Origin of the sequence: uncultured Shewanella sp., assembly GCF_947495455.1 — a bacterium.
GTDB lineage: Bacteria > Pseudomonadota > Gammaproteobacteria > Enterobacterales > Shewanellaceae > Shewanella.
The window spans coordinates 1-57,013 of the sequence record NZ_CANLZC010000027.1; the positions used below are offsets into that span (position 1 = coordinate 1).

45 protein-coding genes, 1 other RNA gene and 1 CRISPR repeat array are annotated in these 57,013 nt (G+C 41.2%); of the genes, 29 read left to right on the forward strand and 17 right to left on the reverse strand.

The window, feature by feature from the left end; translation table 11 throughout:
* The first annotated feature begins 56 nt into the window (after positions 1 to 56).
* A CRISPR array of direct repeats spans positions 57 to 1,285; the repeat unit is 28 nt; unit sequence TTTCTAAGCCGCCTGTGTGGCGGTGAAC.
* 1,145 nt (positions 1,286 to 2,430) lie between these two features.
* From Q0791_RS09490 to Q0791_RS09500, 3 genes are all read right to left on the reverse strand, one after another.
* Positions 2,431 to 3,279: a phosphoadenylyl-sulfate reductase gene (locus tag Q0791_RS09490; protein ID WP_299005309.1), complete on the reverse strand. Its 849-nt coding sequence runs from the start codon at positions 3,277 to 3,279 to the stop codon at positions 2,431 to 2,433.
* Entirely contained in the window at positions 3,272 to 4,999 is a 1,728-nt protein-coding gene (cysI, locus tag Q0791_RS09495; RefSeq protein WP_299005312.1) for an assimilatory sulfite reductase (NADPH) hemoprotein subunit, read from the reverse strand. The genes Q0791_RS09490 and cysI overlap by 8 nt, the downstream gene beginning before the upstream one ends.
* A 108-nt stretch (positions 5,000 to 5,107) precedes the next feature.
* A complete protein-coding gene (locus Q0791_RS09500; protein WP_299005315.1) occupies positions 5,108 to 6,916 on the reverse strand; it encodes an assimilatory sulfite reductase (NADPH) flavoprotein subunit in 1,809 nt (602 codons plus the stop codon).
* A gap of 558 nt (positions 6,917 to 7,474) precedes the next feature.
* Here Q0791_RS09500 and Q0791_RS09505 point away from each other — a divergent pair.
* The 7 genes from Q0791_RS09505 to Q0791_RS09535 all read left to right on the forward strand — a co-directional run bounded on the left by Q0791_RS09505 (position 7,475) and on the right by Q0791_RS09535 (position 16,365).
* The gene (locus Q0791_RS09505; protein ID WP_299005318.1) at positions 7,475 to 8,689 is read left to right on the forward strand and encodes a Re/Si-specific NAD(P)(+) transhydrogenase subunit alpha; all 1,215 of its coding nucleotides are present in this window, start codon (positions 7,475 to 7,477) and stop codon (positions 8,687 to 8,689) included.
* On the forward strand, positions 8,689 to 8,964 hold the full coding sequence (locus Q0791_RS09510; RefSeq protein WP_299005321.1) for an NAD(P) transhydrogenase subunit alpha: 276 nt from the start codon (positions 8,689 to 8,691) through the stop codon (positions 8,962 to 8,964). The genes Q0791_RS09505 and Q0791_RS09510 overlap by 1 nt, the downstream gene beginning before the upstream one ends.
* 30 nt (positions 8,965 to 8,994) lie before the next feature.
* Positions 8,995 to 10,377, forward strand: coding sequence for an NAD(P)(+) transhydrogenase (Re/Si-specific) subunit beta (locus Q0791_RS09515; protein ID WP_299005422.1), 1,383 nt, complete (start codon positions 8,995 to 8,997; stop codon positions 10,375 to 10,377).
* Between the two features lie 280 nt (positions 10,378 to 10,657).
* A complete protein-coding gene (locus Q0791_RS09520) occupies positions 10,658 to 11,872 on the forward strand; it encodes a hypothetical protein (protein WP_299005324.1) in 1,215 nt (404 codons plus the stop codon).
* Between the two features lie 281 nt (positions 11,873 to 12,153).
* Positions 12,154 to 13,344, forward strand: a complete 1,191-nt coding sequence (locus Q0791_RS09525) for a hypothetical protein (protein ID WP_299005327.1) — start codon at positions 12,154 to 12,156, stop codon at positions 13,342 to 13,344.
* Positions 13,345 to 13,755: 411 nt separating this feature from the next.
* A complete protein-coding gene (locus Q0791_RS09530; protein ID WP_299005330.1) occupies positions 13,756 to 14,940 on the forward strand; it encodes a hypothetical protein in 1,185 nt (394 codons plus the stop codon).
* A gap of 252 nt (positions 14,941 to 15,192) precedes the next feature.
* A complete protein-coding gene (locus Q0791_RS09535; RefSeq protein ID WP_299005332.1) occupies positions 15,193 to 16,365 on the forward strand; it encodes a hypothetical protein in 1,173 nt (390 codons plus the stop codon).
* Here Q0791_RS09535 and Q0791_RS09540 read toward each other — a convergent pair.
* The 3 genes from Q0791_RS09540 to zapA form a co-directional block, all read right to left on the reverse strand.
* A complete protein-coding gene (locus tag Q0791_RS09540) occupies positions 16,362 to 17,003 on the reverse strand; it encodes a 5-formyltetrahydrofolate cyclo-ligase (RefSeq protein ID WP_299005335.1) in 642 nt (213 codons plus the stop codon). The two genes, Q0791_RS09535 and Q0791_RS09540, sit on opposite strands and share 4 nt — an antisense overlap.
* 67 nt (positions 17,004 to 17,070) lie before the next feature.
* Positions 17,071 to 17,251: non-coding RNA, 6S RNA (gene ssrS, locus Q0791_RS09545), on the reverse strand.
* A 72-nt stretch (positions 17,252 to 17,323) separates the two neighbouring features.
* Positions 17,324 to 17,629 (reverse strand): cell division protein ZapA, encoded by a 306-nt coding sequence (gene zapA / locus Q0791_RS09550; RefSeq protein ID WP_299005338.1) that lies wholly within the window; start codon positions 17,627 to 17,629, stop codon positions 17,324 to 17,326.
* A gap of 259 nt (positions 17,630 to 17,888) precedes the next feature.
* On the opposite strand from zapA, the gene Q0791_RS09555 reads away from it, so the two are divergent.
* From Q0791_RS09555 to Q0791_RS09590, 8 genes are all read left to right on the forward strand, one after another.
* Complete coding sequence (locus Q0791_RS09555; RefSeq protein ID WP_299005341.1) at positions 17,889 to 18,461, forward strand: UPF0149 family protein; 573 nt, start codon at positions 17,889 to 17,891, stop codon at positions 18,459 to 18,461.
* Between the two features lie 11 nt (positions 18,462 to 18,472).
* Positions 18,473 to 19,702, forward strand: a complete 1,230-nt coding sequence (ubiH, locus tag Q0791_RS09560) for a 2-octaprenyl-6-methoxyphenyl hydroxylase (protein WP_299005344.1) — start codon at positions 18,473 to 18,475, stop codon at positions 19,700 to 19,702.
* Positions 19,703 to 19,747: 45 nt separating this feature from the next.
* Positions 19,748 to 20,974, forward strand: coding sequence for an FAD-dependent oxidoreductase (locus Q0791_RS09565; RefSeq protein WP_299005347.1), 1,227 nt, complete (start codon positions 19,748 to 19,750; stop codon positions 20,972 to 20,974).
* Between the two features lie 349 nt (positions 20,975 to 21,323).
* Positions 21,324 to 22,418 (forward strand): glycine cleavage system aminomethyltransferase GcvT, encoded by a 1,095-nt coding sequence (gcvT, locus tag Q0791_RS09570; protein ID WP_299005350.1) that lies wholly within the window; start codon positions 21,324 to 21,326, stop codon positions 22,416 to 22,418.
* 25 nt (positions 22,419 to 22,443) lie between these two features.
* Complete coding sequence (gene gcvH / locus Q0791_RS09575) at positions 22,444 to 22,833, forward strand: glycine cleavage system protein GcvH (protein WP_299005353.1); 390 nt, start codon at positions 22,444 to 22,446, stop codon at positions 22,831 to 22,833.
* A gap of 176 nt (positions 22,834 to 23,009) precedes the next feature.
* Complete coding sequence (gene gcvP / locus Q0791_RS09580) at positions 23,010 to 25,925, forward strand: aminomethyl-transferring glycine dehydrogenase (RefSeq protein ID WP_299005356.1); 2,916 nt, start codon at positions 23,010 to 23,012, stop codon at positions 25,923 to 25,925.
* A 786-nt stretch (positions 25,926 to 26,711) separates the two neighbouring features.
* Positions 26,712 to 27,494, forward strand: coding sequence for a DMT family transporter (locus Q0791_RS09585; RefSeq protein WP_299005359.1), 783 nt, complete (start codon positions 26,712 to 26,714; stop codon positions 27,492 to 27,494).
* A gap of 308 nt (positions 27,495 to 27,802) precedes the next feature.
* Complete coding sequence (locus tag Q0791_RS09590; RefSeq protein WP_299005362.1) at positions 27,803 to 28,318, forward strand: YgjV family protein; 516 nt, start codon at positions 27,803 to 27,805, stop codon at positions 28,316 to 28,318.
* Positions 28,319 to 28,361: 43 nt separating this feature from the next.
* Here Q0791_RS09590 and Q0791_RS09595 read toward each other — a convergent pair whose 3' ends face one another.
* A complete protein-coding gene (locus tag Q0791_RS09595) occupies positions 28,362 to 28,754 on the reverse strand; it encodes a hypothetical protein (protein WP_299005364.1) in 393 nt (130 codons plus the stop codon).
* 351 nt (positions 28,755 to 29,105) lie between these two features.
* Here Q0791_RS09595 and Q0791_RS09600 point away from each other — a divergent pair, with 351 nt between their 5' ends.
* The 3 genes from Q0791_RS09600 to Q0791_RS09610 all read left to right on the forward strand — a co-directional run bounded on the left by Q0791_RS09600 (position 29,106) and on the right by Q0791_RS09610 (position 33,593).
* A complete protein-coding gene (locus Q0791_RS09600; protein WP_299005366.1) occupies positions 29,106 to 29,621 on the forward strand; it encodes an N-acetyltransferase in 516 nt (171 codons plus the stop codon).
* A gap of 10 nt (positions 29,622 to 29,631) precedes the next feature.
* Positions 29,632 to 30,588, forward strand: a complete 957-nt coding sequence (locus tag Q0791_RS09605) for a 2-oxoglutarate and iron-dependent oxygenase domain-containing protein (protein WP_299005367.1) — start codon at positions 29,632 to 29,634, stop codon at positions 30,586 to 30,588.
* 284 nt (positions 30,589 to 30,872) lie between these two features.
* The gene (locus Q0791_RS09610) at positions 30,873 to 33,593 is read left to right on the forward strand and encodes an ATP-binding protein (protein ID WP_299005369.1); all 2,721 of its coding nucleotides are present in this window, start codon (positions 30,873 to 30,875) and stop codon (positions 33,591 to 33,593) included.
* A 508-nt stretch (positions 33,594 to 34,101) separates the two neighbouring features.
* Here the strand turns inward: Q0791_RS09610 and Q0791_RS09615 are convergent.
* On the reverse strand, positions 34,102 to 35,016 hold the full coding sequence (locus Q0791_RS09615) for a LysR family transcriptional regulator (RefSeq protein WP_299005371.1): 915 nt from the start codon (positions 35,014 to 35,016) through the stop codon (positions 34,102 to 34,104).
* A 102-nt stretch (positions 35,017 to 35,118) separates the two neighbouring features.
* Between Q0791_RS09615 and Q0791_RS09620 the strand changes: the two genes are divergently transcribed.
* Positions 35,119 to 35,574, forward strand: a complete 456-nt coding sequence (locus Q0791_RS09620; protein WP_299005373.1) for an SgcJ/EcaC family oxidoreductase — start codon at positions 35,119 to 35,121, stop codon at positions 35,572 to 35,574.
* A gap of 276 nt (positions 35,575 to 35,850) precedes the next feature.
* Here the strand turns inward: Q0791_RS09620 and hmpA are convergent, their stop codons facing one another.
* Together hmpA and Q0791_RS09630 are read right to left on the reverse strand one after the other, a co-directional pair.
* Positions 35,851 to 37,065: an NO-inducible flavohemoprotein gene (hmpA, locus tag Q0791_RS09625; RefSeq protein WP_299005376.1), complete on the reverse strand. Its 1,215-nt coding sequence runs from the start codon at positions 37,063 to 37,065 to the stop codon at positions 35,851 to 35,853.
* Positions 37,066 to 37,127: 62 nt separating this feature from the next.
* The gene (locus tag Q0791_RS09630) at positions 37,128 to 38,375 is read right to left on the reverse strand and encodes an NnrS family protein (RefSeq protein WP_299005379.1); all 1,248 of its coding nucleotides are present in this window, start codon (positions 38,373 to 38,375) and stop codon (positions 37,128 to 37,130) included.
* Positions 38,376 to 38,604: 229 nt separating this feature from the next.
* Here Q0791_RS09630 and norR point away from each other — a divergent pair, with 229 nt between their 5' ends.
* Positions 38,605 to 40,200, forward strand: coding sequence for a nitric oxide reductase transcriptional regulator NorR (gene norR, locus Q0791_RS09635; protein ID WP_299005382.1), 1,596 nt, complete (start codon positions 38,605 to 38,607; stop codon positions 40,198 to 40,200).
* Positions 40,201 to 40,258: 58 nt separating this feature from the next.
* On the opposite strand, the gene Q0791_RS09640 is transcribed toward norR, so the two are convergent.
* Positions 40,259 to 41,623 (reverse strand): NAD(P)-binding protein, encoded by a 1,365-nt coding sequence (locus Q0791_RS09640; RefSeq protein ID WP_299005384.1) that lies wholly within the window; start codon positions 41,621 to 41,623, stop codon positions 40,259 to 40,261.
* Positions 41,624 to 41,768: 145 nt separating this feature from the next.
* Here Q0791_RS09640 and Q0791_RS09645 point away from each other — a divergent pair, with 145 nt between their 5' ends.
* Positions 41,769 to 42,194 (forward strand): hypothetical protein, encoded by a 426-nt coding sequence (locus Q0791_RS09645; protein ID WP_299005386.1) that lies wholly within the window; start codon positions 41,769 to 41,771, stop codon positions 42,192 to 42,194.
* Here the strand turns inward: Q0791_RS09645 and Q0791_RS09650 are convergent.
* Positions 42,156 to 42,707, reverse strand: coding sequence for a hypothetical protein (locus Q0791_RS09650; RefSeq protein WP_299005388.1), 552 nt, complete (start codon positions 42,705 to 42,707; stop codon positions 42,156 to 42,158). The two genes, Q0791_RS09645 and Q0791_RS09650, sit on opposite strands and share 39 nt — an antisense overlap.
* A gap of 611 nt (positions 42,708 to 43,318) precedes the next feature.
* Here Q0791_RS09650 and Q0791_RS09655 point away from each other — a divergent pair.
* From Q0791_RS09655 to Q0791_RS09665, 3 genes are all read left to right on the forward strand, one after another.
* Positions 43,319 to 43,711, forward strand: a complete 393-nt coding sequence (locus Q0791_RS09655) for a transposase (protein ID WP_299005425.1) — start codon at positions 43,319 to 43,321, stop codon at positions 43,709 to 43,711.
* A gap of 359 nt (positions 43,712 to 44,070) precedes the next feature.
* The gene (locus Q0791_RS09660) at positions 44,071 to 44,955 is read left to right on the forward strand and encodes a hypothetical protein (protein ID WP_299005389.1); all 885 of its coding nucleotides are present in this window, start codon (positions 44,071 to 44,073) and stop codon (positions 44,953 to 44,955) included.
* A gap of 111 nt (positions 44,956 to 45,066) precedes the next feature.
* The gene (locus Q0791_RS09665; RefSeq protein ID WP_299005392.1) at positions 45,067 to 45,732 is read left to right on the forward strand and encodes an NAD(P)H-binding protein; all 666 of its coding nucleotides are present in this window, start codon (positions 45,067 to 45,069) and stop codon (positions 45,730 to 45,732) included.
* A 26-nt stretch (positions 45,733 to 45,758) separates the two neighbouring features.
* Here Q0791_RS09665 and Q0791_RS09670 read toward each other — a convergent pair whose 3' ends face one another.
* The 3 genes from Q0791_RS09670 to Q0791_RS09680 all read right to left on the reverse strand — a co-directional run bounded on the left by Q0791_RS09670 (position 45,759) and on the right by Q0791_RS09680 (position 49,406).
* Positions 45,759 to 46,229: an MEKHLA domain-containing protein gene (locus Q0791_RS09670; RefSeq protein WP_299005395.1), complete on the reverse strand. Its 471-nt coding sequence runs from the start codon at positions 46,227 to 46,229 to the stop codon at positions 45,759 to 45,761.
* Positions 46,230 to 46,329: 100 nt separating this feature from the next.
* Positions 46,330 to 48,282, reverse strand: a complete 1,953-nt coding sequence (locus tag Q0791_RS09675; protein ID WP_299005397.1) for a methyl-accepting chemotaxis protein — start codon at positions 48,280 to 48,282, stop codon at positions 46,330 to 46,332.
* A gap of 251 nt (positions 48,283 to 48,533) precedes the next feature.
* Positions 48,534 to 49,406 carry a LysR family transcriptional regulator gene (locus Q0791_RS09680; protein WP_299005400.1) on the reverse strand — a complete coding sequence of 291 codons (873 nt, stop codon included), beginning with the start codon at positions 49,404 to 49,406 and terminating at the stop codon, positions 48,534 to 48,536.
* A gap of 177 nt (positions 49,407 to 49,583) precedes the next feature.
* Here Q0791_RS09680 and Q0791_RS09685 point away from each other — a divergent pair, with 177 nt between their 5' ends.
* The 5 genes from Q0791_RS09685 to pcaF all read left to right on the forward strand — a co-directional run bounded on the left by Q0791_RS09685 (position 49,584) and on the right by pcaF (position 55,315).
* Positions 49,584 to 51,203: a hypothetical protein gene (locus Q0791_RS09685; RefSeq protein ID WP_299005403.1), complete on the forward strand. Its 1,620-nt coding sequence runs from the start codon at positions 49,584 to 49,586 to the stop codon at positions 51,201 to 51,203.
* A gap of 72 nt (positions 51,204 to 51,275) precedes the next feature.
* A complete protein-coding gene (locus Q0791_RS09690) occupies positions 51,276 to 51,986 on the forward strand; it encodes a 3-oxoacid CoA-transferase subunit A (protein ID WP_299005406.1) in 711 nt (236 codons plus the stop codon).
* Entirely contained in the window at positions 51,983 to 52,750 is a 768-nt protein-coding gene (locus tag Q0791_RS09695) for a 3-oxoacid CoA-transferase subunit B (protein ID WP_299005408.1), read from the forward strand. Before Q0791_RS09690 ends, Q0791_RS09695 begins: the two co-directional genes overlap by 4 nt.
* A gap of 11 nt (positions 52,751 to 52,761) precedes the next feature.
* Positions 52,762 to 54,090 carry an aspartate aminotransferase family protein gene (locus tag Q0791_RS09700; protein WP_299005411.1) on the forward strand — a complete coding sequence of 443 codons (1,329 nt, stop codon included), beginning with the start codon at positions 52,762 to 52,764 and terminating at the stop codon, positions 54,088 to 54,090.
* A 16-nt stretch (positions 54,091 to 54,106) separates the two neighbouring features.
* Positions 54,107 to 55,315 carry a 3-oxoadipyl-CoA thiolase gene (pcaF, locus tag Q0791_RS09705; protein ID WP_299005414.1) on the forward strand — a complete coding sequence of 403 codons (1,209 nt, stop codon included), beginning with the start codon at positions 54,107 to 54,109 and terminating at the stop codon, positions 55,313 to 55,315.
* Between the two features lie 85 nt (positions 55,316 to 55,400).
* Here the strand turns inward: pcaF and ung are convergent, their stop codons facing one another.
* Both ung and Q0791_RS09715 read right to left on the reverse strand, forming a co-directional pair.
* Positions 55,401 to 56,072, reverse strand: coding sequence for a uracil-DNA glycosylase (gene ung, locus Q0791_RS09710; protein ID WP_299005417.1), 672 nt, complete (start codon positions 56,070 to 56,072; stop codon positions 55,401 to 55,403).
* A gap of 23 nt (positions 56,073 to 56,095) precedes the next feature.
* The gene (locus Q0791_RS09715; protein WP_299005420.1) at positions 56,096 to 56,710 is read right to left on the reverse strand and encodes a LysE family translocator; all 615 of its coding nucleotides are present in this window, start codon (positions 56,708 to 56,710) and stop codon (positions 56,096 to 56,098) included.
* Between the last annotated feature and the right edge of the window lie 303 nt (positions 56,711 to 57,013).

Consider the following 57,013-nt stretch of genomic DNA (forward strand, 5'->3'; position numbering starts at 1 on the left):
TAAGCCGCCTGTGTGGCAGTGAACATCGCTGAAATGCAGTATCAAGCCGAGCTTATTTTCTAAGCCGCCTGTGTGGCAGTGAACATCGCTGAAATGCAGTATCAAGCCGAGCTTATTTTCTAAGCCGCCTGTGTGGCGGTGAACGAGGAGGTAATAAATATTATATTCCGAATTTTTTTCTAAGCCGCCTGTGTGGCGGTGAACTAATCAGATAATTTACTGCCCACCGTTGCAGTTTTCTAAGCCGCCTGTGTGGCGGTGAACGAAAAATATCTGTTTTAGGCATTGGAGTTAACTTTCTAAGCCGCCTGTGTGGCGGTGAACTTCAACTGATTATTTGCACGAAATACAAAAGTTTTCTAAGCCGCCTGTGTGGCGGTGAACATTATTTTAGATATTAATAGTCACGGCGGAATTTTCTAAGCCGCCTGTGTGGCGGTGAACAACGACATTACCAGGATTAATTTCCACAATCGTTTCTAAGCCGCCTGTGTGGCGGTGAACTGTACATCACATCATCCTTGTATACATCACAATTTCTAAGCCGCCTGTGTGGCGGTGAACGAATAATGTTTTGTGCTCATTTGGTACAGGTTTTTCTAAGCCGCCTGTGTGGCGGTGAACGCCTAGAACGATTATCACCGCTGGGTGGTGGGTTTCTAAGCCGCCTGTGTGGCGGTGAACTACAGTCTCGTTCATCCCCTTGAGGCTCTTGATTTCTAAGCCGCCTGTGTGGCGGTGAACAACCTAACCCGAATGCGTTACCTGAACACTTAATTTCTAAGCCGCCTGTGTGGCGGTGAACCTGAAAATGTTATACATAAACAGTACATTAGCTTTCTAAGCCGCCTGTGTGGCGGTGAACTAAAACGGCCAGTGATAAGCACTATTATCACTTTTCTAAGCCGCCTGTGTGGCGGTGAACTTATGTTATGTTCCAGCTCAAGCGCATTGTGATTTCTAAGCCGCCTGTGTGGCGGTGAACTGTATGATGAAATCGCAACAATGCAAGACATGTTTCTAAGCCGCCTGTGTGGCGGTGAACCGGCGAAAAGCCCCTATGGGATTTTCAAGATATTTCTAAGCCGCCTGTGTGGCGGTGAACTCACCATTGGCAAAGTAAAAGATTTTCAACCTTTTCTAAGCCGCCTGTGTGGCGGTGAACTTTTGAAACAAATCCCAAAAAATTCAGATAGTTTTCTAAGCCGCCTGTGTGGCGGTGAACAACGTTGGTTTGGCATGGAGATATTGGGTCATTTTCTAAGCCGCCTGTGTGGCGGTGAACTATGCCAGTGTAACAAAAAAATATTGAATGGCAATCAGTTAGCGTAAAATTCGTATTTTACCCTTGTTAAAATCACTACAATGTAACTTATTGATTTTTAATCGAGTTGTTAAAGAGCGAAAAAACAAGGGTAAAAAAAGGGGTAAAAGTTAACAACTGACTATACGCGGCATGGGCTTAAAAATGCAATGAATAAGCACTCAAAAAATAGAATGTAGGTAGCTATATAGGAATCACTCCACTTCAAACAGCCCACAACTACAACTGTTAAAACTTATTTGATTGCTTTCAGCGTTAAACATTGTGTGAATACAAGTGTGAGTGTCGGTTTCAAGACGAGCACCATGATGTAACTGCTATGAGCAAGTCCAAGTAGCCACTTGCCTCCAAACGATTGGATTGGTCTTTGTAAACAAGAGCCGCGGCGTTTACCTAAGTAAAATGAGCAGCGGCTAATACTCATTCAATTGCCATTGAGGCTGGTTCTCATTCAATCGCCGTTGATTGCTAATGTGCACTCAATCGCCGTTGAGGCTGGTTCTCATTAATTTCTATCTATAATCATACAATTATTTATAGCATCGCTGACTTCAGCTTATATAAAGTGCTTAGACAAGGCGACAAGTATAAAGTGCTTAGACAAGGCGACAAGGTGGCACGTAAGCTGAGTCTCGAAGTTGACTCCAGTCAATGAGACTAATATTAATGAAACTAAGTGGCTAGTGGCTAAGTGCCAACACTCTTTCTATTTTCCAAGCAAGGTCAAACTTAAGCAACCACTTGCCCTTTAGCGATTTGAGCACTTATTCTGTAATATTAATGGCGTTGCTGACAAAGACTCATACTCAGAGCCCTCAAGGAAGCTGATGGCGCTTTATACCAATACAAGAGCCGCCGCGGAGTTTACTCCACGACTTTGCTTTTAAGACTAGGTGTAGGCGCAGTTATGACCTTCGAAAAAAGGACTTTTTCGTAGAGCTCCCAAGGATGGGTTCACAGCGAGTCATAAAAGTGCCTACACAGAAGCCTGCGGCAGGCAATTAACAACAATGAAGTGATAATTTAAAGCATACTCTCTGATAACGAGTATGGCTAAAGGCAAACTAATAATGTTAACTTTTGCGCTAACCCTCTAGCGCAAAAAACTAGATATCGTAGTGCAAACCACACTCACGCTTAAGCCCATTAAAACGCGTCTCTTCTTCGCTCATGCCCAGCTCGAGTGGCTTGCTTGAATGGGTATCGCCTACCGACACATAACCTTGCTCCCAAAGGGGGTGATAAGGCAACTCGTGCTCTGTTAAATACTCATGAACATCCTTATTCGTCCATTCGACAATAGGCAAGATCTTATATCGGCCTCCCGTTATCGCTAAAATGGGCAAAGCTTCGCGAGTGCTTGACTGACTGTGACGTAATCCTGCAAACCAAGTGCCCACTTGGAGCTCTTTCATGGCTTGTTGCATAGGCTCAACTTTATTGATCTTGTTATAACGATCCAGACCATCGAGTCCTTGCTCCCACAAATTCCCGTAACGTGCCTTTTGCCAAGCCGCGCTGTAAGGAGCGGTATAGGTTTTTAAATTTAGCTTTAGGCGTTCAGTCATTTCATCGATAAAGCGATAGGTCTCAGGAAAGAGGTATTGCGTATCGGTTAAAATTACTGGAATATCCGCTTTTTGGCGACTCACTAAATGCAGCATCACCGCCGACTGAATCCCAAAGCTAGACGATAATGCATGGGTGTTAGGCAAAAATGCCAAGGCCCATGCCACGCGTTTTTTCGCATTTAATGAGGCTAAATAAGCATTCACTCGCTCAAGCACCGCAGCCTGCTCAACCTTAGGTGAGTCTAGTAATGCCGTTAGTTCATCTTTAGTCACAGGGCTATCCCCTAGACTCTGCTCTAAACTCTGTTCTAGACTGTGATCTAAACCTTGCTCTAAAGTCTGCTCTATGCGCTTGTGAACAGCCTTGCTAATATTCTCAACCATGGAATTCCTTTGCTGCATCATGAACGGCTTTAACCACCCCGACTCGAACCGTGAAATTACCAAAGGTTTCGCCTGCTTTTTTCTCGGCCGCATAACGACCAAACAAGCTATCCAATTCCGCCATGATTTCAGCTTCTTGAATGTTCTCTTTGTGTAATTTGTTCAATCGGGTCCCCTCAAAACTGGCCCCTAAATACAAGTTATAACGCCCAGGCGCCTTACCCACTAACCCAATTTCAGCGGCAAATGGGCGGGCACAACCATTGGGGCAACCTGTCATACGAATAACGATAGCTTGATCCAAAATGCCGTGTTTTTCTTGTAAGCTTTCCACTTTAGTTAAAAAGTCAGGAAAATAACGCTCGGCCTCGGCCATCGCTAAAGCACAAGTCGGCAATGCCACACAAGCAATAGAGTGACCACGCGTGTCACTGATGAGTCTGCCCATTAAGCCATGCTGGCGTGCCAAGGCTTCAATTTGGGCTTTATCGTTTTCATGTACTCCGGCAATAATGACATTCTGGTTAGAGGTCATTCTAAAATCGCCTTTGTGGACTTTAGCGATTTCTCGCATACCAGTTTGTAAATGCTGACCCGGCATGTCTTTGATACGGCCACCTTCGATGAATAAAGTTAAATGCCAGTCATTGTCTACGCCTTTTATCCAACCATAACGATCGCCGCGATCACCTATCACTACGTCACGTTTTGGCTCAAACGCCACGCCGGTGCGTTTTTCTAATTCCGCTTTAAAGGCATCATAACCATGATCGACTATCGTGTATTTCAAACGGGCACGCTTACGGTTAACACGATTACCCCAGTCACGTTGTACTGTCATCACCGCTTCGGCAAATTTCAGCGTATCTTCAAGCTTAATAAAACCAAAGTCGTCGGCAAGACGCGGAAAGGTTTCGACTTCACCATGGGTCGATCCCATGCCACCGCCCGCCACTAAGTTAAAGCCCACAAGCTCGCCCTCTTCGGCAACGGCAATAAAACCTAAATCATTGGTGTACACATCCACGTCATTATCCGGCGGTACGGCCACGGCCATCTTAAACTTACGAGGTAAATAAGTTTCACCATACACAGGCTCAGCATCATCTTTAGTGCTAATGATCTTTTCATCATCTAACCAAATCTCAGCATAAGCTTTAGTGTGTGGCAGCATGTTATCTGATAGCTTTTTAGCCCATTCATAAGCCTGAGCGTGTAACTTAGATTCCACTGGATTTGGGTTACACATCACGTTACGGTTCACATCACCACAAGCGGCGATAGAATCGAGGGCTTCACGGTCTAAATCTCTGATAATGGTTTTTAAATTACGCTTTGGAATACCGTGATACTGAAAGGTTTGTCTTGTGGTTAATCGAATGCTGTTTGAGCTGGTCAACTCTGATGCAATTTTATCCACACCTAACCATTGACGTGTGGTACACACACCGCCTGGCACACGAGCTCGTAGCATGAAGCTGTATAAAGGTTCAAGCTTTTGTTCTTTACGCTCATTGCGTAAATCACGATCATCTTGCTGATAGAAACCATGAAATTTAATGAGTTGCTGATCGCCGTCACTAAAAGAGCCGGTCACTGCTGTCCCTAATCCCTGTTTAATGGTACCGCGCAAGTAATCACTGTCTGTTTTTAAATACTCATTAACCGCTAATTTTTTATCCTTTGTTGCCGCTTTTTCATCGCTCTTTTTATCACTCATGGCTCTCGTCTCACTCTTAAATTTATTCGGGCTGCGCTTAATGTCACAGCCATCTTTATATGCGTTATTTTTCGTTCTTATACGTAACTGACATGTTATAAAAGCGGATCAGTAAACATCTTTTTGGTAACGCTTGTCAGTGCGCAAGGTCTCAAAATACGCATTTGCTTGCTCAAGGCTGAGCTCGCCGTGAGTCATCGCCACTTCTATGAGAGCTTGATGAACATCTTTAGCCATTCGCTCTGCATCACCACAAATATACAAGTGAGCGCCTTCATTCAGCCATTGCCATAAATCGGCGCCTTGTTCTGTAATTCTGTGTTGAACATAGATTTTATGGGCCTGATCACGAGAAAAGGCTAAATCTAAGCGCGTTAATTCGCCTGCTTTTAAATATTGCTGCCATTCCACTTGATATAGAAAATCTTGCTCAAAGTGAGGGTTACCGAAAAAGAGCCAGCTATTACCCGATACGCCTTGCGCGGCGCGCTCTTGCATGAAAGCTCTAAAGGGCGCAACGCCAGTACCAGGACCTATCATGATCACAGGCGTGTCAGGGTTACTGGGTAAGCGGAAATGATTGTTTGGCTCAACATAAACCTTCACTTGTGTGCCTTCTTCCGCAGAGGCTAAAAACTGTGACGCACCACCGAAGCGGGTTTCGCCATCATGTTCTTCTTCCACCAGCGCTACCGTTAAATGCACTTCACTTTCCACTTCACTTTGACTGGAAGCAATGGAATATAAACGGGGTGTGATCCCACGAAGTAAATCAACAAACTCAGCGGCCGTCACAGTTGCGGGATATTGACTGATCAGATCGATGACTTGATGATTGATCACATATTGACGAAGCTGGGCTTTATCTTCACACAAAGCCAATAAGGTCGCATTTTGACTTAACCCTGCCCATGCTTTAACGGTATTAGGGTTCAGTTGGGTTAACTCTTTATTGTCTATCAAGGCTTGCTTTAATGTTAAGCGCTTGTCAGCTAAGATTACTTCCTCGCTTGCATTAAGCGACAATTTTGCCAGAATGTCATCGACGAGACGCTCGTTATTGGTAAACCACACCCCTAAAGCATCACCCACTTGATATTGAATACCTGACTCACCTAGCTCAATTTCAACATGACGCACATCCCTGTCGGAATCGCGTCCTGTCAACTTTTGGCTCACTAAGACTTCAGCGGTAAAAGGATTTTGCTTAGTAAAACCGCTATTCGCCGCACTGATGGCGCTGCCACCCGCAAAAGGCACAATACTGGCAGAAGCCTCATTTTGAATAAAAGGTTTAACCGCCTCTAACACCTCGGTTTGCCACTGCTCAGCGGCCGCTTCATAATCCACATCGCATTCGACCATAGGCAATAAGGCTTTGGCGCCAAGTGCGGTAAACTTATCATTAAAATCTTTGCCAGTTTGGCAGAAAAACTCATAACTAGAGTCCCCCAGTGCCAACACAGAGAAATGCAAATTATCCAATTTCGGGGCGCGTTTAGAAGAAAGAAATTTATGCAGTTCTATGGCATCGTCCGGCGCATCGCCTTCACCATGGGTGCTCACCACAGCCAATAATAAGGTTTCTTGTTTTAATTGACGAACTTTGTAATCGCCCATCGACACCAAATTAACCCCATAACCTAAAGCTTGCGCTTTAGCGGCTAATTCAGACGCCACACCACGACCATTACCCGTTTGACTACCATAAAGTACTGTTATTGTTTGAGCTGGCTGACTTTCAGCGCTGAGTGTCAGTCCTGATTGCCCTTGTGCCCCTTGCTCTGCAGTAGCAGATAGATAGCCACTCACCCACGCGAGTTGTACGGCATTTAACTCAGAGGTGAGTTGTTTTAATTTCTCAGTTTGTGCTTCCGACAACGGAGAAGTCAGTGATGAAAGCTCTTTTAACAACATGAAAACGGCCCTAGATCAGTTTAATGCTGACTAGCTTAGCCGTTGCGTTCAAAAGTAAAAAAGAATAAAAGTTGATTTTTAATTCCATTTTGGAATATACAAAGTGCAAAAATTAAGCTACAACATAACAACAAATAAAAAGCACCTCGTCAATGCAAGTGATAAGTGTCCTGTTTACACTTTTATTTTACTGAAATAAGCACAAGGAAAAGGCGTCTTTATCTACCTAGCCAGACTCAATGCGGCGTAATCAGCGCTCATATAAATGGTTAAATGCGCTTTTTACTCTGACGAACAATATTCATTTCCAGCTAAGTTTAAGCAAAACACATTGGTATTAACACACGTACAAGGAAGGTGTATTAGATTGAATTAATTAATATAAAGTAAATTGATACTCACAACACTCTGTCAAGTAAAGCGCACTCAATATTTAAGCTCCTTGAAGTGACTTTGATTTATCGACTCAGTGACAAATAGCAGATTAAGAAACGACTTAGGGATCTTCTTGTATTCCTTAATTTTCGACACTTAACTTTTCACGCACAGGTGATCCTTTTGAAAATAGGCCTATTAAAAGAACATCATTTCGACGAAAAACGCGTCGCACTTATTCCGGCAAACGTGGCACGTCTAATGAAAAAAAACCTCGAAATAATGATTGAATCAAACGCGGGAAGTCATGCGGGTTTTGTGGATGAAGACTATCTCAATGCAGGTGCCAGCATTCACGATCGACACACTATTATTACTCAAGCTGATATTATTATCGTCGTCAATGCAAAAGGGAAACCACTGGAGGAACTCACAAGTCAGCTCAAAAGCTCGCAATTATTGATTGGTATGATGGATCCTCTCGCCCACCCTAAGCATGCACAACGCCTTGTTAGCATTGGAGCCAGTGCCATTGCACTGGAACTGGTACCTAGGATCACTCGCGCGCAAAGTATGGATGTTTTGTCCTCCATGGCCACCATTGCGGGTTATAAAGCTGTCCTCTTGGCCGCTTATAAAGCACCGCGTTTATTTCCTATGATGATGACGGCCGCCGGCACACTTAAACCCAGCCGCGCGCTTATTATGGGCGTGGGCGTCGCCGGATTACAGGCCTGCGCCACAGCCAAACGATTAGGTGCTGTGGTAGAGGCTTACGATATTCGTCCTGCCGCTCGCGAGCAAATCATTTCGGTCGGTGCCAAACCCGTTGAGCTGGATCTTGAAACCGACAATACCGAGACCAAAGGCGGCTATGCAACTGAGCAAAGTGATGACTTTTTAAAGCGTCAGCAACAGGCCATGACCCATATACTGGCTCAGCAAGATATCATTATTACCACCGCAGCTATTCCTGGACGTACCGCTCCCATATTGATCACTAAAGATATGGTCAACAGTATGAAAAATGGCAGTATTATTGTCGATTTGGCTGCTGAAACGGGTGGTAATTGTGAACTCACTGAGCTCAATAAAGAAGTCAATCATAATGGCGTTACTATCATAGGTCCCAGTAATATAGCCAGCCTCGCCGCCACCCATGCCAGCCAAATGTTTGGCACCAATATCGAACATTTACTCAATCTGATAATAAATAAAGAAGGTGTGCTAACCCTTGATCTTGAAGATGAGATCCTCAAAGACACCTTAGTCACTCATCAAGGTGACATCATTAGCCCCAGGCTTAGGGACGTCCTTAACCTTCCAGCTCGCGCCACACTCGATGATAAAGCCAAACCCCTTGATAACGACACCACAACCCATAAGGAAGCAGATTAATGGATATTTTACTTTTATTAACCGTATTTGTTATTGCTATCTTTCTTGGTGTTGAGCTGATCACTAAGGTGCCACCCACCTTACATACACCGTTAATGTCGGGTTCAAATGCCATTTCAGGGATCACTTTAGTGGGCGCCTTACTCTCAGCAGGATCAGGAGCAGGAATATGGGTCAATATTTTCGGTTTCATTGCCGTCGTTATGGCCACGATTAATGTTGTGGGCGGTTACATGGTCACCAATCGCATGCTTGCCATGTTTAAACGCAAATAAGAACGCAAAATAAGGACAGCTTTCATTATGATGAGTACCAGCATTATTTACCTCGCTTATTTAGTCGCAGCCGTATTATTTATTTTAGGCATTAAGGGCCTCACTAAACCTCGCACTGCTGTAAGAGGCAATCAACTCTCTGCTTTAGGCATGTTTATTGCCGTTATTGTCACCTTATTTGATCAAAGTATTTTAAGTTATCAATGGATCATTGCTGGCGTTATTATCGGCGGCGCCATTGGTGCAATATTAGCCACGAAAATTCAAGTTACAGCTATGCCACAATTAGTGGCCATGCTAAATGGATTTGGCGGCGGTGCATCCTTATTAATTGCACTGGCGAATTTTTTAGATCCACAATCGGCCACCCACACTGTCGCCTTAATCTCGATTGCCGCAACCATCATTATTGGTAGCGTCACTTTATCGGGATCCTTTGTGGCCTTTGCCAAACTGCAAGAGCTGATTGCAAGTCACCCCATCGCCATACCCGCCAATAAATTACTTAATGGTCTATTACTGATAGCAGCCATCATTTTGTCCATCATGATAGTGGAACATCCCAACGACTCGATCTTAATCTATCTGCTTATCATTATTACCTTATTGCTTGGCGTCCTATTAGTCTTACCCATAGGCGGCGCCGATATGCCAGTGGTCATCGCATTACTCAATTCTTACTCGGGAATTGCGGCCGCCACCACAGGTTTTATTACAGGTAATACGGTATTGATCGTCTCTGGCGCTCTGGTGGGTGCATCAGGCATTATTCTGACACAAATCATGTGCAAGGCCATGAACCGTTCGTTATTTAACGTGTTATTTGGTGTTATGGCAGAAGGTGGCGACAGCATAGATGCTGATGAAATTTATGCCGGAAAAGTCAAATCCTCGTCACCAGAAGAAATTGCCATGATGTTAGAAACGGCCGAACGCGTGATAATTGTACCTGGCTACGGCCTTGCTATGGCGCAAGCCCAACATGCGGTGCGTGATTTAGCCAATATACTTGAAGGTCGCGGTACACAAGTCCTCTATGGCATTCATCCCGTAGCGGGCCGTATGCCTGGACACATGAATGTGTTATTGGCTGAAGCCGAAGTCCCTTATGAACAGCTGATTGAAATGGATGACATTAATCCTCAATTTGAGCAAACGGATGTGGCCATCGTTATTGGTGCAAATGATGTCACAAATCCCATGGCACGAGAAGATAAAGGCAGCCCCATTTACGGCATGCCTATTCTCAATGTAGATAAGGCACGTAGCGTTGTTATTGTCAAACGCTCCCTCAGCCCAGGATTTGCAGGCTTACCTAACCCCTTATTTGCTATGGATAATGCATTAATGTTATTTGGAGATGGTAAAAAAGCCATTGTCGAACTGACCCAAAGCCTCAAAGAGGCAGATTAGTTATTAACCGTGACTGGGGATTTAACTGTCACGGCTATCAACGACAACTTACAGATGAGTCTGTAAGTTGTCTTCTTTTGAAGAGGTCACTCAACAAAAACAACAAAAGCGTTAAAAATTGCCAACATTAAAAGCAAAAACACAAACATACCAAACCCTTTAATTACAAATAACCCACTGAAAAAATGCATTAATTTAATATTTATTGTCCAGTGTTTGCCTTATCAAAGCCCTATGCTAGGGTGCGCATTTATTTTCATTATCAAAGATTCTGTTTTTCATGACCAAATCAAGATTTTCTGTGCTCATCGCGAGTCTGCTGACGCTACAAGCCTGTAGTTTTTACCCCACGCCAAAAACGGATGAGGCATTAAGCCACCACCGAATTGTATTAGACGCAGGCAGCAGCAAAACTAAGCTCTATTTTTATCAGTATGAGACACAAGGAAAACAAACTCCTCAGCATATTGAAACTTTACTCGAAAAAAAGCAAACACCTGGGTTAGCGGCGATTTCATTGGATGAAGTCAATGATTACTTAAGCCAGCTTTTTACAAAAGAACTGGCATCACAATTACAACAGCTATCACAAGCAGAGCAAGAAGATGCCGCTAACAGCTTGCTGGAACAAATCCAAGTATACTCCACAGCAGGTATGCGATTAATTTCAAATGCCGATCGCGAAGCTAAAAATCAAGCCGTAAGGGACTGGATCACCCAATGGATCGCCAATAATCATATTGAATTTGACGATAAAAATATTGATGTTCGTACTATTTCCGGCGCTGAAGAAGGCGCTTATGCATGGGCGGCCTTTAACTATGTAGAAGATAACTTCACTCGCCAAACCAGCGGAATATTAGAGCTTGGCGGCGCTTCCATGCAAATCACCTTTCTCGATCAACAACATAACAATATTACCATTAGCGTTGGCGGCAAAAGCTATGCCCTTAGTAGTGAAAGTCATATGCTTGGGCAAGATCTGATCGCTAAAAAACTCTCAAAACTGGATGTTTGTCAACTTAGCGGGATCAATGATACAGCCAAAGGTAACTTTGCCATGTGTCATCATCAAGCGGTCAAACTCATTGAAAATGAGCCACAATTAGCGTTAAATCACGCAGCTAATATTCACCGTTATGGCTTGTTATCGAATTTTTACTATACAGCACAATTTTTTGATCTTGAGAACCAATATTCTATCAGTCAATTAGCCTCTAAAGCCTCTCAATTTTGCAGCCTTAGTTGGCAAAATGTTCAAAGCCAATACAGTCATGTCAATAAAGCCTATTTAGCCAATTATTGTATGGCTGCGGCCTACCAAACTGCCATATTGGATGAAGGTTACCATCTAACCGATAAACAAAAATTTACCCCGATCAACGAGTCAAGCTCATTAGAAGTGTCATGGCCTGTTGGCGTACTCCTCACTCAAGATTACCAACAAAGAAGTGACTATGTCGCCCGTGCCAAGCAGCCAAACACGCTGCAATAATCACAGCCACATGTTACCCTTTTGATACTTCAACATGCATGTTCAAGAAGTAAAGCTTGAACATGCAAGCCTCACTCAATCCCGCCTTTAAGCTTAAACGCTTAATAACACTTAAATCATTGATTATCAACACCAATTAAAACTAAAGTTTAACACCGATACACCATTCTTTAGTCAAAATATGCACTCAAACGCACTTTTAGCATGGCAAGCATCTTTTTTAAAAGAGCTATGTTAGGCTCGCGCTTCATTTTTATCCACTTAATGGAATTTGATACAAGATGCGTTTACGAGTTTACAGTTTATTGTTGTTGCCCTTTTTATTACTTGGGTGTGACGGAGCATTAAACGATATACATGGAAAAGGTAAAAAAGACGGTAAAAACGAACAAGCGGAAAATCTACATCACCACATTATTGTCGATGCAGGTAGTTCTAAAACGTCACTTTACTTTTATGAGTACGAGAGCGAAAACAAGGAGCTGGCAACTAAGATTGAGATTATTAGCTTTACGACTCAAAGCCCTGGAATTGCTGAAATACAAACCAGTCAAATCCCCACTTATTTAAGCAAAATGTTTAATGATGACTTGATTGAAAAAATTAAAAAGGCCTCTAAAAAGCACAATAGTGCCATGCCAAAACTCATTCAAGGGATCCAGTTCTATTCAACCGCTGGCATGCGCGACTTAAGTTATAGCGAGCGTGCAGAGAAAAATACGGCTATCGATACTTGGCTCACCAAATGGGTAAAAGATAAAGATGTTCACTTAACAGATAACATTGAGGTCAAAACCGTTTCCGGTAAAGAAGAAGGCGCTTATTCTTGGGCTGCCTATAACTATATTAATCATCAATTTAAAAGTGAGCTCGATGGCATATTAGAGTTCGGCGGCGCTTCAACACAAATTGCTTACCAAGACGTTAACCTCAACAATGCCAACATTACCATTGGCGGCAAAGACTACCCTATTTATAGCCAAAGCTATCCTTTAGGGCGTAATGTTGTAAAGGCGGCATTGCAAAATATCGATGAATGCCATTTACTTGGTTACAATGATAGCGCTAGGGGGGACTATACCTCATGCCGTGAAGCCGCTAAAAACGTTATTACTAAAAAAATAGGCGAGACGTTTCAAGGCAATCAATATGTGAACGAATTTGGCTTATTTGCGGGCTTTTACTATCATGCCCACTTTTTTGATATCAAAACCAATTATTCCTTTAAACGTTTGCAAGACAAAGCCGATATTTTTTGTAGCCTAGATTGGGAAGCAGCCAAAGGCAAGTACCCTAATCACGATCCTGAAGAGATGGAAAGTTATTGCATGATGGCCGCCTTTCAAGGCGCCTTATTAGAAGATAATTACCATTTAAGTGATAAACATGAATTTCACCCCATACAAAAGGTGAATGACACCAAAATCTCTTGGCCTATGGGACTGCTGATCACCCAAAAATACCAAGAATAAAACCCACTACCTCAAAGGCAGGTCAATACACCTGCCTTTAGTCTTATCATTCGTTGACAATACCCCCTCCTCATTCTACCGCTTCTGTCTGATCTCATACGACTTATTGCTAACTCACTTAACGCTAAATCAGGTGTTGACCCCATATTGAAAATCCATATTTTCAAATAAGATGCAGTTTTGTCATTCAATAGTGCAATGGATCATTAATGCATTGTCAATAAGGGAAATGAAAGCAGGATGAAAACACACAATCGCAAGGTTCAAAATGAATTTTCAAAAGGCAAAATGACACTAAACAGGCATTACAAAGGTTAACTTTACACACATGGACAGGTGATATTAAGCAATAATCGCCTAATGAATGCTAACCTCTCAGGAATAATAATAAATCCAACGGAACAAGAGTGAATGCAATATACTAAATTTATCGCCATCATATTAAGCTTACTCTTTATTGGTGCATACTCAAATGCTTATGCAGTAGACTCTGTCGATCTTCAACAAAAAAGTGAAAACACAACACAATATACAATTGTGCTTGATGCCGGAAAAAACAAAACAAAGTTTTTTTTATATCAATACTCCAAATATAACGATACACCAACGAATATTCACACTCTCAGTAGAAAGGTCCACTATCCAGGTGTCGCCGATGTTCCCATCCTAGAGCTTAGCGATTACCTTGATACCCTTTTCACCCCCAAACTTGCCGAGCAACTGCGACAGTTAATGACTAACTCAAAAAGTCATTCAAATGTATTCACTCATATTCAATTTTATTCAACCGAGGGCATGCGCTTACTGTCACCACAAGAATGTCAGTCTAAAAACACCTTCATTAAACTCTGGCTCACCCATTGGGTTCGCAGGTATAATCTCAAAATCGAACCCCAACAAATTGAAAGTAGAACACTATCAGATAGTGAAGAGGGAGCTTATACTTGGGTTGCGACAAACTACGCAGAAAACTCTTTCAAAGGCGCGCCGTCTGGCGTTGCAAAACTTGGTCCAATATCTTCTCAAATTACCTATTTAGATCCTAATTTAGCCAATGTGAATGTTACTGTAGGCAATACACAATACCCATTAACCAGTAAAGGTTTCCTTATGGGACAAGAAGTTGTTGCTGAAAAATTAGCAAAGCTAGATGCTTGCTTTCTAAGAGGTTATACCAATACTTCTAATGGCGATTATTTTAGTTGCAAAGCACAACTTAAAAGATTACTGCGTAAACAAGTTAATATTCCTGTACCCAATGCTGCCGATGTCTCCCACTATAACTTGTTGTCTAACTTCTATTATACGGCGCGCTTCTTTGGTATAGAAAATAACTACTCATTAAATGCACTGGAAAGCCAAGCTGAGAAATTTTGCAATTTGCATTGGGAAACGGCTAAAGCCGAATACCATAATATAAACCAAGACTACTTAGCCAATTATTGCTTGGGGGCGGCCTACCAATCGACACTATTAAATTCCCATTATCATATTACTGAGCCTCGACAACTCAATCCAGTGAATGAATTTGATCATAAAGAAATCGTTTGGCCCCTGGGCGTGCTCCTCACCAAACAATATCAAGAAGTCTATTGAGCCATAATGCGAGTCAAATTCTTGCAATTTTCATCACGGTTGAGTTTTTAATCGAACTGAAAGAGCGAACATTCCTCTAATCGTTACTCTTATGTTAATAGGCCATAATGACAAGAGCCTATTAAACTTCAAAAATAATCCATGTCCTATTCCATTAAGCTAATACCAATCATCTGGTCTTAACCTTGCCTGCCAACGCCAACTTATTGAACTATCTTTTATTAACAAAATAAACACAAACTGGGAAAAAAAATGCGTTTACTGACTGAATACAAGGTTTCATGTTTAATACTACTGCTATTGATGCTTACGGCTTGTAATGACAACAATAACCAGACTCAATACCGCATCGTGCTCGATGCTGGCAGTACTAAGACTCAACTCTATTTATATCAATATAATGAGCTAAACGCCCTGCCATATGACATCATCACCAATACAGAAAATCGAGCGGAACCAGGGGTTGCAGATGTTGAAAATACAGAGCTCAACAGTTATTTAAGCACGATTTTTACCGATGAACTGGCACAGACAATTACCCTCTTATCCATTGAGCAAGGCCGAAGTACCAGTAACCCTTTATTAAATGGCATTCAATTTTACTCCACTGCAGGTATGCGAGCTTTACCGGCAAGTGAACAAGCAACAAAAAACGCCTACATTAATACATGGATAAAAAATTGGTTAACCACTAACGACATTCCATTAAATGAATCAAGATTAGACGTGCGCACTATTCCCGGTGAAGAAGAAGCAAGCTATGGATGGGCCGCCGTCAATTACCTAGAAAACGCTTTTGAAGGTACCTTATTAGGCTCAGCGGAAATCGGTGGCGCCTCAACACAAATCGCGTATATCGATAATACCGCCCCTAACGTCAATATTAATATTGCCAATACTCAGTATTCCATTACAGGATACAGCTACCCTCTAGGCCAAAATGTCATTATCGCCGACTTATCACCAATCGATGCATGTAACCTCAAGGGCTTTACTGACACTGCCGCAGGAAACTATGCCGAATGCCGTACGGCGGCCAAGACTATGATAGATAATACTGTTACTGTCGATACGCCTAATGCGGTCAATATTGCCTATTATGATTTACTGTCTAATTATTATAACTCCGCTGAATTTTTTGGCATTACCGATGACTATTCATTAACGGCGCTGCAAAATGCGGCTGAATTATTTTGCGAATTGACTTGGAGCCAAGCCCAAGCGGACTACCCAGATGTCAGTACAAGTTACTTACCTTATTATTGTATGGGCGCCGCCTATCAAGGCGCATTATTAGAAGACAGTTATGGCTTAAATGACACTTACCAAACCTTTGATCCGGTAGATGATATTAACGGCACAAGCGTCGACTGGACCATTGGCGTACTGGCAACACAAGCTTTTACCCTATTAAGTGAAAGTTAAGTGTTATATATGACTTTTGTGGGCGTCACAATATAAGGTAGAGGCATATCCCAAGGCTGTGCCTCAATATGAGAAACTTGCTGACAATCATGGGCATAGCCTATAGGTACAGGCTTGTTTCTTTCCCTCCAATGAGCGAGGGTACGATCATAATACCCGCCGCCCATTCCTACACGTTGGCCATTCACATCAAAAGCCACCAGTGGCGTCACCATTACATCCAAATTTTCTATTGGCATCACATTTGTCACATGTAGGGCTGGCTCTAAAATGCCAAAACGATTTGGTAGCAATGGGGTATTCTCATGGAAATGCAAAAACAATAAATGGCCTGAACAAAAAGGATGCAAGCGGGGTAAATAAATTTGAATGCCTTTTTGCCACAAAGCTTCAATCAAAGGCTTTGTGTCTAACTCACCATCTTGACTCAAATAAAGTGCAACATGTTTAGCCGTTAACATGGGCGCTTGCATCAGAATAAGTTGACTCGCCTTAAGACTCATTGCCTGTTGGCGATCGAAAGAAATAGCGCGGCGCCTGCGTCGAATGGTTTTTCTGATGTCACTAGAAGAATAAAGGCTATGCATCAAATCCAATGGGTCACTGATATATTCAACAGGAGGAGAAGACTTAACCATTTAACCCCCTATCCAAAGTAAAATATAGAGAAAGGATAATGAAAAGGCGTTATTTACGAAAATTAAGATGCTCCCCAGAATACCGTTACCGGCGTAGCCCTTGAACCGTAGGTTCAAGGCGGGTAAATGAATGCCTCCTAAGGCTTCTCGATACGAGCCGAGCTTGCTCAATGTCAGCATAACATTCACCCTGGATTTAAAAGTATCGGCACAGGGACATAACCAGCTAGCGCGTATCCCAGGGAGCAAATTTTTAACGCTTATTTGAAGGCAGTGCTCAATCAAATAAACTTATCTTTTATCCTGCAAGACAGGACTCATCAACTTTTAGCAGAGCGTTCAACAAGCGCATCTTCTATGGTTGATTGCAACAAACCGATTTTCTCATCGATTTGCTGATGATAATCTTGGCTTTTTTGCTGTTCTTCCAGCAATTCATAACCGATATTTAAGGCTGCCATAATAGCAATTTCTTCACGACTAAGGCTATTGGTTTTCGCTTTTAATGTCGATAATTGTGCTTCTAAATGTTGCGAAACTTGTCTAAGTGCTGCCTCTTGACCAACTGGACAAGCAATAGAGTAGGTTCGCCCCATTAGGGTAATGTCGATAGCCTTGCTACTCATGTCGCGAAGGATCCTTTTATCATCACTTGTGCGGACTATATCGGTCTCATACATAAAGTGCAACACGAGACTGATACTAAAAGCACATGAATTGTATTAATTGTTGTTTACATGACCACTTGTATCAAAACAATGGAATAAATAAACGCATTTTGTCATGGTTTTGCTTAAGTTTGTGATTCCACCCCTTGGTCGAGTCAGCCACTTCTGCTAGCATAAACTAGGTATATTAAGTAAATATAGCGATAGGACCCCCCATATGGCAACCTCCCCTTTCTTTCAGATCGATAATTTACATGCAGCACTAAAAGCGGCCGAAATCGGCCAACAAGCCGTCGAAGTGCACGGTGCCTTAGTTGGGCTTATTTGTGGTGGCATCAATCAAAAAAATGATGCTTGGGTCCAACCTTTGCTTGAACTCATCAATGACGGCCAACCTGTACCTCAAGAACTACAACACCTGATCAGCGAACTGTATCAAGACAGTGTCACACGGCTGTCGGATCCAGACTTTGGCTTTAGCCCTATTCTTCCTGAAGAAGAAGAGCCGCTTTCAGAGCGCGTCGAGGCCTTATCTTTATGGGTTCAAAGCTTTTTAACGGGACTTGCCATCATACAACCTAAGCTCAATAAAGCCTCTAAAGATGTTCAAGAAGTCATTCAAGATTTAGCTAACATCGCACAAGTTGAGATAGATGTCATTGACGATGATGAATCTGAAGCCGCCTATGTGGAATTACTGGAATTTACCCGCATTGCCGCATTACTTTGTTATTCTGAATTTGGACCCGAATTAGTCGATCCAGAACAAGAAAAGCCAGCCTTACACTAAATTAGCCTGCTATGACCCAAACAACCCCTTCGTTACCTGAAAACACACAAGTCGATATTGCCATTGTGGGTGGCGCCATGACAGGGGCTATTTTAGCCTTAGCCCTGTCACAATTATCATTTAGCAGTGGGCAGTCACTTAACATCGCCCTCATTGAAGCCCAGCGCCCCAATAATGACCATCCAGGTTTCGATGCCCGATCTATCGCCCTTGCTCATCACTCCATTTTTGAATTAACTCAATTAGGCATTTGGCCCCAGCTTGCTCATCTGGGGACTGACATTCATCATATCCATGTCTCTGATCGTGGTCATTTTGGTATGACGGAGCTTAATCGCAGCCAGTTTCATGTGCCTTATCTTGGACAAGTTGTGGAGTTAGATCTTGTGGGTCATAAACTGTTTGAGCTATTAGATAAAAGCCAAGTACACCTATTTTGTCCGGCCACACTTGAACATATCGATACTCATACTGACAAACAATTACTGCGCTTAAATGATGGCCGTCAAATCACGACAAAGCTGGTTATCGCCGCAGATGGCATTCATTCCAAAGTACGTAAAAGTATGAACTTGCCCCTTAAACAAGTGGATTTTAAACAAACCGCCATTGTGGCAAACCTTCATACTCAAAAGCCTCATCAGCATTGGGCTTATGAACGCTTTACCGAACAAGGCCCCTTAGCCTTGCTTCCCCTGAGTTCCCATCAAGGGCAGCATAGATTATCTTTGGTCTGGGCCTTATCCGATAAGGAAGCCAACCGATTATTAACGGCCTCGAAATCCACTTTTATTCGCGAGTTGCAAAACGCATTTGGTTTTCGCGCAGGAGAGTTCATCGATGTAAGCCAACGCAGTTGTTACCCCTTAATGCTATCGAGTATGGCACGGCCCATATATCATCGAACTCTGTTTATTGGCAATGCGGCACAAACCTTACACCCTATCGCAGGACAAGGGTTTAACTTGGGCCTGAGAGATTTGGCCTCTGTGGTTAAGGTGATTAAAAAAGCTTGTCAAACCACACAAGATTTAGGTAACAGTCAAGTCACCCATGAATATTTAGCCAGTCGAATTCAAGATAGAAACAGTACATTAGGTTATATTGAATTATTGGTTCGCAGTTTTTCTAATCAACACTGGCCTTTAGTGCTGGGACGGGATCTCGGCTTGAGACTGCTTTCTTGGTGTCCTCCACTCAAATTTCCCATCGCTAAAACGGCCATGGGCTGGAAACACTAATATGCCAGTAGCAAACTCTCGTCATCACTTTATTAAGGATTTTACATGTTAAGCACTCAAACCTTTGATGTGGCTGTTGTTGGCGGAGGAATGGTAGGACTCGCTACCGCCATAGGTTTAGCGAAAGAATCACTCAGAGTCGTCCTCGTCGATAAGGGTGAAGCACAAGCTATAACTGGTGCACCTAAGTTGAGAGTCAGTGCTATCAATCAAGCCAGTGAACGTTTGCTCACACATTTAGGTGCCTGGCCACTGCTCTCTCGTGTGAGCGATTATCAGAAAATGCATGTTTGGTGTGAAGACAGCTTAGGAAAAATCGACTTCGATGCCCATAGTTTAGGCATTTCACACTTAGGCAGTATTATCGAAAACGACGCCATTAGCTACGCTCTGAGTCAAAGTGCAGCAGACTTTAGCACGCTGACCCATTTAGAGAACACTCAAGTCACCAACATTGCTTTTGGCGAAAGGGAAGCCTGGTTAAACTTAAATAATGGAGAAAGCTTAAGCGCGGCTTTGGTCGTAGCCGCCGATGGCGCCAACTCTTGGGTACGAACCACTTGCCAAATCCCTATGAGCTTTTGGGATTATGGTCATCATGGTCTCGTTGCAACCATACGCACCGAACTGCAACACAATAAAACTGCCAGACAAGTGTTTACCGCCAAAGGCCCTCTTGCCTTCTTACCCTTAGAGGATCCTCACTTGTGTTCGATTGTCTGGTCATTACCTCCAGAGCACTCTTCCCATTTGCTCAATTGTGATAAAGAGGAATTTGAACACACATTAACGGCACAATTTAATGCCAAGCTAGGTCGATGTCAGTTGGAAAGCCCCCGTCAAGCCTTTCCACTTCGTATGCGCTATGCTCGCCATTTTGCTCGTCACCGCCTGATCCTCGCCGGCGATGCCGCTCATACTATTCACCCTCTAGCAGGCCAAGGGGTGAACTTAGGGTTTCTCGATGCCGCCAGTATTGCCCAAGAAATTGGCAAGCTACATAGAAGCAATAAAGATATTGGTCAATATAAAAACTTACGCGCTTTAGAGCGTTGGCGTAAGGCCGATGCCATGGAAATGATCACCGCAATGGAAGGCTTTAAACGCTTATTTAATGGACAAAACCCCATTAAAAAAGCCATTAGTGCCTTTGGATTAAACCTTGTCGATCATTTTTCGCCATTAAAAACACTGTTTATTCAACAAGCCTTAGGAAATAAAGCCGATCTCCCTCAATATTGTCAGCCCTATAACGACAGGGAAATTAAATAACTTAATATCAATCAGTTATAATAAATCCCCCTCTTCTACTTTTTCTCATGCTCAAAGAGTTAGCTGTCTGGCATGAGAAAAAGTAATCTGAACTAACCATAGATTAGAAAAACCTTTGTGCTCTCCCTTTCAACCTCAAGGTATACTTTTGTCGTATTTCAATATTCACGCTGTTTAAATAACAATTTTTGATGCATATTCAAGTTGTTTATTCATAAAGGCACCTTTGAGCCCAACAAAACATAACCGCTCATCGCATTGCTCACCTCATTTTGCCTAAAGCTTTGCATTATGACCATCAGCAGCCTTTAATCGACATTAACAGCAAGGGTCCAACAAGGGAGTCAAGATGGCAAATAAAACGGTATTGTTTCAAAAACACCTGGAAGCAAACGCTAAAATGGTGGATTTTCACGGCTGGAATATGCCACTTAATTATGGCTCTCAAATAGAAGAACATCACGCAGTGCGCCAAGATGCAGGCATGTTTGATGTATCACACATGACTGTGGTTGACATCACAGGCGCACAAGCTAAGCCCTTTTTAAGGCAATTACTGGCAAACGATGTCGCCAAACTGACCCAGCCCGGTAAAGCCCTTTATACTGGTATGCTCAATCACCAAGGGGGCGTCATTGATGATCTCATTGCTTATTTTTTATCTGACACCCATTACCGTATTGTCGTCAACTCCGCCACCCGTGAAAAGGATCTCAATTGGATCTATGCTCAAGCTGAACCTTTTGACGTCAATATTCAAGAAGGTTCAAAGCTTGCCATGATCGCCGTACAAGGCCCCAATGCCAAAGCCAAGACCGCACAAGTACTAACAGATGAGCAAAATAGCGATATTGCAGGCATGAAAATGTTTTTTGGCAAGCAAACAGGCTCTCTGTTCATTGCCACCACAGGCTACACAGGTGAAGCGGGTTTTGAAGTTATTTTACCTCAAGAGCAAGCCCCAAGCCTTTGGCAAGCATTAATCGATGTGGGTGTGAGACCTTGTGGTTTAGGTGCTCGCGATACATTGCGCCTAGAAGCTGGCATGAACCTCTACGGTTTAGACATGGATGAAAACATTAATCCCCTTGCTGCCAATATGGGCTGGACCATAGCATGGGAGCCAAAAGATAGACAATTTAATGGCCGCTCAGCGCTGGAGTCCATCAAAGCAACAGGTCACGAGAAATTAGTGGGTTTAGTGATGACGGAAAAAGGCGTTATTCGACACGGTATGAAAGTCTTTTTTATCAATGATCAAGGCATAGAAGAAGAAGGTCTGATAACCAGTGGGACATTTTCCCCCACCTTAGGCTATTCTATTGCCATGGCAAGAGTCCCAAGCCATATAGGAAAAACGGCGCAAGTCGAAATGCGTAAAAAACGTATCCCTGTTAGCGTCGTCACTCCAAGCTTTGTCCGTAATGGTAAACAGGCATTTTAAATTAATCGAACAAGGAACAAACGCAATGAGTAACATTCCAACAGAACTTCGCTATACCGCGTCACACGAATGGATCCGTAGAGAAGAAGATGGCAGCTATACCGTCGGGATCAGTGAGCATGCACAAGAGTTATTAGGTGACATGGTTTTTGTTGAACTCCCTGAAGTCGGTGATACCCTCAGTGTTGGCGATGATTGTGCCGTAGCAGAATCGGTCAAAGCCGCCTCTGATATCTACGCCCCTTTATCCGGTGAAGTCCTAGCCGTTAATGAAGCATTGGAAGATTCACCAGAATTAGTCAATAGCGACGCCTTTGGGGATGGCTGGTTTTTCCGCATCATGCCATCGGATGAAGCAGAGTTGGATAATCTCCTCGATGCTGACGATTATCAAGCCGTCATCGATGATGAATGATACCGCCATCGCTCACCTTCATTCCCTCTTAGGTGGATAAAGGTGAGCCTTGCGCTAATCACTTGCTTCATTAACATCACCTTAGCCCAACAATGCATTCTTGCTTGCTAACAAAGGTAAAACCCTACTGACGTTAACCTGCATGCATTCATAACAACAGGATATTTTGGTTACCTATGACTGCTACCTTGACACAATTAGAGCAACACGATCGGTTTATTCGCCGTCATATTGGCCCCGATAGTGCCCAACAAGCGGCCATGTTAGATACCATTGGCGCCGCCTCACTTGAAGATTTAATCACGCAAATTGTGCCTGAATCCATTCGCTTACCCCAAGCTTTAGACACAGGTGAGCCTTGCAGTGAAGCCGAAGGGTTAAGTTATTTACGTCAAGTTGCCAACAAAAACAAAATATTCAAAAGCTATATTGGTGCGGGTTATTATGGCACCCATGTCCCCAGTGTCATTTTACGTAATGTATTAGAAAATCCCGGTTGGTATACCGCTTACACCCCTTACCAACCTGAAATTGCTCAAGGCCGCTTAGAAGCCATTTTAAATTTTCAACAGCTCTCTATGGACTTAACAGGCCTAAACTTGGCCTCAGCCTCTTTATTAGATGAAGCCACCGCCGCCGCAGAAGCCATGGCACTGGCAAAACGTGTCTCTAAAGCCAAAAAAGCCAATGTCTTTTTTGTGGCCGATGATGTCTTTCCCCAGACACTGGATGTCATTCAAACCCGCGCCGAATGCTTTGGTTTTGAAGTCATCGTCGGCCCCGCCGAAGACGCCGTCAATCACGATCTTTTTGGCGCCTTATTGCAATACACTAACCGTTACGGCCAAATAGACGATCGCACGGCGCTCATTCAAGCGTTGCACGACAAAAAAGCCATAGTCGCCATGGCCGCCGACTTCATGTCTTTAGTACTGCTAAAATCTCCAGGTAGTATGGGGGCGGATGTGGTCTTTGGAAACAGTCAACGTTTTGGTGTGCCTATGGGTTATGGTGGCCCGCACGCCGCCTTTTTTACCGCACGAGATGCCCATAAACGGTCCATGCCTGGCCGCATCATTGGCGTGTCACAAGACACTCGAGGTAAACGCGCTTTACGTATGGCCATGCAAACCCGCGAACAACATATTCGCCGCGAAAAAGCTAACTCCAATATTTGTACCGCCCAAGTGTTGCTGGCCAATATGGCCTCTTTTTATGCTGTCTTTCATGGGCCAAATGGCCTCAAAACCATCGCCGAGCGCATTTTACGCTTCACCGATATCTTAGCCTTGGGCCTTAAAAGCCAAGGGATCACGCCAGTTAATGCCACTTGGTTTGATACTCTCACACTGGATAATCTTGATGTAGCAGCCATTCAAGCCCGTGCGCAACAAGCCAAAATCAATTTACGACTCGACAGTGATACGCGCCTTGGGATCAGTCTAGATGAAACCTGTGATCGCGCCGATATTCTAACCTTATTTGATGTTATCTTAGGCAGTGATCACGGCCTGAATGTGGCCAAACTCGATGAGCAACTTGTTCAAACACAATCCAGTCAAACATCCAATCAAGCCGCACCACAAACAGGCATGCCAGAGAGTCTCAAAAGAACGGATCCCATTTTAACCCACCCCACTTTTAATCGTTACCAAAGTGAAACCGAAATGATGCGTTACATCAAGCGATTAGAAAATAAAGACTTGGCGCTGAATCATTCGATGATCTCACTAGGCTCTTGTACCATGAAGCTCAATGCGGCCAGTGAAATGCTGCCCATTAGCTGGCCCGAATTTGCCAACATGCACCCTTTTTGCCCACTAGAGCAAGCCCAAGGATATACACAATTATTAACGGAACTCTCTGACTGGTTGGTGGACATTACTGGCTATGATGCTATCTGCATGCAGCCTAACTCAGGAGCCCAAGGGGAGTATGCCGGCCTGTTAGCCATTAAAAAGTACCATGAATCTCGCGGCGAATCCCATCGTAATATCTGCCTCATTCCACAATCGGCTCACGGGACAAATCCAGCATCGGCGCAACTGGCAGGCATGAAAGTCGTGGTCACCTTATGTGACAAAGACGGCAACATAGACATGGCCGATTTAGCCGCCAAAGCAAACGAGATGAGCGACAACTTATCTTGCATCATGATCACTTACCCTTCCACACATGGCGTTTATGAAACAAGCGTCAAAGATATTTGTGATCTTATCCACCAGCACGGCGGCCAAGTATATCTCGATGGTGCCAACATGAATGCCCAGGTAGGGATCACCTCACCGGGCTTTATCGGCGCCGATGTGTCTCATTTAAACTTACACAAAACCTTCGCGATTCCCCATGGCGGTGGTGGGCCGGGTATGGGGCCCATTGGCGTGAAAGCCCATCTTGCGCCTTTTGTCGCGGGTCACACTCAAATCAAAACTGGCCTTGAGAGCGATAACAATGGCGCCGTCTCAGCCGCGCCTTTTGGCAGTGCAGGCATCTTACCCATTTCATACATGTACATTAAGCTGCTCGGCACTCAAGGCATAACGCAGTCCACTCAAGTGGCCATGCTCAATGCCAACTATGTTACTCAAAAGCTTTCGAGTCATTACCCTATTTTGTACACAGGGCAAAATGGCCGTATCGCTCACGAGTGTATTTTGGACTTACGACCGCTGAAAGAGGCCTCCGGCGTCACAGAAATGGACATTGCCAAGCGCTTAAATGATTATGGTTTTCATGCCCCGACCATGAGTTTTCCGGTAGCCGGTACCTTAATGATAGAGCCCACTGAATCTGAATCAAAAGTCGAACTAGACCGCTTTATCGATGCTATGATAGCCATTCGTACTGAGGTTGCCAAAGTCGAGTCTGGTGAATGGCCAGTGGATAACAACCCACTGTGCAACGCCCCCCATACACTCGATGACATTATGGATCCCGCCTTTGATAACCGCCCTTATAGCCGCGAACAAGCCGTGTTTCCTACCGATGCAGTCAAAGCCAATAAATTCTGGCCCAGCGTGAATCGCATCGATGATGTGTTTGGGGATAGGAATTTATTTTGCGCTTGTATTCCTATCAGTGATTACGAATAGTTTATGGCAGCTTGGACTTAACACTACTGTGTTGGCGCTTAGCTTCGTTTCTCATTGACAACAGTCAACTTCGAGACTCAGCTTTCGCGCCGCCTTGTATTGTCTGCGTCAGCAACACCATAAATAAACTAGAGAAAATAGGCACTATTTATCACTAGTGCTTTGAAAGCTAAAGTCGTGAGCTCCCACTCCTTCTTGTAGCAAAGAGGTGACAAAGTCACCTTCACCCCCTCTTGCTGATTTTGAAACAGATTGGCCTTGCCGTCCTAGCGAAGTTAAGCACCTTATTATTTTATCAAAAGGCAACGCTATCACCTTAAATTCATCATCCTTGATTCAACTAAGGTTACCTAGGCGTCCGTGCCCCTCTCACACGATGACTGATAAAATAATTTCGGTAGCTTCGATGGGGATCTGAAAATACAGGAAAAATAAAAAGCAAAGAGGTGAATTGCTTCGATTGATAGCTCAGGGTGTTAGTAGTGCTATGAGAGGAAAAGCTAATTATTTATCATGATCTCCTCAAGCATTAATACCCACTAAAGTTACATAAGCAGCACCTTGCAAACAAAAATGATTAAGCACATTATATCGCAAGTTTATTTTCAATTTAAAACAAACAATTAGATTAACAAGTACATTTTCATAGGAGAGTTAAGTGTTACCCAAACACCTTATCGGCTTGATGTTGGCATTACTAGCCGCACTGTTAAATGCCACGGTGGGCATTATCAGCGTGAATTTATTTCAATCGGGTTTAAACCCTGAAAGCATCGCATTCATCAAATGTGTTATCGCATTAATATTTGTAGGAAGCTTATTGATACTAACAGGTCAATACCGATTATTACTGCCTTATCTGAAAAAAAATGGTTTGCACTCGCAGCCAGTGCATTTTTTGGTTTATTGATACTTTATCATTTTGAAACGGCAGCCTATGAAACCATTAATGTCCCCGTGGTAGTGTTTTGCCTTTTCGGCGCTTCCACTATCACCACCTTTCTACTTGAAGCCTGCATCGAAAAACGCTTTTTACATCGAAAAGAGTTACTATCAATGGTGATGGCAATCATAGGGCCATCGCTAATTTTTATTGAAGGCGATTTATCAGAACAAAGCACCATAGGCATGCTCAATGCCATATTATCTGGTATGGGTTATGGCACTTTTTTAGTCTTGTCAAAAAAATTAAACATCGGAACAGGGTTAGTGACACTATTTGGTTTACTTTTATTTGGCGTCATCTATTTAGCTTTTCCTTTTATTTCATCAGACAGCATTCATATCACACTAGAAAGTTTATATTACCTCGTATTACTCGCCCTGCTGCCTACTCTATGTGGATTTTGGGCAACAACAAAAGCATTAACCCTCATTAAAAGTCAGTCAGTGCAATTAATCGAACTCACAGAGCCTATTTTTGCCATTATTCTTAGTTTTATTTTTTTAGGACAATTAAGCACTACAGTTGAAATATTTGGCGGTGGATGCATTATTTTAGCCATTATATTACATGAATATCTCCCCCTCAAAAATGTAAATGTACAAACTCCAACGGCGATTGAGTGAAAATTAACAATCATTGGCATTTGATTTAAGATCCGCTGGTGAACGAGTGATAGTTCACCTTTTTTAATCACTTTTCCATATTGGTATAAAAAATTATGGAAAGATCTTGCACCAACCTACCTTGACTTAAGTCTAATTGCCACTGTGTTATATCACGTTATGCTTGCCTCGTTATCTTTAAATTTTTTTAACTAATTGAATATTATATATTTAAAAGAGCTTATATAAGAACTTATATAAAGGCTTAAGAACGGAATCGCTATGCATAATCAATCACTAACCTCAAAAATAAATGAGGGTGGATAACCATGTTTGAACTATCCACTTTCATGCTGTCACAGTGTCTCGTTGCTGTCGCTATTATCTTTGATCTGCTTTCCTTTCAATGTCAATCACGAAAGCATATTTTAAGTTGTTTAGTAATAGCAGGTTTATTTATCTCTGCTCACTTTTTTTTATTGTCGCAATGGACTGCGGCCAGTTTAATGCTGCTGGCCGTGAGTCGCTATCTCATCAGTATTTTCACTCAAGCCAAAACATTAGCGTATGTATTCATGGCAATGGCGGTATTCGTATCTATGATCACTTTTACAGGCCCATTAAGCCTATTGAGTTGCATAGGCTCTTGTCTACAAACTAAAGCGGCTTTCTGTCAACAAGACAAAGCATTACGTCTTTGGATGATAATAGGCACCAGTTTTTGGCTCACTCATAATGCACTCGCTCAATCTCCTACTGCAGTCTTGATGGAAGCCCTCTTTATTAGCAGTAACTTAATAGGTTATTATCGATTTTATATTGCTAAGCAATCAGTCACGCATTAACGATGAATATTTATCTTTGCAAGTGAAACGGGTCATCCTCCCCTTACTCGCTCACATAAATGGCTTTACCTGTTAACGTTTGTGCAGTAATAGGTAGAGTGTAATTCGTGGTATTGGGGCTCATATTATAAAATGCCGTGGATTGTTCCCCCGTTGCTGTGATCAGCACGCCATTGGCTCCCAATTTAGCGGCCTGTTTTTTTAGCTCAGCAACAGCATAATCCTGACTGCCTTGCTCAGTAAAACCTGCATCACTTGAAGCCTTCACTATTGCGATGGTCTGATAATTTACTGGCTCATCCAAGTATAACTTGACTGAATCTAGATTAACGGGGGCTCTCACTGTACCTGTGACAATCGATGATCCAGAGGCACAAGCAGTTAACAAGACAAGAAAACCCAGTAACAGATAAAACTTAATATAATGGAAAAACATAGCTCTATTCTAATGACCTATAGCTTAATGGTTAAACTCTAATTTGATAGTCTAGCGCGAAAACATCACATCAGTGATCAGGTCAACACTGTAGTTAACATTCTAAAAGTTAAAACAACCATTCCACACTCGTCACGCCATATTTCTCATGTCATGAAGAAACATCACCTCAATGTTCATTCTTCACCTTTCCTATCAAGAAAAAACGACATGATCAATAGGCTGCCCTATCGACAAGAAGGCTCAACAGGTCAAAACAAGGATCCTCATCCCTTCTGCTCTTACTCTTACTACTGTCTAAGCCTGATTGGCTATACTTAATAGTAATGGAGTTAATGTATGGTCATATAGATGTTAACAAAAGATAAGGCTAAAAAACGGCTACTGAATATTAACACGCTTAATACTCAACATTTGTCATCGGTATTAGCACTAAAACAACTCGCCGTCGAACAAAAAGGCACGGCTTATTATCACCCCAAAAAACAGATTATAAAAAATTCATTACACAGCGGCTTCTCTCTCGGTCTTTTTACTACAACTGATCGTCTTGAAGGATTCTTGACCACATTGCCACAAAGCTGCCATACCGACTTAGAAGCCTTATTACCCGATTTTACTCATAGTGCTTATATCAGTGGGTTATATGTGAACCTTCAATATCGTCAGCGAGGCTACGCCAATAACATGTTTCAAACATTAGAGAGTTTATTAGCCAATTCCACAGTAGATTTATGCTGGACAACCATAGATCCAAGTAACCAAGCTTCAGTAAACACTTTTAAAAAGCAAGGATTTAAAATTTTATCTATGATTGCAGCTTATGAAACTAAACTTAAGCGCTATTTAGCCTACAAATACACATGAGGTCATAAAAATGGCAAGCCTTCCCGTGATCGATTTACAACCTTTATGGCAAGATCCAGAAAATGGCATAAATAAAGTTGCTGCTGACATAAAGCGCATTTACAGCAAAATTGGCTTCGCTTATCTGATTAATCATCAGATCCCAGCAAACACAATACGGGACATCTTTAATGCATCCCAATCATTTCATCAGTTACCACTTCAAGAAAAGCTCAAAATCAAGCAGAACAGTAGTTTTAGAGGCTACACACCACTAAACGCGTCCAAATTAACCCTATCGAGTTTGGGCCAAGCTGCCTTACCCAATTATCGCGAAGCCTTCGTTATCGGCCCAGAGCCAAACAATGAAGCGTTATCTAATCAATATTATATGGGTCATAATCAGTGGCCAGCCACACTTAACAGCTTTCAGCAAAAAGTCGAAGCGTATCGCGATGCTATACTGACTCTCGCTTTTCGACTATTAGAGGTTATTTCTGTGAGTTTAGGTATGGCACCTTTTCATCTTAATCAATTTTTTTCCCCACCGAGTTATTGGTTATCATTGCAGCATTACCCAAGCAACACCAATAAACAAGCCAATCAATTTGGTATAGCACCTCATACCGATTATGGCTGTTTTACCCTGTTACTGCAAAAGCAAGTCTCAGGCTTAGAGGTCAAACATCCCATCGATGGATGGATCTCTGTACCTTGTCTCTCCAATGCACTGGTATTAAACACAGGGGATATGCTGAATCGTTGGAGTAACGGTCGATTACTGGCAACACCCCATCGCGTAATAAACGCTGATCTTGAACGTTATTCTGTGCCTTTCTTTTTTGAGCCTAATATGCATACTCGAGTCACTGTGTTATCTAGCTGCATCGACCCCCAAACTCCCCCCCTTTACCCGCCCGTTATTTATGGAGACTATTTTACAGAGCGAATTAGCCATAATTACAATACACTCAACACTCACAGCTAACACTAGGGTGAGATCACGAACGTTTTCGAACACAAATAGACTATTACTTAAACTCACTCGGTATACTTTGCAATCAAATTATCGCCGTTGTTTCCACCTATTGTTTACATTGCGATTAATATATTCGAAATACACCCACTCATGCTCTTGCCCTGCAGCTAACACAAGTATTAAGCGCTAAATAACTTAATTTATTCTACACTCTAGATACGCCTTTTGAGCTTGAAAGAAAGCCGTGAAGTTAAGTATATGGTGAGGTTTTATTATTCATTATTGGGGATTTTATGAATTGGTTAAACAAAGTATCTATCAAGACTAGATTATTGTTACTCGTTATTTTTCCTCTGATTTTTTCCACTTTTTTAGCCTTTATTGAAATACAAAGTATTTTAAAAAAAGTCAATAATTTAGAAGTGCTAGAAGTTCAATTAAATGTATTATCAAATACTGCTAATGCTATTCGACTCAGTAATGAAATGCGAATAGCAAAGTTGAACCACAAAGTGATGAGTGCCGCCAAAGTCAAACAAGAATTAAAAATGATTCAAATCCAGCTTGAAAAGAGTATAAGCACGTCAAATAAAAAAAGTTCATCAACTAGCCTCAATGTACTTAAGCAAGCGGTTAATGGTTTATCACAAGCCTATGATGAATATCCTAATGTGGTAAAAGAAGATGTACAAGATTGGTCAGCATGGGTATTTGATTCTTTAGCCGAATTGATCCTAATGTATGAGGATGAAGCAATTAATATAGGCGTTGATACGATAGAGCAACAAGTCAAAATAATGTATCAATTAAATTGGATCTTATTTTGGGATTATGAGGCAGACTGGCTTCTTCATATAGAAATGGAAACATCTAAACTGAATATGGAAGAAGAACTCATTAGCTTAAAAAGCATGCAGCAATTGCTTATTGATAAATTTATTAATACGAGTGCTAATCCTGAACAAATAAATCAATTGTTAGCCATATTTCAGTCTAAAGATTTTATTACAGGACAAGTATTTAGAGATAATGTCACTAGAACTGGATTGTCAAACCTTACAAAAGACGACATTCAATCTGGTCTAAAAACCCTTGAATTAAGATTATCTGTGCTATCTGATGGATTAGGTACGACCATTACTCAGATCAAGAATAATATTAAAACAGAGTCAAGAGGTTTTAAAAATGAAGCCTATTTTTATATTGTTATCACAGCAGTGATTTTAATTATTATTAGTTTTCTTGGTTTTTCACTGATTAATCGTATTATTTCTTATTTAAAAAGAATATTGAATACAATGCGGGAAATTGAGAATACCCATGATTATTCGATAAAAATTGATAGTGATGGACATGATGAATTAAGTGAGTTTGCATTAAAATTAAATAGGTTAATTGAAGAACGCCAAGCAAGTGAGCTTCAAATAGTTAAGGCTATGATAGATGCCGAGTTAGCAAATAAAGCAAAGAGCTCGTTTTTAGCAAATATGTCCCATGAAATAAGAACACCCTTAAATGGTGTGATTGGTATGACTGAAATATTATCTGATACTCACCTCACCCCATCCCAACATGATTATTTAAGTGTCATAGAAACCTCATCACAAACATTACTCATCTTAATTAATGATATTCTTGATTTATCTAAAATTGAATCGGGTCAATTAGCCATTACTCCTCACCAAACTAATTTACGCGAAGTGATTTATGATACGCTACTTATTGTTATGCCAAAGGCAAGCACTAAGTCACTGGATTTGAAAGTAACAATTCCTAATGATTTACCTTATAGCTTAATGTTGGACGAACATAGATTACGACAAATATTGATGAACCTGATGTCAAATTCAGTAAAATTCACTGATTCTGGCTCTGTAGCCATCACTCTTGAAGTGAATAGCCGAGCTGCAGATACAATCAATTTAACCCTTTCCGTGATTGATACTGGGATTGGAATTGATGCAGAGAAACAGCAAACTATCTTTGAACCCTTTACACAAGAAGATGGCTCTATTACTCGTCGTTTCGGAGGAACAGGCTTAGGTCTTGCCATTAGCTCTCAACTTGTCGAACTTATGGGCGGAAAGATAAGTGTGAATTCTGAAAAAGGAAAAGGAAGCCGTTTCTATTTCACTATCGATATTAAAGTAGATCAAGATAAGCCTTCTGTCCCTAAAGAACTCAATAATCAGGCATTAGCCTTTGTCAGCAATCATGCTGAGCTTGGAAAAGATTTAATTAATGAAATTGAACAGCATGGATTGAGTTTTCAAATCATGGTGGAAGACATCTCTGAGCTTAAACTTAAAGATAAAAGCACTATTATCTTATATTTCCAAACTGATTTAAATAAAACAATCAATGATATCAAAGCAATAAGAACTCAATTTCCCTTATCTCCTATTGTGGTATGTCAGCCCTTTAATGTTAAACGTTACGATTTTGATCAAACCATTGATGGTTCGATTACTCTGCCGATTTTAGGACAGAGAATGATTAAATCACTATTAAATGCACATGTTACTCATCAAATGAACACTGAAAATACAAGAGTGAAGGATGAGAACAGTGAAAGCTCAGAGAAGATAAATACAAATTCTGTCACACCAAATAACATGGCACAAAACCAAAAACCCTTAATTTTGGTGGTTGAGGATAATCTCGTTAATCAAAAAGTAGCTTCGGCATTACTCACTAAAGGGGGCTATGAATTTCATATTGCGAATAATGGACGAGAAGCCGTTGATAAAATAACATCTGGACAGAAGTATAGCGCTATTTTAATGGATTGTATGATGCCCATTATGGATGGTTTTACGGCAACTAAAGCAATTAGGGCCTATGAATTAGAGCAGAATGTACCTTCTGTTCCGATTATCGCCTTAACGGCAAGTGTATTAGATGAAGATATTCAACACTGTTTTGACTCTGGCATGAATGACTATGCAGCCAAACCTTTCAAAAAAGAAATACTTCTCGAAAAAATTGATAAAAACATTAAGTTATGCCCTTGATAGTGCCTAATTCAAGGCGCACTCTTTATTAAAAGGCTTTTAATTCCAGCTAAGCCCCACAGCTTAAAGTATCGCAGATATATAATACCAATTCCATTATATAAGTGATCTTTCAGCGGGAATTCAACATGCTGTAGGCAAGGTCGTTAATTGCTCCTGCATTAACAGACAGTCCCACCATCCATGGTGGTCGCAGATGATTGAAGCTAATAGTTATTCTCGACTTGGGTTCAAACGTCACTCTACCTCCCCAATCTGATGTTTACGGATGAACAAATGTCGTGCTCACATGGATGTGAATGAACGACCATGAAGTCGTATATCGAAAGCAGCTAAGTCACATAAAGTATGTTGAAACCCGCACAAAGTGAGCTGCTCAGACATTCCACTTCTGCGTTGCATTCATTTGAAAGGGGATCACCATTACAGCATAAATGCGCCTTGAATTGAAAAGCCTGAGAAGCTCTGAATTGATCATCTATATAATGGAATTGGTATTATCACTAAATCAACGATTCCACAGCCGTTGAAACTGGTTTTCAACAATTTCGATCACCGCTTTAACGGCAAGAGGAGGCTGAGTATCATACCCATGCACAGCATAAATCGGCATGGATTTTGATTCATATTGAGGAAGTAATTGAATAAGCTCGGTTGATGTTAACTCATCTGCCACGGCAATATTGGGGAGCAGAGCAATGCCAACACCTTCGCGTACTAAGCTGATCTGCGACTCTATGGTATTAGCACGACATGTGGCTTTAAACTGCAAGGTTTGACTAACACCTTCACAATTCACTTGATACTCAGTCATCAATGCTTCTCGATTATGAGCAATATATGGCAAAGCTTGCACCCAATGCAGCTCGCTTTCATCAAGCGTGCGCCTTCGCCGAGCAAGCAATTGAGGACTCGCACACAAAATATCACGCAATTGCCCCACCCGCTTTGCTCTTAATCCACTGTCAGGTAAAGCGCCTACTGTAATGGCAACATCAATTCCAGCTGCCACTATATTCAATCTCTGATCATCAGCGATCAAAGACGGTATGACATCAGGGTAGATTTGTGATAATTCAGCAATGACAGGGGCAAGCAAGGGCCGAATTAACGCATGAGGCGCGGTAATATTTACTGGACCGGAAGGATAGCTTCCAAACACCTCTAGCTCATTGGATGCCAATTGTGCCAATTGTGCCAATGCCAGTATTTCTTTACAGCGTTTATAGTAGCGCTCACCCGCAGCTGTTAACGTCATCCTTCGAGTGGTGCGTACAAATAATTTTATGCCTAATTGCGTTTCCAGACGTTTAAGGTTCTGACTAACGGCAGATTTGGCCAATTTCAATGACTCGGCAGCTTGGGTTATCGAGCCTTGCTCCACAATAGTCACAAAAGTGAGCGGTAATAATGACAACATCATTGTTCTTTAAATATGAACACTTATTTAATAATACTCATGTTTATTGAACAAACACAAGTGATTAATATAGCCAATATCAAATCAATTGAGAACATTTATACCATGAAATTCAAAAACATTATCGCCACTATCGCATTACTACTATCCAGTACCGCCTTTGCCAACAATCAAGAAGCCAATACCCTCGCCACATCAGACTATGCTATTCAGACTGCTGTAGCTGCCGCCAGTAAAGCTTGGAAAGATGCCTTTAATGCAGGGGATGCGGCAGCAGCTGCTGCACTATATGAAGAAGATGCCATCATGGTCGTTAAGCCTTTTGGTACCTATAAAGGCCGTCAAGCCATTCAATCCTTCTGGGAAAATATCATTGAAAATGGCTATAAAGACGTCATTTACTCCAATACGAACACTCGCATACTCGATAACAACAGTGCTCGCGTTTCCTCCGATTGGCGCATGAATAATGCACAAGGGGTGATCACCAATGAACTTTGGGTCATTCAAGCTGATGGGACAGCACGCTTAAAAGAAGACCATTTTGAAATTGCGCAGTAACCCCCATCTTAATCAATAAATACAGGTAACAGCTCCCATATCGAATAGGGTGAGGCGATAGTGTCCCACCCTCTCACAGAAACGTACGTACGGTTTCTCCTCTTGCCTTTCGTTATGTACTGTTAACTTCCTTCAAACTCTATCCTTGGCCAGCAACACTCTTGCGATTCAAATGATCTTCCCCTCAGTCGGGGCGATTCAAGCTTCTTATGTCACCTAGCTTGCAATCTAGTGAGGTTACCAGAAGCCCGCTGATGCGGGCTTATTCATAAAAGATTACAAATCTTGATGAGGACCAAAGACTTCGTAATGGATTTGTGCAGGCTCAACACCTAATAACATTAATTGCTGCTTAATAAAGCTCATAAAACCATTGGGACCGCATAAATAAAAATCTCCCTCTTTAATGGGTAATTCCTTCTGAATTTGAGTCAGTGCCATTAGGCCATGATATTCTTTATGTTGGCTATTCTTTTGAGCATGATGGTTCGATGTATCAGGCACCTCATTATACCAAGTGTGTGCGCTCAACGCTTTATGCTGCTCACACAGTTTCGCAACTCTTTCAATAAAAGAATGCTGCTTTTTATTTTCACAAGCATGAAGATAATGAACAGAATGCGTTAATTGAGCCTGTACTAATGTTTCCAGCATAGACATCATAGGCGTTAATCCAACACCTGCGCTGATTAACACAACAGGCTTATTGGTTAATTGAAGATAAAAGTCTCCAGCAGGTGGATAGACCTCTATTTCATCACCCTCAGATAAACCATGTAAGTAATGAGATACAAGCCCCAATGGCGAACCCATTTCCTTTTTTACACTGATCCGGTATTGACTAGGGTTCGCTTTATCCGAAATAGAATATTGGCGTACTTCAGTATAATCCATGCCTTTCGGCTTCACTTTAATGCCTAAATATTGACCCGGCAGGTGCTCAGCGACTGCCCCACCGTCCGCAGGAGTTAAAATAAAACTGGTTACCAGCTCAGATTCTTGATTTTTTTCAGCAATCACAAAAGGTCTTTCCCCTGTCCAGCCTCCCCTTTTTTCAGCATTACTTCGATATAAGCCTTGCTCTTGTGTAATACAAATGTCAGCTAATAATTGATACGCCTGAGTCCAAGCTTCTTCAACTTCAACGGTGAAAGTATTCGGCACTAATTCTCTCAAGGTTTCAATAAGGTGATGCCCAACTATGGGATAATGCTCAGGCAAAATATTTAAACTGACATGTTTATGATTGATCCTGTTTAACGCCGATGTTAATACCTCAAGATTATCAATATGTTGAGCATAAGCGGCTAATGCATTGAATAAAGCAAACGCTTGTTTACCATTCCCTTGATTGCTCATATTGAAAATGTGTTTAAGCTCTGGATTATGGGTAAACATCCTATTATAAAAATGTTCCGTGACATCGGTTCCGGCACTCACTAATAAGGGAATGGTACTCTTAACTATTTTAATCGTATTTTCAGACAACATATTTTTTCCAAATATCAGTAAATAAAGACTAATTTGACTCACCGAATAGGTAAATGAGTGAATTACCCTATACGCCCATCAACACGCTTCTTGATAAGAATAGGGAAATAGTGAAATAAAAAGAGAAAGAAACTCAAGCTCCATAATACGCCGCTTGATAGCCAAGCATATTGTGCACCAATCAATGAAGGCAATAAGCTTCTTGTTATTGCCGCAAGAAATAGGCAAAGAAAAGCAACATTCATAAAATAAGGTGGATTTAACGCTCGTCCAGTATGCCCTAAAGACACTCTGGACATCATAGAAAGGATCATCATTCCCATTGAGCCAATGGTCACCATATGCAGGGCATTTTTATAATCAATATGAGTTGTGATAAAACTCAATGCAATTAATATAAGCCCAATACCTAACAAGAAATAGGATAATTGCAATGACCAGAGTAAAGGCACTTTAATGATTTCTTTACACCACCAAAAAACACTTCGCAATAAATGACAGGCAGAAAGCACAGCAATGCTGATGCCAGAAGCCATATCAATTGAATAAAAACTCTGCCCAATAACACAGATCAACACCCAAAGCGTCAAGATCCAAATACAGAAATCGAGTCTTGGACATTTTACTTGCTTAGGCAATAATAAGCCTCTAGCGGTAAAAAAAGGGATCACACGGCCAGCCACAATGCCCATGAGTAAAGTGAAAACAAAAATGCTGGCATCACACAGTTTAAGGGCTAAAACACTTTGCTGATTAAGCACTAGAAAAAGAAATAACATATTAAAAATGAAAAGCGTTGTGAGTATTCCAATAAAGAGGTAATTTTGTTTATTTCTTGCCTTAATCAGCATTCTGCTTAATGCAAAAATGCCACCAAGCCACCACATTCCTTGAAATAACACCACTAGAAATAAATTAGTATTGTGATCCATTAGGCTATTGTGGGGAAATTTCACAAAGAACAGGATACGGGCTAAAAGCCAAAAAAAGCTTAGCAGCATCAGATATTTTCCAGAAAGACTCGGCACGCCTGTCCAAGTTTGAGCCGCCGTTAACAAAAACCCCATAGCAATGGCTGCAGCAAAACCATACATCATTTCATGGGCATGCCACACATTTGCCGGAATGCTTAAAGACCAAGCCACATGCCCAGTAAGGAGTAAAGTCCAATAACTTATTCCTAACAAGGCAACTAGACTTCCTCCCAAAAAAAGTGGTCTAAAAGCAAGCATCCAGATAGGCGCGCCAAATAAATCATAACCCTTTCGACTCACGGGAGTAGGCTCTGTTACATTGATTGGTCTCATCATTTACTACCTCATCACCTAGGGCAATTAAAACAACGCCAATGACATAAAGGAAAGCTTGTCATCTTTTTCATGCGAATTATTCATAGCATGCTACTTGCAGGTAACATGCCAAAATAAAAAATACTTTTAAAATAGGTTGTTATAAAAAAAACAATCAGGCTTGTTGTAAATAGAGTCATTTTGACACACACTAAATTGAGTCTAAAACAGCATATAGAGTCAAAAAGACATGAATCAAAGTGATGTTTCAGCGATTTTGTCGCTAGCATTGGATCTCGCCAATAGTGTGACCAATCAAGATAGGTTTACTCGATTACTATCAACCATAAGAAAAACCATAAAGTGTGATGCCATTGCACTATTACAACATCAAATACAAGATCAAAATGCCACTCTAAAGCCATTAGCTATTGAAGGACTCTCAATCGATACTTTAGGGCGACGCTTCGATATTCACGCTCACCCTCGCCTGCGCATGATCAGCCAGTCAAAAAAACCTATTACTTTTAGCCACGACTGTGATTTACCCGATCCTTATGACGGGTTATTAGAGACTCAAACAGGCGATATCCCTATTCATGCCTGTATGGGATTACCGCTATACCAAGATGAGCAACTACTCGGTATTGTAACTTTAGACAGTTTAACGCCTAATAGCTTTGATAATATTGACAAAAATGTACTTGAAATCATCACTAAAATGAGTGCAGCGACCATGAAAACGGCAATAAGATTGGAACAGCTTGAAGATTCAGCCAAACACTCTAATGCCCTTGTTCAAGAGTTGAGCCAAGCGGCTATTATGCGTGGCGGTAGTGAGATTATCGGCCTGAGTCCAAGCATACAAGCCCTTAAGAATGAAATCAAACTCGTTGCAACATCCGATTACAATGTCTTGATCTTAGGTGAAACTGGAGTAGGAAAAGAGCTGGTTGCTGGTCATATTCACCAACATTCTCAAAGACACTCTAAACCTATGATCCAACTTAACTGTGCGTCATTACCTGAGAACCTCGCTGAAAGTGAGTTTTTTGGCCACTGTAAAGGTGCATTTACGGGCGCAGAAAAAAGTCGTGAAGGCAAATTTCAACTGGCCGATGGCGGCACACTCTTTCTCGATGAAATCGGTGAATTACCGCTGCACTTACAAAGCAAATTACTGCGCGCTTTACAAAGTGGAGAAATACAAGCGGTGGGGGAAGACAAAACAAAAACGGTCGATGTACGAGTCATTGCCGCCACCAACCGTGATTTAAAAAACGAGGTCAAAGCAGGACGCTTTCGTGCCGATCTCTATCATAGGCTGAGTGTTTATCCCATTGAGGTGCCACCATTAAGAGAAAGAGGGAATGATATACATTTACTAGCGGGTTATTTCGTTGAAAATACCGCACGTAAACTCGGTATTAAACAATTAACCTTAACAGCAGACGCCCTGGTTTTACTCTCAAGTTATCCTTGGCCAGGCAATGTAAGGGAGCTTGAACATGTCATTAGTCGAGCCGCTTTAAAAGCAAAACAAGCACAATGGAATAAAAGTATTATTCACATTCTTCCCGAATATTGTGATATCCCTATTATCAAACGAGCGCCTATTTCACCGAAAATCGTGACAGAGTACGCACAAGGTTCGCTTTCTTCACTGTCATTGCACACCCCATCTCTAAAATCTGCAACCCAAACCTTTCAAGTACAGCTGATTAAACATACCTTAGAAAAACACCAATTTAATTGGGCCGCCAGCGCAAGAGCCCTTGACACGGATAGAGCCAATCTCGTTAGACTCGCAAAACGATTAGGCATAACCGTACACAAATCGATATAATTGCTATCGGCTCAATAAAATAATAAACATAACATCTTATTTTAAAGAAAAATCAACGCTAAAAATCGGTGTTCACACCTTCACTCGGTAATTGACGCCGTATCAGTCTTTTAGTCACATCTTCAGCTTGAGCCATAACATGTGGCAATAGATCAAAGGTATAGATAAGCCCAATGCCAGCAGTATAATTTGCTCCCTGCAATCTTTCCATTTTTTTAAAAAAACCACAACACAATGAGTCTTTACTAGCAGTGGTATTAAAATCATCCCAACGCTTTATTGTATAAACATGCGTGACCTCACCACCAATGAGCTTGAAATCATTCTTAATATTTTCAAGAATAGTTTCAGCAGAAACCGTATCTGAAGGGCGAACATAAAGCACACATAACTCTTTATCCGCATAAGGCTTATAAACTTGCAAAGGTCTATCATTCAAATCTTTATCGATATTTTCTCTCAAATTTATTGTGCCCACTTGTCCTTGTAAAATACCTTTTATGTTGAGCTCATACACACATATGGGCTCAAAAACAAGCTGATTATATAATGCATTTTCCTCTTTTGTATACAAGATACAAGAAGCAAGATATTGAGGGTTACACGCGATAATAAGCCGATCAAAATGTGCTTTATGAGATTTCAATTCACTATCTAACCATGTAATATCAATCCCATGCTCTCGATTAATATCTTGTAAAGCCACACCTAACTTAACATTTATATGATAAGTATCGGCTAATTTTTCAAATAATTGTTGATACCCGCCTTCTATTTTTGCAACTGAGTGTTTAGGCTGTAAAATATATTTTAATAAAGGCCGAGGCTGAGCCATTCGAACGCCATATAATGCAGGATGATGCTTACCATAACATCCGCCTCTAATAATCCCTCTAGTCGCTCTTTCAATCTGAACAAAACCTTCCGTTTGAGTAAAGTCAAACCAAGATTGATGTAATACCTCGCTTGTTTCGACAATACGAGGAAAATGAACCCCTTTGTAAAAAATATGCTTCCATGAATATTTAATAAATTCTATAAGTAATTGAGTTTTTTCTACATAATTGAAATAAGGTTCTACCTTACCTGTAATCAAACTATAATACTGGCTTCTCACTTCCAGATAATTAACTTCTAATCCTAAACTTTGCGCTAATTGCCCTGGGTTATAAGGATAACTAGGTGAAAAAACAATCGCGCCGATATCAGCACCTCGAGAAGTTGTGCAGCAATGCCCGCCAATATAATCATTTTTATCAAATACAGTGACCTGATTGTATCCCGATTTTTTCAATACGGTAGCAGCAGTAAGGCCTGCCGTTCCAGCTCCTATAATACAAAATCGAGTATTCAATGGAAGATGACTATCTCGATACTCAACCGTCGTCGAAAGTGGTGACGGAACTCTACCAAAATAAAACATTAAATATCCCCTCTCTTTTTCAACTATAGACATGAACTTCAAATGACATTCAAATTTTCAAAATTTTCTCTTCTCCAACCGACAACAAATTCCCAAATTTTTTATTCCTTCAAACTTAGATGCTCAAGCTAAGCGTACTGGCTTTATGCAACGAATTAGCGCCATTAAACCGCTAGCGTTAGTGACGAGTCTTGTTGCAGCATTAAGCAAAAGTAATGTGACATCGATTAATGAAATCGTTAGACAGTTTAATGGGATGAGGCTTTATAAAGATGAATTCGTCGCTTATAAACCTTTTCATAATCAGCTCGCTAAGGAAACATTTCCGATATTTATCAATCAAATAACACAACAAGTGATGGCAACTTTGCTGCCAGAAGAGCAAGCGCTCCCCAAGAGGTTAAAGCAGTTCAAACAAGTCATTTTTCATGATGGCTCATCACTTACCGTCCATCCCGAATTGGCTTCTGAGTTTAAAGGACGTTTCACCAAAACAGCACCTGCAGCCGTCGAATGTCATGTTAGCTTGTCGTTATTTAAACGCAAAATCACCCGAATGAGCTACTATTAACTTTAAAATGACACAGGTATTAATAAATAACCAAGTATAATCTAAAATAGTGCCCTGTAACTTACTTACAGAAATATAGTTTAACTTTTCAGGATATAGGTACTGGCTGTAATGAGGAAAAAGACTAAACTGTATAATTGCAAAATATAAAGTGTAAGCTCTGCATGCCATCCAATAGTGTGGATTTTGCATAATTAGAGCCGCCATCCAAGCAATCGCTAAAATCAAAATATTGATATAACACACTTTACTATGGTGAAAGCTATAGCCAAATGTATATAAATATCCCAATGTCAGCGTATAAGCCGCCACCCATAAAGGAGCAGAAAAACCAACTAGATTATAGTCTGTGCTCCAATTGATAGGCACAAACACTAACATAGCTAAGATCAATATATTATTCACACGTAAATTTTTTGAGTTTTTATCTCTGATAGCTAATAACAAGGCTTCTAATATATTTACAAACAATATAACTATAAAAAAATACAGCCAATAATCTTGCTGTAACACGAGTTGCCATGTTTGGTTATATACTTCAGGATACTTGAGATAACTGTTTATTAACAAATAGAAAACTATTGGTATCGCAACCGAAAAACGTTTTGTATATTGAAACCAGCTTAAATTATTTTTTTTATACATTACAAATGGCAAATAACATGCAAAAAAAACACTGAGAGCCAAGAAGGGAAAAGGATATCTAATTAATACATAAGAAAAAATATAGCATAACAGAGCATAGCCGTAGAAGTTCAATATCAACTGAGTGTTTTTGAGTTCCATAACCATGAGTGTAGTTGTTTATCGCTAACTTTCAAATTACATCCTAGATCCTCGACATAAACGAACGGAACGGCCAGCAATTTATACTGAACAAGAAAATCAAAGACTAAAAGAGTTAGTCGATGAAGCCCCTTATCAACTCAAACATGCTCAATCGAATATGGCATTAGAGACAGGAAAAACGGCCAGTAAATCAACCCTTAAAAGAATACTCAAAAAAATTTGATTATAATCATAAACGGGCCAGACATTCATTAAAAAACAAGCGCTCCCAGGAAGATTTTTTAGCCTGCCAAGACACCTTAGCGCGACTGATTGACGCTGAACATTCAGGGTAAATTGACCTCTTTTATTTTGATGGATCAGGCTTTAGCCAGCAATCACATCTACCCTACGCTTGGTCTCCAAAAGGTGAGCCGTTAGCGATGCCATGCTACTCACGAAGCAGTAAACTTAACGTGCTTGGTTTCTTGAGCCGCAAAGGCACGTTGATTTATCACACGACAGAAAGCAGAGTGAATACCGATGTCGTTATAGAGGCGTTCGAACATTTTATAGATGTGCAGCCACTGGATAAATTGACCGTGATTTATCTTGATAATACGTCATTTCATCGCGCTAAGCGTTTTCAAGAAAAGTGTCATGAATGGCTATTAAAAGGGTTAGTCCGGATGTACTTACCCGATTATTATCCTGAACCAATATCATTGAAATACAGTGGAAAAAGATAAGGTATGAGTGGTTGTCTTGCCATGATTTTATCACTTTTGATACGCTCAAAAAGAGTGTAAAAACATCATGGACAACTATTCATCAAAATACACGATAACTTTTGTTTAAGCACTTAATCATTAAAAAATAGTAATAAAGTATGATAACGCTGTTCATTCTTCCCCTTAAGTTTAGGTAATTATCATACTCAAGACTCAAGACATATTTCTTTCCCGCCCCTAAAGTAAACAATACGGAAATAATACCAAAGCAATATATTTTATGGCTTAAAGCTCAGCCGTTGATATGCAGATAAAACTGTCCATATTAATAAAAAAAAATATAGATTTTTTCGCTATTTATTAATTAGGTGATCTTCATGAAAAATATCAATAAAACGCATAAAATCAGCCTATTAAACCTAACTCATAGTGAAAAAAATAGTAAACTCTCAGAGATTTTTAAGCACATGCAAGGTGTTATCACTCATATCAGTGAATCAGATTTTATAAATATAATTTCAACCCAACATGACATCGCACAAAAATTAAAAATATATTATGAAAATGGTGAAATTATCGGGTTTACTTCTTGGCGAGTTGAAAGAGTCCACATCAATGATAAAGGCTACGACATCCACAGATCATTAAATATAATCAGACCAGATAAAAGAAGTGTTTCTTCTGAAAAATTTATATTATCTGAAATATTAACGTATTGTATAAAAAATATATTTTCAAAATATCAATCTATTTTTGTTTGTCGTTCAGATGGCCCAGTCACTTACTATGTGTTTCATAAATACATTCCAACGATTTATCCATCAGCAACAAATAACCACAACTCATTTCTTGAAGATTTAGCATATAAACTCGCTGATAAACTTAGTATTCCAATCTGTAATCACAACCCGATCAGAACGACCTCTCCCTTTAAAGTAAATGATTCTATTGAAGATAAAAAAAGGTGGCAATCTCGAAATGAACAAAGTGTGCAGTACTTTTTAACTCACTGCCCTAATTATCTTGATGAGCATCATCAAGATAATGCCCGTTCATTACTCTTGGTATTTGAATGCGGCTTTAAAAATTGGATAAGTTCTATTATCAGACTCATAAAAAGCAGAGGAATAGTCTGGTTCTTTGGAAAGAAAACACACTCTATCACTAAGGCTGCCAAAAATTGCTATTACAATCTAGTCTCAATAAAAATAGCATCGACTGATTATGCTTTAATAACCAGTCAATTCATGTCTAGTATTTAAACTAATGGGTATTTTTTCCAATACTAGCCACCATAAATATTAGTACCATAAATTTCAGCGCCATAAATGATAGTATGGTAATAAGTATCGACTATAATGACTTTACATTAAATGAAAACAGCTATCATTGCAGGCGCAACGGGCGCCATCGGAACAGAGCTTTTAGCAATATTATTAAACGCGGCGGAATATGACCAAGTGCATTGTCTGGTTAGACGCCCCTTAGGATTTTCACATTCCAAACTCATCGTTCACTTAATTGATTTCGATGAATGGGATCCACAAACACTCATTAGTACTCATTCTGAATTGATGCATGGCCAAGTCTTTTGCTGCTTGGGCAGCACACTTAAACAAGCCGGTTTCCTTGATGCATTTAAGCGTATCGATATTGATTATGTTTTATCTGTCGCTAAATTTGCTGAAGAATCATCAGCCGAAGGATTTTCTCTTATTAGTGCAATAGGCGCCAATGCTTCCTCTTCAAATTACTACACTCAAACAAAAGGAGAAGTCGAGCAACAAGTCCAACAACATCACATTCCCGCCATTCGTATTTTTAGACCCTCATTACTTCACGCAAAGCGTGCGCAATTTCGACTAGGAGAATATGTAGGATTTATGCTACTGACTGTATTGTCTCCGTTGCTACAAGGAAAACTGAAGAAATACCGTGCTATAAGCACTAAACAAGTGGCAAAAGCCCTTTACCTCACTTCTATAGAGGAACATGATGGGGTCGTTATTTTTGAAAGCGATGCCATTCAAAATTATTAATAATCAAGCGACTCGATCAAACAGGGTTAAAGTAGTGTGTAATCTTTAAACATGGCCCCTTGACCGTGATAATAACCTTGTTCATCGATAATATTCCAAACGATAGCGTTATTAATCATAAAACGTTTTCCAGTGGCAGAAATTCGAACACCTCGATATTGATCGATAAACCCTTGACGAGTGACTTGTTCCAATAAAGCATCGCGTTCTTCTTGCAATAAAGCCTCTGCCGAATACCGCGATGGCTGTTGAATAAAATCATGCCATGAATACTCAAATAATGATAACGCAAAACGATTAGCAAAATTAAAAATAGGATCAGCTTCTGTCCCATGAGATAAAATAGCAAAAGGCGCTTGATCTAAAACCTCAATCAATGGCTGAGAAGAAGCTTTAATTGGCAATAAGTCTTTGCCTGTTAATCGCTTAAAACTTGATAACATTCTCTCAGCATGTAATGCATACCAAATGTCTTTCAATGAACTAGATCCATTCATATTCTAGCTCCTCAATAACAACAAACAAAAGAGGGTTAAAGCAAACTAAAAATATCATGTTCTAACGCTTTAACCAATCTCTTGTTTGAAATATCGCTTTCTAAATTTTAAATTGGCTCACGAGCACAGATAACTCGTCTGATAAATGTGCTAATTGCTGAATGCCACGATCATTTTTATCTGCCAATGTATGAATATGAGATGACAGATCTGTAATGGTTATCACATTTTCATTGAGTGAGTTAACAACGCTACTTTGCTCTTCTGTGGCTGTGGCAACCTGACAATTCATATCGGCAATTTGTTGGATCACTTCGGTCACTTTTTGCAACGACTCACTGGCCTCAGTTGACTTATCAACACCCTGTCTGCTCGATTGGATCCCCACACTCATGGCATCAACCGCTTCTTGTGTGCCTTCTTGAAACTGCCCAATCACTTTACGAATTTCTTCCGTTGAAGCCTGTGTTTGCTGAGCAAGCTGCCTGACTTCATCGGCAACAACAGCAAAGCCTCGACCTTGCTCTCCGGCTCTTGCCGCTTCAATAGCGGCATTGAGTGCCAGTAAATTCGTTTGATCTGAAATACCACTGATCACATCAATCACGGTACTGATTGATTCGGCATGTTTTGCCAACTCGGTGATTTTAGACTCAGTTAATTGAATTTCAGAAGCTAACTCATTGATCACTGCGCTGGCGTCTTTTACGACTTCATTTGACGCTTGGGTATCTTCTTTCGTGACTTCTGTTTTTTGTGATGTAGACATGGCCAAACGAGAAATCTCATGCACTGTGGCTCCCATTTCATTAATCGCTGTGGCCACTTGCTCTGAATTAACTCTTTGATCTTGAGTGGTCTTAATTGTCTCTTCCGATGCAACAGAGAGATCCACAATGACCTTGGCTAAGGTTTTTTGATCTTTATCGATTCGCTTAATATCATTATGCAGCTTATCAACAAATGCATTAAACCCTTTCGCAAGCAAGCCTAACTCATCATTGCGACTGTCATTTAAACGCTGAGTTAAATCCCCACCATTATCAGCCATATTGCTTAATGCTAATGCCACATCATTGATAGGACGAGTTAAAAAATAGGTCACCCACAGCATCATTAACACAAAAATGCCACCAATAAGAAGATTAATGATCATGCTATAAGTGACGGTTTTATCCAACTCACTCATTAACTCATTCACGGGTAATTCAGCAAATAATTGCCAACTTAATTCCGGAATAAACACACTGGCTAAATAGTAAGTTTGTCCATTTTTAGTGGTTTCTTCCACAACAACATCGGTATTTTCTTGGTGTAATGTACGCGCAATGCTCTCATAGCCTTCAAGCATACTCACGAAATCACGATCTACTCTATCTAGCTGAGGGTGAACGGTAATGAGTCCACTCTCATTTGTGGTAAACACAAACCCCGACTGGCCAATTTGATTACGGGTCACAATATCAATGATATGCCCTAGCTCATATCCCATTCCTGCTATGGCAATGACTTTACCTTGTTCACGAACCAATACATTCACAAAAGCCGTCATACGTTTTGACACCATATCGATATCTAAATCCAGTGAAACCAAATCAGGATTTTTTAAACGTTCAAAAAACCATTGGTGTCCTGAGTGGCTCTCAAGCAAGGTTTCAGAAAAACCTGTATCTTTATAATATTTATTCTCAATAACAGAAACCCAGTAAACGGTACTGGCGCCATTTTCATCTTTAAGGCGCGACAAATAAGCCAAAATAGGCGCAATTTCACTTTCTTGTTCTCCCCTTAATGCCCAATCAATTAAAAACTGATTTTGAGCAATCCCCTTTGATAATGAAATAGGGATCTGTAATTCACTTGCGATCTTATTTTTGATTTTTTCTAATCGATTCGGTAATTCTTCGCTTTTTGCTCTATTTTCAACAATGGAACGAAAGATATAATTAGAAGAAAAAGTCGCAAAAATAATTGATGTTAATAAAGCAATGCTGGTGAGCCCTACTAATCCTCTTCGAATAGAAAAAGACGCTATCCATTTTTTTATATTCATACTTTCGTCCCTAACACGATTTTAAAATTGTGACCCTAAAGGTCTAAGACCTAGAATCTACAAAAACAACACAACACCACCGAATTGACCGATGAAATAGAAAAAGGATGATTATTTATACATTTATAATCAGTTGGTTAACAAACAAAGGCGAGCATTGTATAGATTTCACCACTAAGGTCAAATAGTAAAATTAAATTGTTTAAGTTAGATAACAAGCGACGCTGGTTTACTTCAGCTTTAATGACGTTTTAAGAATTGATTAAAATTCGGCTTTTAATTAGCGAGGCGTGTTCTTGACAAACCTCTTTAATAGCCAGAATAAGCGACGTGTTGGCTTTATTCGTTTTATAGGCTAAACCAATATGTTTTACTAAGTTCAATCCTTCAATAGGGAGTAATTGAATACCTGCCGTTTCTTTTATTTCTTGCCAATTCGGTAATAAAGCAGCGCCAATCCCCGTACTGACCAATTGCCAAGCATATTCAATGGTGCGTATATTTGCCCTATGTTGAAAATGGACTCCCTGATTAACCATCTCAAGTTTAAGCTTATTGAGTGCATCACAGGGCATTCGATAAATAAAAGGCATTCCATCCAACTGAGCAAGCTTCACCAGAGTTTGATCCGCCATTGACCAACTCGTCGGTACGGCCAATTGGTAATCATCTTGCCAAATCGGAATAAAACTCTCTTGACTGGTGACTGCATGAGTTAATACCACACGAATATCACATGGCTCTTCTGGATCCACTAAGGTTAGCTCTAAATGCTCAATTTTTTCTGAGATCTGCTTAATAAAAAAACTCATTCGTTTCGCCCCGAGTGAGCGCATTATTCCCAAACGCAAACTCACAGGTTGAGGGCTATTAGCAAAAAGCTGATAAATAGAGTGGGTATTATCAGTAATATCTTTTGCTAACGGATAGAGTTTATCTGCCGCCGCTGTCGGCAACACACCTCGAGCATGACGAATAAAAAGCGTAACAGATAATAATGATTCCAACTGCTGAATAGCTGCAGTAATAGAAGGCTGAGAAACAAAACATATTTTTGCCGCGGCACTAATACTGCCCTTATCATAAACCGCTTGAAAATATTTTAATGAACGTAACTCCATCATTCTCAATCACTTCCTTATTGCTTCTTGCTCAAGATACAGCCAAGAGGATAATGAGTCAATATAGCTAAATCCTTGAGCTATAAGAGACCACTATAGAAGACATAAAAAAATATTATTATTCAATAAACCATACTTTATATAAGGTTTTATATCCATCCATTCTTGCACGGAAAGATAATGACCTCACCCACAGCCTCTGCCAATTTGAACATTAAAATCATTGAAGAAAAGCACACACAAGCACCTCATTTAGTCGTATCTAAAGAGGATCTCGAACTATGTATGCAGCGTTATGAATACAGCCAAATAACGAGACAGATTATTCAGCAAGAGAATTTGTTGCCCATAGGCTTATTGAGTCGATTACACGCCTCTTATCCGCAACATTCTGGTTTTTTAGAAAACAAACGCTTTCTCTTTCATGGTAAAGATCACTACACAGGCCTGTCTGGTTTTCGTGAAGTCTGTGGCATTTTAGCGAAAAATGGCATCGAAATCGGTCATATTGCCGAGCGGGAGTTTTTTGTTGAAGTCTACCGCTTTTTAGCCACTCGCCATTCGTTAAACAGCATTAATTGGGACAACTATCAACAAGATCCGGTTTTTCAACTGGTGTTTGCTCAACCTGGCATGATTGAACCACAAACGACTGAACGTTATGTCAATGAAACCGATGCGAAAGCACGCACACAAATCGCCATTGAGTATATGGAAAAAACCAATCCTCACGATGGCAATCAGCAACTGAATAAACCTTGGTTTGAAAATGCAGCGGGTGAGATTGAGTTTCTTGACGGCTCTCAGCACAAATACCCTCAGTGCCAGCTCATTTTTGATAAAACCACCCAAAACTGTTTTTCTTTTTGTACTTATTGCTTTCGTCATGCACAAGTACGAGGCGATGAAGACATGTTTATTCAAAAAGATATTCAGCAAATTCATGACTATGTTCGTCAACATACTGAAATTACCGATTTATTGATAACCGGTGGTGATGGTGGCTACATGCCCGCTAGCCGCTTGAAGCAATATGTCATGCCTCTAATTCAAGATCCCAGGTTATTGCATGTCAAAAATGTGCGCTTAGCCACGCGGTCACTCACCTTTCAACCAGAAATGATCCTAAGTGATAAATATAATGAAATGTTAAAAGTGTTTGATATGTTGAGAGATAATGGTATTCAACTCGCTTGGATGGCGCACTTCTCAACCCCAAGAGAGCTCTTAAATCCCAGCACTATTGCGGCCATTCGGCGACTACAGAATCATGGGGTCAATATTCGCTCACAAAGCCCTATCATGCATCACATCAGCTTATTTACCAATGATAAAGGCGAAGTGGATGTCGATAAGTCCGCTAAAAATTGGATCCATCTTGCTGAAATATTGGGGATTATGAGTATTGGCTTTCATTCCATGTATTGCGCCCGCCCCACGGGTGAACATCATTACTACAGCGCACCACTGGCTAAAATCGAGCAGATTTTTAACACCATCTATCGCTCCTTGGCTTCGATCAATCGACCATCTAGACATATTTCCATGACGATTTCTGCAGGAAAACTGGCCATCTTAGGCACCTCAATCATCAATGGTGAAAAGTGTTTTGCACTGCAATTTACTGAAGCACGCAACATGAAATGGATGGATCGCGTATTTCACGCTAAATACAACGAAGTCGAAAACAAAATCGACTGTTTACTTCCCTTTGACACCCATGAGTACTTCTTTGAAAAAGAATTAAAACAAATCGAGACCCAATTGGCTGAAGCTTTGCAAGCAAGATTAGAGCACTAATCTCAATACCGAGGGCAACATTCTGTTCGTTGCTCGTATCAATCAACATACAGTCATAGAAAAATAATCCTCATGATAAATAAATTTTCCCACTCTATCACTGACATGATCAATCCCATTTTTGATGGTGCAAGCATAATGATCAGCGGTTTTGGTGAGGCTGGCAGCCCTATTGAACTCATTCATGCGCTGATCGATCATGGCGCAAAAGAACTTACCGTGATCAATAATAATACTGGCAGTGGGCAAGTGGGCTTAGCCGCACTCATTGCCAATGGACAAGTCCGTAAAATGATCTGCTCTTTTCCTCGAACGGCCAATTCAAGCGTTTTTCCGAAGCTGTATCGCGCAGGCAAAATTGAGCTTGAACTCGTGCCACAAGGTACACTTGCCGAGCGTATTCGCGCAGGAGGTGCAGGGATCCCGGCTTTTTATACAGCCACATCTGTCGGAACGCCACTAAGTCAAGGCAAAGAGACTCGGCGCTTTGAAAATACAGACACTGTGATGGAGCGAGGACTCACAGCCGATTTCGCACTCATTAAAGCCCACTGCGCCGATCGTTACGGCAATCTCACCTATCATAAAACCGCACGTAATTTCGCCCCCATTATGGCCATGGCAGCCAATACCACACTAGTGCAAACTCAACATAAGATTGAAGCTGGGGAAATCGATCCCGAATCTGTGATCACGCCTGGCATTTTTGTTAATCATATCATAGCTGTACCTCAACCTCAGCAAGAGTCATTACTTGTCGCTCAAGGACACGTTTATCCATGAAAACCAATAACAAATCAATTAATAAAGCACAAGATAATTCACAAGCTGTGTACCAAAAAAACCATGTTGTCGGCTGGACCAGAGAACAAATGGCCCAGCGAGTCGCCCAAGATATTCCCAATGGTGCATATGTGAATTTAGGCATAGGCATTCCTGAGCATGTCGCCCGCTTTGTGCCTAAAGGACGGGAAGTTATCTATCATACTGAAAATGGATTACTCGGTATGGGCCCTACACCTAATGATGATGAAATTTGCCTTGATTTAATCAATGCAGGTAAAAAACCTGTCACAGCCATTAAAGGTGCCGCCTATTTTCACCATGCCGATAGTTTTGCCATGATCCGTGGACAACACATTGATGTGTGTGTATTAGGCGCAATGCAAGTGTCTGAAAAAGGTGATCTTGCCAATTGGTCCACGGGGAATAAAGATGCGATCCCTGCCGTCGGCGGCGCAATGGACTTAGTGGCTGGTGTTAAAACGATTTTTGTGATGACCCAACACACCACAAAAAACGGAGAAGCCAAACTACTCAAACAATGCTCTTATCCCTTAACGGGTCAGCAAGTGGTCAATCGTATTTATACTAACCTTTGTGTTATCGATATTACTGAGCAAGGATTTTCCCTTATTGAACTGGCACCGGATGTGAGCTTTGCTTATGTGGTGGCGCGCACAGATGCAAAACTTATAGACAAACGAGATCAGCATGTTAAACAGGCCATCTCTCAATCACAAACCTCCCTTGTCTCTACCGTCTAAAGAGTCTCATTATGTCTTCTATTGATCAAAGCGCGCAATTGTTTAAACGCGCCCAAAACGTTCTTCCCGGCGGCGTGAGCCGAAATACGATTTTTAATTTACCCCATCCAACCTATGTTAGTCATGGCGAGGGCTGTTATGTTACCGACATTAATGGCGTGAAACGCATTGATTTTGCAAATAATATGGCCTCACTCATTCATGGCCATGCCGAACCTAATATTACCCAAGCCATCATCAAGCAAGTTGAAAAAGGCACAGCTTTCACTCTAGCTACCGAATTAGAAATCAAATTTGCCGAATTACTTTGTAATAGAGTCCCCAGCTTTGAGCAGATCCGCTTTGTTAATTCAGGAACAGAAGCCGTCATGGCTATGATTAAAACCGCTCGCGCTTTTACCCAAAAAACAAAAATAGCCAAAGTTGAAGGGGCCTATCATGGCAACTATGATTATGCCGAAGTCAGTCAAACAGCCTCACCAGCAAGCTGGGGAAATGCACAACAACCTAACAGTGTTGCTGTAGGACGCGGCACACCACAAAGCGCGTTAGATGATGTCATTGTTATTCCTTATAATGATATTGATAGAGCATTAAGCATTTTAGAGCAGCACAAAACAGCACTCGCTGGCATTTTAATCGATCCCATTTCACATAGAGTGGGCTTAACACCCGCCTCCCCTGAATTTATTCATGCCTTATACCAATGGAGCCGCGACAATCACAGCTTATTACTGTTTGATGAAGTCATTACTTTTCGAACTCGCTTTTCAGGTGCTCAAGCCTACTATCAAATTAAACCAGATCTAACCGCCATTGGTAAGATGATAGGGGGTGGATTTCCTGTGGGGGCCTTTGCCGGAAGGCGAGATATTATGCAAGTGCTCAACCCTAGCCAATCTCCTATTATATTGCCGCATTCGGGCACGTTTTCAGCCAATCCTGTCACTATGGTGGCCGGGTTCACTGCGATGCAATTATTTGATAACGCCGCTGTCGATAGACTTAATCAATTAGGTCTTTTAGCACGAGAGCGACTCACTCAAGCAATAGAGAATTTAGGCATTAAAGCCTGTGTAACGGGAGCAGGCTCTATGCTTAGATTGCATTTTAAAGCGCAAGCGCCTAGCGATTATCGTCAAAGCTACAATGATGCAATACAAAATCAGGCCACAAAGTCCTTACTTAACTATCTCTTTAATAATGGCATTATGATGATCAATACCTGCACGGCCATGCTATCCACCCCCATGACCGAAAAAGATATCCACTATTTAGTCGAGACAATCACGTCAGGTTTGGCTCAAATCCAACACCAATATCCAGAACTAAACCATTAATAAATAAGGATCCAACATGCTCAAGGATGTATACATTTGTGATGCCATTCGAACGCCTATCGCCCGCTACGCTGGTTCTCTTTCAACGGTTCGCGCCGATGATTTAGCGGCCATTCCCCTCAAAGCGCTAAAAGAAAGATGTTCATCACTGGATTTCAACCAAATCGACGATATTGTATTGGGCTGCGCTAACCAAGCGGGTGAAGATAACCGTAATATTGCCCGCATGGCATCGCTGCTGGCGAATTTTCCAAAAAGCGTATCTGGCGTGACACTCAATCGACTCTGTGGATCGGGACTCAATGCCATTGGCTATGGTATGCAGGCCATTAAAGCGAATGAGAGCGAGCTTATCATAGCAGGCGGGGTTGAGCATATGACACGCGCTCCTTATGTCATGGCAAAAGCCAATACGCCTTTTGAACGCCATCAAAGCCTGTTTGATACCACCATGGGCTGGCGATTTATTAATCCAGCATTTGATGCGCGTTTTGGCACACAAAGCATGGCCCAAACAGCAGAGAATCTTGCCGAGAAATATCATATTACTCGAGAGCAGCAAGATCACTTTGCCTTTTCCAGCCAATTAAAAGCGGCCAGCGCACAAGAAATGGGATATTTCACCGAAGAAATCATACCAATAACATTACAAACTAAAAAAGGCGATTCAATACGCTTTGATGCCGATGAGCATTTACGCTTCACAAGCCTTGAGAAAATGGCCAAACTCGCTCCGATTGTTCACCCACAAGGGACCATTACTGCCGCCAATGCATCGGGAATAAACGATGGCGCGGCGGCCATGATTTTGGCTTCTGAAAATGCACTTTGCGCTCAAAATCTCACGCCAAAAGCCAAAATATTGGGCATGTCCGTTGTGGGCGTCACTCCAAGTTTAATGGGCATTGGCCCCGTTCCTGCCAGCCAAAAATTACTCTCACGTCTTGGGCTGACCTTAAATGACATGGATATCATAGAGCTCAATGAAGCCTTTGCTGCCCAAGCCTTAGCCTGTATTCATGAAATGGGATTAAGTGCAAATGATCCGCGCATTAATCCTCAAGGCGGCGCGATTGCGTTAGGCCACCCTTTGGGCATGAGTGGCACTCGTATTGTGATGTCGGCAATGCATCAACTCATACGCAATCAGCAAAGATATGCTTTGTGCACTATGTGTATTGGCGTCGGTCAAGGCATTGCGATGATCATTGAAAATGTGCATTGAAAATGTGCATTGAAAATGTTCATTGAAAATGTGCATTGCAAACATGGCAAGAATGGTGAGCAATCTAGCATTGCTATTGCAGCCACTAGACTTGCCAATCGATAGCAGTTTCGCCAAGTGCGAGCAAATGACGATTCACTTCAGAAAAATGACGGCAGCCCAAAAAGCCTCGATAGGCCGATAAAGGGGAAGGGTGTGGGCCGGATAAAATTACATGCTGCTTTGCATTGATAAGCTTGCCTTTTTTTATGGCATGCCCACCCCATAATACAAAAATAATCGATCTAGTTTGCTCATTGAGGACCCTCAATATATTGTCCGTAAAGGTTTCCCAGCCCACTTTTGCATGGGAATGGGCTTTGCCTTGCTCCACGGTAAGTACAGTATTGAGCATCAATACACCTTGCTTAGCCCAAGGCGTCAAGCAACCATGTTGAGGGCTCCTAAACCCATCAATATCAGTCGCGAGTTCCTTATAAATATTGACCAAAGAAGGGGGGACTTTAATACCTTCTTTCACGGAAAAACACAAACCGTGTGCTTGATTGGGTCCATGATAAGGATCTTGGCCCAATAACACCACTTTCACTTTCTCAAGCGGCGTTAATGTCAATGCATTGAGTACCTCATTTTGTGGTGGATAAATTGTTTTTCCCGCTGCGCGTTCTGTGAACACAAAATCTGTAATGGATTGATAATAAGCTTGCGCTTCTTGCTCGGCTAAAAAGCTCTGCCAATGGGTATGCTTCTTGGTCATTCAATGGTGCTCAACAATAAAAATTAAAGGGTAAACCAAACTCGAATCGCTAATAAAAGCAATACAACCCCAGAGATTTTATCAATCAATCCCGCTTTCGATCTTAACTTAGGTAAAACGGCGCCATGGGAAAGCACTAACGCAATAAAGGTATACCAAAGCCCATCGACAACTAGCGGTGTGAGTACAATAAGGGATTGGCCAGTCACTGTGCTTGCATCCATCACAAATTGACTGAACAGCGCCACAAAAAATAAAATAATTTTAGGATTAAACAAGGAAATGGCTATGCCATCTCTTGCTGCAACAATGGCCGACGTATTTTCGCCTGCCGCGAGTTTATCAGCCATTCCCCCTTTAGAACGCAGCGCTTGTATGCCTATCCAAGCGAGATAGAGTCCGCCCATTAACGCAATACCATTAAACACTAGAGGGGCATGTTTTAATAAAGCCGCCAATCCCAATAAAGTGAGTAAAGCGTAAATACCAATACCGATAGAATGGGCCCAAGCACAGATAATGCCTTTAGCCCGCCCACCACCTAATGTGTGGCGTACCACCATAGCTAAACTCGGCCCCGGAGACATGGCCCCTAAAAAACTAATGGCCAATAAACTGAGCCAAGATGCTATTGTCATAATTGTCTTATCCTAATACATAAAATCAGGTCACATGAAACGTTCAACATTAATGTAACCGCAAAGTAGGCGCGATTTTAGCATTAACCCTTAACGGCAACCAATAAAATAAAACTGACCCGACAATACTCTCAGGCCTTAGAGCTAACCCTATAAAATTAACTCATCTTTGTCTTTGTCTTTGTCTTTGTCTTTGTCTTTGTCTTTGTCTTTGTCTTTGTCTTTGTCTTTGTCTTTGTCTTTGTCTTTGTCTTTGTCTTTGTCTTTGTCTTTGTCTTTGTCTTTGTCTTTGTCTTTGTCTTT

Excerpts from the sequence above, each read along its gene's own strand:
- Q0791_RS09490 (WP_299005309.1), bottom strand. The coding sequence starts at position 3,279 with ATGGTTGAGAATATTAGCAAGGCTGTTCACAAGCGCATAGAGCAGACT.
- cysI (WP_299005312.1), bottom strand. The coding sequence starts at position 4,999 with ATGAGTGATAAAAAGAGCGATGAAAAAGCGGCAACAAAGGATAAAAAA.
- Q0791_RS09500 (WP_299005315.1), bottom strand. The coding sequence starts at position 6,916 with ATGTTGTTAAAAGAGCTTTCATCACTGACTTCTCCGTTGTCGGAAGCA.
- Q0791_RS09510 (WP_299005321.1), top strand. The coding sequence starts at position 8,689 with ATGGATATTTTACTTTTATTAACCGTATTTGTTATTGCTATCTTTCTT.
- Q0791_RS09515 (WP_299005422.1), top strand. The coding sequence starts at position 8,995 with ATGAGTACCAGCATTATTTACCTCGCTTATTTAGTCGCAGCCGTATTA.
- Q0791_RS09520 (WP_299005324.1), top strand. The coding sequence starts at position 10,658 with ATGACCAAATCAAGATTTTCTGTGCTCATCGCGAGTCTGCTGACGCTA.
- Q0791_RS09525 (WP_299005327.1), top strand. The coding sequence starts at position 12,154 with ATGCGTTTACGAGTTTACAGTTTATTGTTGTTGCCCTTTTTATTACTT.
- Q0791_RS09530 (WP_299005330.1), top strand. The coding sequence starts at position 13,756 with ATGCAATATACTAAATTTATCGCCATCATATTAAGCTTACTCTTTATT.
- Q0791_RS09535 (WP_299005332.1), top strand. The coding sequence starts at position 15,193 with ATGCGTTTACTGACTGAATACAAGGTTTCATGTTTAATACTACTGCTA.
- Q0791_RS09540 (WP_299005335.1), bottom strand. The coding sequence starts at position 17,003 with ATGGTTAAGTCTTCTCCTCCTGTTGAATATATCAGTGACCCATTGGAT.
- zapA (WP_299005338.1), bottom strand. The coding sequence starts at position 17,629 with ATGAGTAGCAAGGCTATCGACATTACCCTAATGGGGCGAACCTACTCT.
- Q0791_RS09555 (WP_299005341.1), top strand. The coding sequence starts at position 17,889 with ATGGCAACCTCCCCTTTCTTTCAGATCGATAATTTACATGCAGCACTA.
- ubiH (WP_299005344.1), top strand. The coding sequence starts at position 18,473 with ATGACCCAAACAACCCCTTCGTTACCTGAAAACACACAAGTCGATATT.
- Q0791_RS09565 (WP_299005347.1), top strand. The coding sequence starts at position 19,748 with ATGTTAAGCACTCAAACCTTTGATGTGGCTGTTGTTGGCGGAGGAATG.
- gcvT (WP_299005350.1), top strand. The coding sequence starts at position 21,324 with ATGGCAAATAAAACGGTATTGTTTCAAAAACACCTGGAAGCAAACGCT.
- gcvH (WP_299005353.1), top strand. The coding sequence starts at position 22,444 with ATGAGTAACATTCCAACAGAACTTCGCTATACCGCGTCACACGAATGG.
- gcvP (WP_299005356.1), top strand. The coding sequence starts at position 23,010 with ATGACTGCTACCTTGACACAATTAGAGCAACACGATCGGTTTATTCGC.
- Q0791_RS09585 (WP_299005359.1), top strand. The coding sequence starts at position 26,712 with ATGTGTTATCGCATTAATATTTGTAGGAAGCTTATTGATACTAACAGG.
- Q0791_RS09590 (WP_299005362.1), top strand. The coding sequence starts at position 27,803 with ATGTTTGAACTATCCACTTTCATGCTGTCACAGTGTCTCGTTGCTGTC.
- Q0791_RS09595 (WP_299005364.1), bottom strand. The coding sequence starts at position 28,754 with ATGTTTTTCCATTATATTAAGTTTTATCTGTTACTGGGTTTTCTTGTC.
- Q0791_RS09600 (WP_299005366.1), top strand. The coding sequence starts at position 29,106 with ATGTTAACAAAAGATAAGGCTAAAAAACGGCTACTGAATATTAACACG.
- Q0791_RS09605 (WP_299005367.1), top strand. The coding sequence starts at position 29,632 with ATGGCAAGCCTTCCCGTGATCGATTTACAACCTTTATGGCAAGATCCA.
- Q0791_RS09610 (WP_299005369.1), top strand. The coding sequence starts at position 30,873 with ATGAATTGGTTAAACAAAGTATCTATCAAGACTAGATTATTGTTACTC.
- Q0791_RS09615 (WP_299005371.1), bottom strand. The coding sequence starts at position 35,016 with ATGATGTTGTCATTATTACCGCTCACTTTTGTGACTATTGTGGAGCAA.
- Q0791_RS09620 (WP_299005373.1), top strand. The coding sequence starts at position 35,119 with ATGAAATTCAAAAACATTATCGCCACTATCGCATTACTACTATCCAGT.
- hmpA (WP_299005376.1), bottom strand. The coding sequence starts at position 37,065 with ATGTTGTCTGAAAATACGATTAAAATAGTTAAGAGTACCATTCCCTTA.
- Q0791_RS09630 (WP_299005379.1), bottom strand. The coding sequence starts at position 38,375 with ATGATGAGACCAATCAATGTAACAGAGCCTACTCCCGTGAGTCGAAAG.
- norR (WP_299005382.1), top strand. The coding sequence starts at position 38,605 with ATGAATCAAAGTGATGTTTCAGCGATTTTGTCGCTAGCATTGGATCTC.
- Q0791_RS09640 (WP_299005384.1), bottom strand. The coding sequence starts at position 41,623 with ATGTTTTATTTTGGTAGAGTTCCGTCACCACTTTCGACGACGGTTGAG.
- Q0791_RS09645 (WP_299005386.1), top strand. The coding sequence starts at position 41,769 with ATGCAACGAATTAGCGCCATTAAACCGCTAGCGTTAGTGACGAGTCTT.
- Q0791_RS09660 (WP_299005389.1), top strand. The coding sequence starts at position 44,071 with ATGAAAAATATCAATAAAACGCATAAAATCAGCCTATTAAACCTAACT.
- Q0791_RS09665 (WP_299005392.1), top strand. The coding sequence starts at position 45,067 with ATGAAAACAGCTATCATTGCAGGCGCAACGGGCGCCATCGGAACAGAG.
- Q0791_RS09670 (WP_299005395.1), bottom strand. The coding sequence starts at position 46,229 with ATGAATGGATCTAGTTCATTGAAAGACATTTGGTATGCATTACATGCT.
- Q0791_RS09675 (WP_299005397.1), bottom strand. The coding sequence starts at position 48,282 with ATGAATATAAAAAAATGGATAGCGTCTTTTTCTATTCGAAGAGGATTA.
- Q0791_RS09680 (WP_299005400.1), bottom strand. The coding sequence starts at position 49,406 with ATGATGGAGTTACGTTCATTAAAATATTTTCAAGCGGTTTATGATAAG.
- Q0791_RS09685 (WP_299005403.1), top strand. The coding sequence starts at position 49,584 with ATGACCTCACCCACAGCCTCTGCCAATTTGAACATTAAAATCATTGAA.
- Q0791_RS09690 (WP_299005406.1), top strand. The coding sequence starts at position 51,276 with ATGATAAATAAATTTTCCCACTCTATCACTGACATGATCAATCCCATT.
- Q0791_RS09695 (WP_299005408.1), top strand. The coding sequence starts at position 51,983 with ATGAAAACCAATAACAAATCAATTAATAAAGCACAAGATAATTCACAA.
- Q0791_RS09700 (WP_299005411.1), top strand. The coding sequence starts at position 52,762 with ATGTCTTCTATTGATCAAAGCGCGCAATTGTTTAAACGCGCCCAAAAC.
- pcaF (WP_299005414.1), top strand. The coding sequence starts at position 54,107 with ATGCTCAAGGATGTATACATTTGTGATGCCATTCGAACGCCTATCGCC.
- ung (WP_299005417.1), bottom strand. The coding sequence starts at position 56,072 with ATGACCAAGAAGCATACCCATTGGCAGAGCTTTTTAGCCGAGCAAGAA.
- Q0791_RS09715 (WP_299005420.1), bottom strand. The coding sequence starts at position 56,710 with ATGACAATAGCATCTTGGCTCAGTTTATTGGCCATTAGTTTTTTAGGG.